Below are 54,819 nucleotides of genomic sequence, written 5' to 3'. Positions count from 1 at the left end.
CGTGACGGCGCGCGGGAAATGTGTATCCGCGCACCCGCGAGGCGTGTCAGAGGCTTGCGTCAAGTGCCGCGAGGATCACATCGCCCATCTCGGTCGTAGACAGCGGCGTGCCGCCCTCGGGACCCATCAGGTCGCCCGTGCGGGCACCGTCTGCCAGCACCTTCTCGATGGCGGCTTCCAGGCGTGCAGCCTCGTCGCCTTGGTCAAAGGAATAGCGCAATGCCATGGCAAAGCTGAGCATGCAGGCGATTGGGTTCGCTTTGCCCTGACCCGCGATATCAGGGGCTGAGCCGTGGACCGGTTCGTACATCGCTTTGGGACGACCATTGGCCATCGGCGCGCCCAACGACGCGGAGGGCAACATGCCCAGCGAGCCGGTCAGCATGGCGGCACAGTCGGACAAGATGTCGCCAAACAGATTGTCGGTCACGATCACGTCGAACTGTTTGGGTGCACGCACCAACTGCATCGCACCGTTGTCGGCATACATGTGGCTCAACTCAACCTCGGGGTACTCCTCACACACCTTGGTCACAACCTCGCGCCACAGAATACCGCTTTCCATCACATTGGCCTTCTCCATCGAGCAGACCTTCTTGTTGCGGCGCATGGCGAGTTCAAAAGCCGAGCGGGCGGCACGTTCGATCTCGGATTCCGTGTAACGCTGGGTGTTGATGCCGACGCGTTCGTTGCCCTCTTCGAAGATGCCGCGAGGCTCGCCGAAATAGACACCGCTCGTCAGCTCGCGCACGATCATGATGTCGAGGCCAGCAACAATGTCTTTTTTCAAAGACGAGAAATCGGCCAGCGCGTCAAAACATTGGGCCGGGCGCAAGTTGGCATACAGATCCATTTCCTTGCGCAAGCGCAGTAGGCCACGTTCGGGCTTCACCGAGAAATCCAGATCGTCGTATTTCGGGCCGCCCACGGCGCCCAGAAGAACCGCATCGACCTCTTGCGCCTTGGCCATTGTGTCGTCGTGCAGGGGGGTGCCATGCGCATCATAGGCGGCGCCACCAACAAGGTCGGTCGACACATCGAAGGCCAGATCCCGTTTTGCGCCAAACCAGTCGATGATACGGGTGACCTGGTCCATAACTTCGGGACCGATGCCGTCGCCCGGCAGGATCAAGATCGACGGATTGGACATGGGCGAAACTCCTTTGATTGCTTGGGGTTTCGCCTACTCACCACCGCCCGCAGGGTCAAGGGTCAGGTCTGCCCAAACCAATCTGTGGCGACTGGCCGTTGCGACCGTGTCGGCCAAGGCGTCGTCAGGGGCTGGCCACAGCACACCGCTGTCCACTACGCGCCAATGGGTCGAAGGCAGAACATAGCTGACGCGCAGGTTGCCAGGCACTGGGTCATCCCAGTCCACGGTATCTGTTCCAAAGTGTCCCCGCGGGGACGGATTTGTAAGCCGTTGATCAGACAGAAGGTTCCGGATGCCCTCACGCAGGCCGCTGCCATCTTCCGGGTCCAAATTCGCATCCCCGGCGATCACGAAAGGCCCGGGTGGGGGCGGGCCGATTCCACCGTCCAATACATGTTGCCACAGCCTGATCTCATCATGGTTGCGCTTGCCATTGCGGTCTTCGGGGCCGTCGAAAACCGGCGGGCTCGCGTGGAACGTCATCAAATGGAATGTGCCGCCGGGCGCATCAATCGGGACGATCCAGTGACCAGTTGTGGACAGGCGCTGCACGGCCTGCGCCTCTTCGGATGGGAAGGGGGTGCCGTTCACCTCGGGCAACAGCGCATTTGGGAAGTCTGTCCATAACAGTGAAGACAGATCACCCACATTGGCTATGTCGATCGGAAAGCGCGACAGGACCGCCATGCCGCCTTGACCTGAGAACCTCCCGTACCCTTGAGCATCACGCGGTCCGCCACGCCGTCCATCACCATCCATGTCCAGCCCCGTGGGCAGTCCGGTATTGGGGCGCAATGCGAAATAATGGGGATAACCAGTTGCCTCTGCAAAACGGCTCAGCGCCTCGTTTGTCAGATCATAGTCGATCCCCTGCAGCGCCAGCACATCCGCATCTGAATGGGCAATGACGGCCAGGACGGCAGTGATCTGGTCGTCCTCTCCGCGCACAAGGTCGCGCAGGAAAAGGCCCGGGCCGTCGCGGTGCAATTCGGTGTTGTAGGTGGCGATGCGGAGCGTATCCGCGTGCGCGATGGCCCCGATCAAAAAGACCATGCAGGCCGAGATCAGGCCAAGAGCATTTCCGTATCTGCATTGGCGTAGGCCCGCTTGCGCTGGTCGCGGATCATTTCGGCAATCCGCTGCATCGCGATGCCGCGCATGATCATGCTGGCGGGAAGAAAGGCCCATGCGCTCATTGTCCAGATCAGGGTTTGCGGGTTCTCAAGCGTGATCGGGTTTAGCAGGTCAGCGGCCAACTTGACCACTGCCGGAATGACAAAGGGCAGCAGGAAGCCCAGAGCGATGTTGATACGCGCGTCCCTGTTCAGGCGGTAAAGCACATCGCCACCTGCCGTGGGATCGAACAGGGGCAGGTTAACCCACACGTTGAACGATCCGTTGCGCGAAGGCCAACCCATGACCCGAACAAGAAACAGGAATACGGCCATCGCAGTGAGCGAAATGAGGTAGGCAAGGCCAGCGGCAGTCCGGACCGACTGCACGACCGAGTCGTGCGCATCTGGCGGCAGCATCAGTACAACAAGGCGTACTGGGCTGTAGGGAAAGTCGATGCTGTTGCCTATGATTGTGCCGACAGAGGTGAGGGCATTGGTCAGCAATGTGGGGTCTGTTTTACCGCGGCAGATCAGGCTGAGCAAGAATACGGTTGCCATGAGTGCAGCAAAGCGCAGGCGGTTGAACGGCGCGGCGTCGCGGAATTCAACAATGCTTGGGCTTGTCGAGTTGTATTCGACAAATGTCAGGAAAGCGGCAAGAAGTGCGATAAGGATAGTGGCTTGCGAAGAGTCCATAGATGAGCCGGGCACGACAAGTGCTGGTATGGCAATCATCAATGACACCAAAAAACCGCGCATGGCGGCACCTGACAATCGTGCTATCACGTCTCTCGTTCCCTTCAAACTGGCCAGTCCCGATACGTTGCCGCGACTTGTTCCAACTTGATCCCACCAGGTCAGGCGGGTGCCTCATTCTGGACACATTGTTGCCTTGATTGACCCGGGCTCTCAAGCCTTATGGTTAATGAAACGCAAACCTTTGGTCATTTTGAGGGACGGTGTGGTGCCTTTGTGCATCATTTATGGGGCGGGAATTTGGCACGGTACACGTGCACCCCAAGATGTTGTGTATACAACCTGTGAGTAGCATAGCGATGCGCAACCGCTATGCTGTTTCTTTGTTAACGTCTGCTTAGACCCAGGGGCGGGCCTGAGCAGCTTGGGCTTCGAAGCTGTCGATGCTGCTGGCCTTCTCCATTGTCAGACCGATATCATCCAGCCCTTCAAGCAGGCAGTGCTTCTTGAAGGCATCGACCTCGAAGGAAAAGTTTTCGCCGTCGGACGTGATCACTGTCTGGTTTTCCAGATCGACGGTCATGCGGGCGTTGGCGCCTTTCTCGGCGTCTTTCATCAACACGTCCACGGCTTCCTGCGGCAAGGCGATGGGCAGGATGCCGTTCTTGAAGCAGTTGTTATGGAAGATATCTGCAAAGCTGGTGGAGATGACGCAGCGGATGCCGAAATCCTTGATAGCCCAGGGCGCGTGCTCACGCGATGAACCGCACCCGAAGTTGTCGCCCGCCACGAGAATCTCAGCCTCGCGATGGGCGTCCTGGTTCAGCACGAAATCCGCAATCTCGTTGCCCTGGCGATCAAAACGCATCTCGTCAAACAGGTTCGCGCCAAGGCCGGAACGTTTGATGGTTTTTAGGAACTGCTTGGGGATGATCATATCGGTATCGATATTGACCAGCGGCATGGGCGCCGCGATCCCTGTCAGTGTTTCAAATTTGTCCATTACATCATCTCCCGCACGTCGGTGAGTTTACCTGTGAGTGCAGCCGCCGCTGCCATCCCGGGCGACACGAGGTGCGTGCGCCCCTTGTAGCCCTGCCGCCCTTCGAAGTTCCGGTTCGACGTCGACACGCAACGTTCGCCTTCGGCCAATTGGTCGGGGTTCATCGCCAGACACATGGAGCATCCCGCAAGCCGCCATTCGAAACCGGCCTCTTTGAAAATGTCAGCCAGCCCTTCTTCTTCGGCTTGCAAGCGGACAAGGCCGGATCCGGGCACGACCATGGCGCGCAGGCCGTCCTTGATCTTTTTGCCTTTCAGAATCTCGGCCGCAGCGCGCAGGTCTTCGATACGACCATTGGTGCAGGAGCCGATAAAGACCGTGTCGATCTCGATATCCGAGAGCGGTGTGCCCGGTGTCAGGCCCATGTAGTCAAGCGAGCGTTGGGCCGCGCCGACCTTGCCACCTTCGAAGTCATCTGCTGACGGCACATTGGCCGTGATCGGCAGCACGTCCTCGGGCGAGGTGCCCCATGTGACGACGGGTGCGATGTCTTCGCCCTTGATCGTGATGACCTTGTCCCACTGCGCGTCGTCATCGGAATAGAGCGTTTTCCACCACTCCATCGCCGCTTCGAACTGCGCGCCCTTGGGTGCGTGGGGGCGGCCCTTGACGTATTCAAAGGTCTTTTCATCCGGCGCGATCAAGCCAGCGTGTGCGCCGCCTTCAATCGCCATGTTGCAAACGGTCATGCGCCCTTCCATCGAAAGATCGCGGATCGCTTCGCCGCAATACTCGATGACATAGCCGGTGCCGCCCGCCGTACCGGTTTCACCGATGACAGACAGGGTGATGTCCTTAGCCGTCACACCAGGGCGCAGCTTGCCCGTGATCTCGACCTTCATGTTCTTGGACTTTTTCTGGATCAGCGTTTGCGTCGCCAGCACGTGTTCCACTTCGCTGGTCCCGATGCCATGGGCCAGCGCGCCAAATGCGCCATGCGTTGCAGTGTGCGAGTCACCACAAACGACAGTCATGCCGGGCAGGGTCCAGCCCTGTTCAGGGCCCACGATGTGCACGATACCCTGACGCACGTCCGATACGGGGTAGTAGTGAATGCCAAAGTCCTTGGCGTTCTTGTCAAGGGCGGCAACCTGAATGGCGCTGTCTTCGGTCATGTTCTTTGGGTCTTCGCGACCGGGCGTCGTCGGCACGTTGTGGTCCGGCACGGCAATCGTTTTGTCCGGGGCGCGGACAGGGCGGTTTGCCATGCGCAGCCCTTCAAAGGCTTGCGGGCTGGTGACCTCGTGCACGAGGTGGCGGTCGATATAAAGCAGGCAGGTGCCGTCCTCGGCCTCGTGGGCGACGTGGGCATCCCAGATTTTGTCATAAAGTGTCTTGGGGGACATGGTTGGTCCTCTCCCTTGGATTGGCTGTATTCGAGATGGATGAGGGATGGGCAGCCTTATAGGCGCGCCAGCACCGTGTGCGTCGCCCCGAAAAAGCGTTCGCGCAGACGTGCGCGGTCATCCATGTCAAAGAGGCGGGTCATATTTGCCAGATAACGGGATTCCATGTGCCGATCAAGCGAGGCGCGATTGATCGTGTTCTTCAGTCATTGCATGGTGCGGATAACGGAGGGCAGGCATGAGCACGCATACGGATGGTAGCGGCAATGATATTGCCAATGCGCTGAGCTCTGCAGCCGAGGCGGCGGTGACCGGGCAGTCCAATGACGGGCAGACATTGACCGAGATTGCGTGGTCCGTGGCCATGACCATGTTCGGGCATGCCGAGAGCTTTGCAATGTCGTTGCTGCGCCCGTGGGTGGCCTATCAACTGGTCATGGCGCTGGCGGTCTTCGTTCTGGCGCTTTTGTTGCGCCATTGGCTGGGGCCGCGTATCCGCACCTGGATGGGCACGCGCGAGGGGTGGCCCAAATGGCGCATGCGCGTGCTGGTGGTTGTGCATCAGCGCTTGCGCGCGATTTTCTTCGTGGTTCTGATCTGGCTGTTGGTCTGGATCATGCGCGAGGCCACATGGCCATCGCGATCTTACGTCCTTGGCCTAATTGCGACCCTTGCAACGGCATGGTTGCTGGTGGCCTTTGCGACCCGTTTGATCCGATCCATATTCCTGCGTCGCTTGGTCCGATACAGCGCTTGGATTTACGTCACTCTATACGTGCTGGGGGTCGTGGACGAGGCGTCAGAGGTGCTGGATGCTGCGGCGTTCTCGATGGGCGACATGCGTATTTCGGCCCTGCTGGTTGTGCAGGGCGTGGTCATCATCGGGTGCCTTTTGGCGTTGGCCCGGTTCATCACCGTCACCACGTCCAGCCGTGTTCAGGCGAACGAGGACATCTCGCCCTCTATGCGGGTGCTGATCGTCAAGGTCGTGCAGATCGTGTTCTATGCCTTCGCCTTCTATGCAGGGGTGCGGGCGCTGGGTATCGATCTGACCGGGCTTGCCGTGCTGTCGGGGGCCATTGGTGTTGGTCTGGGCTTTGGTCTGCAGAAGGTGGTGTCGAACCTTGTGTCAGGGGTCATCATCCTGCTCGACAAATCCATCAAGCCCGGCGACGTGATCAGCTTGGGCGACACGTTTGGATGGATCCAGACCCTGGGCGCGCGGTACGCATCGGTCGTGACCCGCGATGGTCGTGAATACCTGATTCCGAACGAGGATCTGATCACAGGCCAGGTGGTCAACTGGTCCCATTCGAACGAGTTTGTACGCCTCGATATTTATTTTGGCACGTCTTATGGCTGTGATCCCCATCAGGTCCGCAAACTGGCGATCGAGGCGGCCAAGGGGGTGGAACGCGTTCTATCCTCGCGTCCGCCCGTGTGCCACATCGTGGGATTTGGTGACAGTTCCGTCGACTACATCCTGCGCTTCTGGATCACGGACCCTACAGGCGGGCTGACCAACATCCGCGGCAACGTGTATCTGGCGCTGTGGGACATTTTCAAAGAAAACAACATCTCTATCCCCTTCCCGCAGCGCGAAGTGCGGCTGTTGGGGCAGGGCAGTGACGAGGGCGAAGGTTTATGATTCAGCTTGGGGAAGGCGCGTGGCAGCTTCCGGTAATGCCGCGCCAGTCTGTGAATTGCTATCTGTTGGGCGACGTGCTGGTGGATGCCGGTGTGAAGCGGTCCGGTCCCAAGCTGCTGCGCGCCCTGCGGGGCAAGGCGGTGTCGGGGCATGCCCTGACCCATGCCCATCCGGACCATCAGGGCGCCACGGCCGAGGTCTGCCGGGCTTTGAACCTGTCGTTGATGTGTCATCCGGCGGAACGGGAGGCGGCTGAGACGGGGTATGTTCTGGGCTCGTTTCCAAATCCCAGATCGCTGATGGCGCGGATGCAGCAAAGGTTCTTTGCTGGCGAAGGGCATCCCGTGGCACGGACGTTGACCGAAGGGGACCGGGTTGGCGGGTTCGAGGTGATTGAAACGCCGGGGCATACCAAGGGTCACATCTCGTTCTGGCGTGCGTCCGATGGGGTGTTGATTGCGGGGGATGCAGCCGTGGGCATGAACCTGGTCACCACCGCACCACGCCTTGGGCTGCCCTTGGGGATCGCGACGTGGGACATGGGGGCCGCGCGGGCCTCGATCCGTAAGTTGGCGGCGCTGGGGCCGAAGCGGGTGGCGTTCGGGCATGGTCCGGCGGTCAGTGGAGACGTTTTCACAGAGTTTGCCGCGCAACTGGGTTAGACGTTGGTTTGGTCCTGACGGCGAGGCGAAATGCCGTCAGGACGTATCCGGCGTTGTGGCCTCCAACAAGTCGCCCGGCTGACAGTCCAGCGCTTCGCACAGCTTGGCCAGTGTTTCAAAGCGGATGCCTTTGACCTTGCCGGATTTCAGCAGGCTCAGGTTTTGTTCTGTGATTCCGATCCGGGCCGCAAGGTCGCGGCCCTTGACCTTGCGCATGGCCATCATCACGTCAAGGCGGACAATGATCCCGGTCATACGAATTCCCTGTTCTCTGCCATCAATCGGGCCGCTTCTGACTGAATATATCCAAACATGGTTAACAGCGCTGCTGCCAGCAACAGGAACAGGCCAGAGCCATCAATGGCAATGGACAAGGTGCGCTGTCCGGGGGGGGTGTTCCAGGTCAGGGCCAGTATGATCACCGTGTGTCTGACGATTTCGACGACAGCGAGGGCGAGCAGACCCTGGCCGATCCGCAGAACACGCCGCGCCGTGTCGATTTGGAACGTGTCGCCATTGGCACAGGCGGCCAGCCAGCCGCGGACGCACCACAGCACCCAGAGCAACAGGGCATAAGACGCAATTTCAATGGTGCGCCACAGGGTGACCGCCCAGGCGCTGGGCGTTTCTGGGAAGTTCTTGTTGTCAAATTCTTCGCGCAAGTCGGCAACGGACAGCCCCCCGTCAACAATGGCAATGACGGCTGCAACGACCAGCAGCGTAAACAGGCCGATCGTTGCCCATTCGAATTGTCGGGCCCGTCGGGCGATCAAAGTGTCTTGCATCTATGTTTCCTATATGGCTACTAAAAATTAACGTAAAACAATAAAAAATGATTCGAAAGGACAAATTTCATGAAAGATGTTGTGTTGGCCCTGTCCATTTGTCTCGGTGCCTGTACCTCAATCGCGCCCGGCACGCTGCTGCAACTGCAAGGGCTGGATCCACTGTCTGCCGACCCGGCCGATATCGCGTTGCGGGTTGACCTGTCCGACGGTGTGGCCCTGTTGCCGGGGTCCGGCACGCTGGATCTGCGCGCCGCGCGCGGCGATGGGGCTGAAACGTCCGGCAGTTTCCCGGTTGAGATGGCGGGGGACGTATTGCAGGTGGCCCCGGCGGCACATGCGGACCTGCGTGCGCTACAGGCAGAGATCAGGGCGTGGAAGGCCGCTGACCCGGACGAGACCAAGGGCAGCCTGAGCGTGGATTTTGAGCCCTGCAGGCTTGGCGCCGCGCCGCCGGAAACAGGCAAGGTGTCCATTTACATACGGCTTGCCGCAGACGGTCCCTTTCTGCCGCTGGTGAAAGACGCGCGCATTGACGATGCGCTGGAAAGTGTTGCACAGGACCCTCTGAAACCCTGCGCGTGAACGCGTTTCATTGAAATGTCATGCGCGCGTTGTTACGATCTAGGTATCCCAGCGCCGGGGATTTGGACGGCGTGCTGACAAAGGAGGACAATGTCCTGTCATTCTCTGCTGACGCGGTTCAGACCGCTGATGGAGCCGCGGCTGTGATGGCCGCCCCCAAAACGCAAGCCACAAGCGATGGTATCCTTGAGGCTGTGCTGTCTTCCCTCAACGACGACAAAGCCGAAGATGTTGTGCAGATCGATCTGCGCGGCAAGACCGCCATGGGTGACTACATGGTGATCTGCTCGGGTCGGTCGTCGCGCCAGGTGGCGGCGATCTCGGAAAAGCTGGTGGAACGGCTGAAAGCCAAGTTCGGCATCTCGACCCGTGTTGAGGGCAAGGATACCGGCGACTGGGTTCTGATCGACACGGGCGATGTGATTGTCCATGTGTTCCGGCCCGAGGTGCGCGAGTTCTATCAGCTGGAGAAGATGTGGCAGCCCGGCGCTGCTGCAACCAACTGATCCTGCGCGCTTAGCTTATGCGTGTGCATATCTGTGCGGTGGGCCGCCTGCGAGGCGGTCCAGAGAGTGATTTGGTGTCTGACTATGTCACCCGCTTTGACCGCACGGGCCGGGCCCTTGGCCTTGGTCCTCTGACTCTCACCGAAGTGGAAGACCGTAGGGGCGGTGGCATGGCGGCGGAAGCTGACCTGCTGCGCCGTGCGTTGCCCAAGGGCGCCGTGCTGTGTTGCCTGGATGAGCGGGGCAAGGTCGAGACGTCGCCCGCCTTTGCCAAGCGTTTGAGCGGATGGCGGGACAATGGGCGCAGCGACGTGGCCTTTTTGATCGGTGGCGCGGATGGGATTGATCCGGGCCTTCGGGCGGAGGCGGATCATCTTCTGTCTTTCGGGGCGATGGTCTGGCCGCATATGCTGGTGCGCGTGATGCTAACTGAGCAGCTGTATCGAGCCGCGTCGATCCTGGCTGGATCACCCTATCATCGGGTGTGATCCAAGGGCCGCTGCGCGACGCGATTCATTTTTTGCTGACGAGGGGCTCTGCCCCTCGAACTCCCCGAGGTATTTCCATCCAGAAGAAGGGCTTAGTCTGTTGGAAGTGTGACGATTGTTGTGCCTTCATTCCAGCCTGCGGGCAGATCGCGCGCCTGCACTTGCACTTCGGTCGTGCCTGCCGGGATCACAACGCCACCAAGGCTGCGGGTGAAGGGCTGTTCGTCGACATGTGGGTGGGCCAGGACGCGCATGCCCAGTTCATTTCCATCCATGTCCAGCACGCGCCAGCCATCTGCGTAATGGTCCCACCCGGTGTCCGGATGGCGGATGGTGACCGAAAAGCGATAGGTGTCGGCGTCGGTTTTGGACACGTCCACGTTCTCGATCATCGGTTCTTCTGCGAAGGCGGGGGCTGCGATCAGCAGCAGAGGGGTCAAACGTTTCATGGGCTTAGGCTATGTCTCGGCTGTGTCGTTGTCATGTCACGTGTCCGTGCCCAGCAGAATTGTGCGCGAGTTCGAAGCGAATTCACGGCGCCAGATGACAGCGAGGGTAAAGATGGTTGCCACGATCAATGTCATGGGTCCCGCCAGCCACGCCACACACGCAAGTGCGAAATAGACGGATCGCAGTCCCCGGTTGAAGGACCGTGCCGCGGTGATGTTGATCTCGGCCGCTTGCGCGGCGCGCGCGGCGCATGCCGGGTCTGATACATCATTTGGCACGGCCGCCATGACCACGGCCGCATAGCCGAACAGCCGGTTGGCCCAGACGAATTTCAGGAAGGCGTTGGTCAGGAACAGGGCCACCGTCAGCATCTTGGCCTCCCACACGAAGGCGGGGCTGTCCATCATAACCAATTCGTTCGCAATACCCGTCAGACGTTCTGCATTGCCGAGCAGCGCCAGCGTGCCGCCGATTGCGATGACCGAGGTCGAGGCAAAGAAGGCCGTGCCCTGCCGCAGGCTGGCCACGACTTGGGCATCAAAGATTCGCGGTTCGCGCGTGATCATCTGCTGCATCCATTCACGTCGGAATCCAGCCATGATCTGTGAGGTCGAGGGGTGCTTCGTTGCGGGGTGTTCGATCCGCCATCCGATGACCAGCCAGCCCAGCAACAAGAGGGCAAGGGCACCGAAATCGAGCGGTGTAAAAAGGGCGATGCGGTCAAGCCATGTCATATGTGCGGTCTTACACCGCAGTGATTCAGATTGCATCCCGGTCAAATTGGTCATATTATTTTACCAATCACTGGAGGACACCCCATGGAAATGCCTGTTCCTGATTCTGATGTGCTGGCGCGCAAGGCGCGGGTGGTGGAACGTTTGCGGGATGTGTTGCCCGGCGATGCCGTCATTGATGATCCTTCAGAGACGCGGGCCTATGAGTGTGATGCGCTGACCGCCTATCGCTGCCCGCCCATGGTGGCCGTGCTGCCGTCGACCACGGCGGAAGTGTCGGACGTGCTGCGCATCTGCCATGACGAAGGGGTGCCCGTAGTCCCGCGTGGATCGGGGACGTCGTTGGCTGGGGGCGCGTTGCCCACCGCAGATTGCGTGATCCTTGGTGTCGCCCGCATGAATGACGTTCTGGAAACCGACTATGACAACCGCATCATCCGGGTGCAGACGGGGCGGACCAATCTGAGCGTAACAGGTGCGGTCGAGGCAGATGGGTTCTTTTACGCCCCTGACCCCTCCAGCCAGTTGGCCTGTGCCATTGCAGGCAATATCGCGATGAACTCCGGCGGCGCGCATTGCCTGAAATACGGTGTAACCACCAACAACCTGATGGGTGTGACACTGGTTCAGATGGACGGCACGGTTGTCGAGATTGGCGGCGGGCATCTGGACGCCGGTGGCCTGGATCTGTTGGGCGTGATCTGTGGGTCTGAAGGCCAGCTGGGTGTCGTTACCGAGGCGACTCTGCGCATCCTGCACAAGCCCGAAGGCGCGCGGCCTGTCCTGATGGGTTTTGACAGTGCCGAGGTTGCGGGGGCCTGCGTGGCCGACATCATCAAGGCCGGTGTCCTGCCTGTTGCGATCGAGTTCATGGACAAGATGCTGATCGAGGTGTGCGAGGATTTCGCCAAAGCCGACTATCCGATGTGCAGTGCACTCCTGATTGTCGAGGTTGAAGGGGCGGATGCCGAGATTGATGTGCAGCTGGCCCTGATCATGGACATCGCCAAGCGGCACAACCCTGTGGCCTTGCGCGAAAGCGCATCTGCCGATGAAAGCGCGCGTATTTGGGCGGGGCGCAAGGCCGCGTTTTCGGCCATCGGGCGGATCAGCGATTACATGTGCCTGGATGGCACGATTCCCGTGTCCGAGCTGCCTTATGTGTTACGTCGCATTGGCGAGATGTCCGACAAATACGGTCTGCCGGTGGGCAACGTGTTCCACGCGGGTGATGGCAATATGCACCCGCTGATTTGCTACGACGCGAACAAACCCGGTGATCTGGAACTGTGCGAAGAGTTCGGGGCCGAGGTTCTGAAGCTGTGTGTCGAAGTGGGCGGCTGCCTCACGGGCGAGCATGGTGTGGGGATCGAAAAGCGCGATCTGATGACCCATCAATACGCACCCGCCGATCTGGAGGCGCAGATGGCGGTGAAAGACGTGTTCGACACGAAGTGGCTTCTTAACCCTGCCAAGGTATTTCCATTGGCGGTGTCCGAACCCCGCCGCGCGACCAAGTTTGCGGCCGAGTAAGGGGGCCAGCCCCCTCGGCCTGATGGCCTCACCCCCGAAGTTTATTGGGCAAGATGAAGATGAGCAAAATGAAGACCGAAGATGAGGTGACCGCTGCCGTTGCCGGAGCCCGCGGGCCACTGGCTGTGCGTGGTGGTGGAACACGGTCAGTGGGTCGGCCCGTCGTGGGTGAGGTTCTGGACGTATCGGGCCTGTCGGGGGTGACCTTGTATGAGCCGGGCGCGCTCACCCTTGTGGCGCAGGCCGGAACGCCTGTGGCTGAGATTGAGAAGACACTCGCGGCCGAGAACCAGCGCCTCGCCTTTGAACCCTACGATCTGACCGGGCTTTTGGGCAAGTCTGGCACATCGACCATTGGCGGGGTGGTTGCGACCAACGCCAGCGGCCCGCGCCGTATCATGGCGGGTGCGGCACGTGATTTTGCCTTGGGGGTGCGGTTCGTCGACGGGGCGGGGCAGGTCATCAAGAATGGCGGGCGCGTGATGAAGAATGTCACCGGCTACGACCTTGTCAAACTGATGTGCGGGTCCTGGGGTACGCTGGGTGTGTTGACCGAAGTGAGCCTTAAAGTGCTGCCCGGGGTCGAGGCGGTGACAACACTCGTGATTGACGGGCTGGACCCTGTGCGTGCCGTGGACGCCATGAGCCGTGCGCTGGCATCGCCCTTCGAGGTGTCTGGTGCCGCATGGACAGGCGGTCAGGCCTGGTTGCGCCTGGAAGGCTTCGAAAGCTCGGTTGCCTATCGGGCAGGGGAGTTGAAGAGCCTTCTGTCCTCGTTTGGCGACATTGTGGAAACGGACGCGGACTGGCGCATCGTGCGCGATGCCGTGCCCCTGCATGGCGCCGAGGCGGTTTGGCGCATCTCGGTCAAACCCAGCGATGGCCCGGCGGTGATCGCGTCTTTGCCAGAGGGGTGCGATGCCATGATGGATTGGGGCGGCGGTCTGATCTGGGCGGGCCTATCCGGTGGCGACATTGCTGCGGCCCATACTGGGGTGCAGGCGACCGTGGCCGGGTTGGGTGGTCACGCAACCATGATCAAAGGACCGGAAGCCGTGCGCACAGCCGTGCCGGTCTTCCAACCAGAAGCACCCGGCGTCGCCGCACTGTCGGCATCCTTGCGGCAGCGCTTCGATCCCAAGGGTATCCTCAATCCGGGGCTGATGGCCGCGTGATGCTTATTCTCCTGTTTATCATGGCTTTTGTGATCGGCCCGGCCTTGTTCTTTGCCCTGGATCGCGTGGTTGGCAAGCATTGGCCACTGGCGCTGGTCGCATCGGTCCTCGTGCTGGCCAGCTTCGTGTTGCGGAGCGAGGCCAGCCTAGCCTTTTCAACCGACGTCACCCGCACCTTTCTGAGCGTGATGTTCATATGGCTGGCCTGGGTGCTGGTTATGGTTCTGGCCGCGCGCGCGGTGCGCCAGGCCCTTCCGTCCTTTCGTGCGCAGCGCTTTGTCCGTGTGGCAGGTACCATGGGCACCACCGTCCCGTGGTTCGGCTTTGCCGCGGCCCAAATGATCGCGAGATAGCATGCAAACGACATTCACCCCGGAACAGTTGACCGATCCGCAAATCGAACGGTCGAACGAGATCTTGCGCAATTGCGTGCATTGCGGGTTCTGCACGGCCACGTGTCCCACCTACCAGGTGCTGGGGGATGAGCTGGATAGCCCGCGCGGGCGCATCTACCTGATCAAGGACATGCTGGAAAACGACCGCGACCCGGACGAAAAGGTCGTCAAGCATATCGACCGCTGCCTGTCTTGTCTGGCCTGCATGACCACATGCCCCTCGGGCGTGCACTACATGCACCTTGTCGACCATGCCCGTGAGTATATCGAGAACCGGTACAAGCGGCCCTTTACCGACCGCGCCCTGCGCTGGGTGCTGGCGCGTATCCTGCCATACCCGATGCGGTTCCGTGTGGCGCTCTTGGGGGCCAAGATCGGACGCCCCTTCGCGCGCCTGATGCCTGATGCCCGCCTGCGCGCCATGTTGGAAATGGCGCCGGACTACATTCCGCCTGTCAGCCGGAACGACGATCCACAAAGCTTTGCACCAGTGGCCGAGAAAAAGATGCGCGTGGCCCTGATGACGGGGTGTGCGCAAAAGGCGCTGAACACCGATATCAACGACGCCACGATCCGTCTGCTCACCCGCTTGGGATGCGAGGTTGTGGTCGCCGAGGGGGCTGGCTGTTGCGGTGCGCTCACCCACCACATGGGCAAGGCGGGCGAAAGCCATGCCACCGCCGCCAAGAACATCCGCGCCTGGGTGGCCGAGATGGACGGCAACGGCCTGGATGCCATTGTCATCAACACGTCGGGCTGCGGCACCACGGTCAAGGATTACGGGCACATGTTCCGCAATGACCCGCTGGCCAAGGACGCGGCGCGGGTTGCGGACATTGCCATGGATGTGAGCGAGGTGCTGATGAAGCTGGACCTCCCCAAAGGGGAGACCCAGACCATGACCGTCGCATATCACGCGGCCTGTTCCTTGCAGCATGGGCAACAGATCAAGACCTTTCCAAAAGACCTGCTGAAACGCGCTGGTTACAACGTGGTAGAGCCTGCAGACAGTCATCTCTGCTGCGGATCGGCGGGCACATACAACCTGATGCAGCCTGAGATTTCCCAGCAATTGAAAGAACGCAAAGTGCGCACGTTGGAGGCCAAGAACCCCGATATCATCGCTGCCGGGAACATCGGTTGCATGATGCAGATCGGGTCGGCCGCGGGCGTGCCCGTTGTGCATACAGTCGAGTTGCTTGATTGGGCATCCGGAGGGCCACGCCCACCTGCTTTGGATCGGCATCCGGACGATGTTCCAATTTTGCGTTAAATTGCATCTTTGCCTTAGTTTTGCCGCCATTCTCACCTAGACCGGTCGAACCCCCCCTGGGATCGGAGAGTTATGAGTATGCGCCGATGGATGGCCCTTTCATTTGCGGCTTTGGTTTTGGCATCGACGGCTCTGGCACAGGATGCGCAACTGCGCCGACTTGAGTCGGGCGCGGATGCCGCCGGCTGGGAAGCGGTCGGGCGTCTCAACATTGGCGGCACCGGATTTTGCACGGGTGCTCTGATTGCGCCGAACCTTGTCCTGACGGCCGGGCATTGCCTGTTTGACAAGACAACCGGCGAACGCATCGATCACACGCGGGTTGAGTTTCTGGCGGGGTGGCGCAACGGTCGCGCGTCCGCTTATCGCAATGTGCGCCGGGCCGTTGTGCATCCCGACTACACCTATGCCGGGCACGTCAGCTCGAAAGGTGTGCGCAACGATCTGGCCCTGCTCGAGCTTGATCACCCTATTCGTGACGGCAAGATCATCCCCTTTGAAACAGCGGCTCAGCCAAGGCGCGGTGCAGAGGTTGGCGTGGTCAGCTATGGCACCGGCCGATCCGAAGCACCCTCGCTGCAAGAACTGTGTCGCGTGTTGGCCCAACAGGATGGTCTTTTGGTGACATCCTGTTCTGTCGAGTTCGGCAGTTCCGGCGCGCCCATCTTCGTCATTGACGAGGGCCGCGCCCAGATCGTTTCGGTTGTGTCGGCCAAGGCCGAGGTCGATGGCGAAGCGGTTTCGCTTGGCACGTCGCTTGGCACGCCCTTGGCGCGACTTCAGGCCGAGCTGGTGGCCCAGCGCGACGATATCAGCCCACGTATTTTGGGCGGCATGCGCCGCGAGACGGGGGCGAAATTCGTCAAGCCATGAAGGGTTTGATGCTGATATTGGCCCTGTTGTGGGCGCCAATGGCCGTGGCGCAGACCACCCAACTGCGCACGCTTGATACCGACTATGCCGCCGCAAGCTGGAAAGCCGTGGGGCGCATTGATTTTGGCGGGCGCGCTTTTTGTTCGGGAACGTTGATTACCCGTGATCTTGTACTGACTGCCGCACATTGTCTGTATCAACCGGGTACTGACAAACTGTGGCCGACCGATGGTATCCGGTTCAGCGCCGGGTTTCGCGACGGGCAGGCTGTGGCGACACGTCGGGCAGCGGATGCCGCCGCACATGCGGGGTTCGAACCTGTTGGCGCCCTGACGGCACAGAACGCCACCTATGATGTTGGTCTGATCAAGCTGGCCGAGCCTATTTCGACATTCGAAGTGCCCCCGTTCTACGTCCATGACGGACGCATCTCGCCGGGACCCGTTAGCATTGTCAGCTATGGCAGGGGCCGTGAAAACGCACAGTCCCGGCAAAAGGAGTGCCAGATGCTGGACCGGGCGGGCGACGCGATGGTGTTCGACTGCGATGTGACCTTCGGGTCATCTGGTGCGCCGGTGTTCACCCATCGCAACGGGCGCGGGCAGATCATGTCGGTCATTTCGGGCATGGTTCGGATCCAAGGACAGAAACGTGCCATCGGGATGACCCTTCCGGATCGCGTGACAGAACTGAAGCGCCAAATGCGAATGCAGGTGGCAGCACCGGTTGCCAAGGTGCGTCGCATCACCGTTGGCGGCGGCAACCGGGGCAACACGGGTGCCAAGTTCGTCCGCCCCTAGGGGGCTTGAACGCGCAAAAATCCTCACCACATTGATGGTATCGGATGCCCGGACGGGGTCCGACCATAGCAACCCTGCGGGTCTGTCCAAGGATGGAGGGCCCGCCGTTAATCGCTCTGAATGAGGATGACATGCGTACATATGATTTTGCACCGCTCTACCGCGCAACCGTTGGTTTTGACCAGATTGCCGACCTGATGGACCGGGTCCTTGCGACGGACAGCAACGCCAACAGCTACCCCCCTTACAACATCGAAAAGACCGACGAAGATGCCTATCGCATCTCGATTGCGGTCGCTGGATTCTCCGACGCCGACCTGGGTGTCGAGGTCAAGGAAAAGAGCCTGATCGTCTCGGCCCGCAAGGCTGACGAACAGGACACAACCTACCTCCACCGCGGCATCGCCACCCGCGCATTCGAACGCCGGTTCCATCTCGCCGACCATGTCGTCGTGACGGGTGCCTCCCACGAAAACGGCATGCTGCATATCGACCTGGTCAAAGAGGTGCCCGAAGCCCTCAAACCCCGCCGGATCGAGATTGCCAGCCAGAAGGCGATCGAAACCGACGTGGTTGACGCCAAGGCCGTGAATTAAGGCCTAACGCCCGACTTTCTCCTCCCTGTCGGACGGCCCCGGGGTGCTTGCGCGCCTCGGGGTTTTCATGTGATCAGGTGTCGTGATCCGGGTGCTGATGCGACACGACAGACGCATTCCATTGCGCATCCTTGGCCTGCTGATCGGCAGGTTTTACAGGCAATGCGCCCAATTCGGAAAAGCACCTACGCTGGAACTGCGCGTTCACCTGCACCGTCGGCGCAGCCAGGTCCGGATTGTCCAACGCACCCACCGCAATCTCGATATGCCCCTCGAATTCATACAGCGGCGTGCCGCACTCCTTGCAGAAACCGCGCCAATTCGTGTCCGAGCTGTGAAAGATGGCCCGCTCCCCACGTGTCCACGTGACGCCTTCGACATGGACGAGCGTGGCAAAGAGGTTGCCAAAGGCTTTTTGACACATGCGGCAATGGCAGATGCTCGCCATGCCCAAACGGTCAATCGCAAAGCGCACCGCGCCGCATTGGCATCCTCCGGTGATCGTGTTGGCCATGTCCGTGCCCCCTTTAACCCACGCGGTCATGATACGGCACCCGGCACTGGCAGCAACCGACCCGGCTGTAACGCCCCGCAAAAACACGCCCGTTCAACTGATCCATCGCAAAGCGTCACGCCGCGCAGTCTGCTTCGATGGCGTCGAAAGGAGTTGGACATGCCCGCACACAGCAAAACGGAACTCATCGACATCACGCAAAAGGACTTCGGAAAGCTGGAAAAGCTGATCGAAACCATCCCCCCCGATGTCGCGCTTCAAAAGGACGCCGACGACACCTCGATCAAGGACGTCATCGCCCATCGCGCCCATTGGATTGACCTGTTCCTGAGGTGGTACTGGGATGGGCAGGCGGGAAAAACCGTTCACTTCCCGGCGGAAGGCTACAAGTGGAATGAACTCAAGCGCTACAACGCGGACCTCAGGCAGCGGCAATCCCATTTGGACTGGTCACAAGCCGTTGCCCTGCTGAAAAAGAAGCACGGCGAACTGACGGACTTCATCAATGATCGCTCGAATGATGAGCTGTATGGCGGTCCCATGAAAGGGGCGCGGAATGACTGGCGGCCCGGGCGCTGGGCCGAAGCCGCAGGGCCCAGCCATTACCGGTCTGCCGCCAAGTACATCCGCGCCGCACTCAGAGCGTGGGGGTGAACGTCATGTCACCACTGGCGCATCATGCCGATCGGCAGCCAGCGCCAACCCATCCGCCACCGCCGTAAACACCTCTGAAAACGAATGCCGCGCGTCGGGAAAGCTCTCGCCCATTGTGTCCGTCACCATCGACATCAGGCTGGACCCACCGACGTAGATCACCTGATCGATCTGTCCTGCCTCTATGCCCGCCATCTCCAACGTCTCGGCCACGCCAAGGCGCAAGGCGGCGGCATGGGGGTCAAGGATGCCGCGCAACGCGTCCACTGGCAGGGCGGCAGTCAGGCCGCTTGCCACCTGAGCCAGCGCAATCACCGCATCGTCGCGCCCGGAATTGGCATCGATCTTGCCCTGCTCCACGGCAAAGGCGACATCGTGGCCCAATTCATGCTCCAGCACCGTGCCCAGCCGCCCCATCTTGTCCCGTTCTTCTGACAACTGCAGCATGTCGCTGACCATCCGGCGTGTCTTGGCGGTGTAAAGGAACGGGATCTTCTCCCATGTCGCCAGATCGTTGAAGATACCCTTGGGCGCGGGCAGGGTCCCCGGCCCCATGGCATTGCGGATCAGGGTGCCTGCCCCAAGCAGGGGCATGACACGGTCGATGCTGATCGAACGGTCAAAGTCGGTGCCGCCAATCCGCACCCCGTGATTGGCGAGGATCGTCACGCCATCATTGCCGGTACGAAAGACCGAAAAGTCGGACGTCCCGCCGCCAATATCCACGATAAGGCCCGTCGCACCGGGATGGTCCAGCGCACCCGATGCAATCGCTGCGGCCTCCGGCTCGGGCAGAAACGACACGTCGCTAAAGCCCGCCGCCAGATAGCAGGCGCGCAAATCCGCCTCGGCCTGCGCCTCACGCGGATCATTGGTGCCATGAAAAACCACGGGCCGCCCGGACAACGCATGGTCAAAGGGGTGTCCCGCCTCCGCCTCAGCCCGCCGTTTCACTTCGCGCAGAAAGCGCGCGATGATGTCGACAAAGGTCATCCGCGCGTTCAGCAGCTGCCGCTTTTCATGCATGATCGATGTGCCCAGCACGCGCTTGAGCGCCCGCATGAACCGCCCCTCGATCCCATCAAGCAGCGCATCGTTTGCCGGATGCCCCATCAGCATCTTGCGCGCGTCATAGTCAAAGAACACGGTCGTCGGCAGGGTCGTTTCCCCCGGCGCCATGGTCACCAGATGCGGCTTGCCGTCCTGGACATAGCCCGCGGCTGAATTCGAGGTGCCGAAATCAATGCCCAACGTGTGTGCCATACCGTCCCCCTGACCATGCGGAAAGGCGCGGGGTGTATGCGCAAAGAAAAAGGGCGTCAAGCGGATGCCTGACGCCCTTCCAGATCATGCGTTTGGGTCAGTTCACCTGGCCGATGGAAAAGAACATCGTCTCGCCCGAATGGTCGTCGACCCTGTCATTGTCGGTCGAAATCCATGCGGTGCCATCGGATGTGATCGCCAGCCCTTCGACCTTGTCCAGCACATAGCCGCCCGTTGATGTCAGGTCGGGGATCAGGTCGCGCACCTCTTCCTTGCCGACCACGGGCAGCTCACCACCCAGGGGCGCAGGCTGCATGTCGGCCAGCGGCACGCGGTAGACCTTCTTGGTGACCGCCTCGATCCCATGCAGGTTGTCGCGCTCAACGATATAGACGTAATCGCCATGCGCCACGATCTCGGACAAGCCGACCCAACCCTTGGCGGGCTCGGCCTTGGGGTAATGGACGGCACCCCATTCCTCGGTCTCGATATTGTAGGCCACCAGCTTCACATGGTTTGCCGGATCATCCTTCCATTCGCGCTGCACAGCCATCCACAGGGTGTCGCCGATCTTGGTGATCCCTTCAAAGCCAAAGCGTTTCTCGACCGCCATCAGTTCGGGCGGCAGGCCGATTTCCGCATCGATGCTGCCATCGGCTGCGACCTTGTAGATCGCGTGCGGAATGACCCGATCCGTGCGCCCCTCGGACGCGATCCAGAACGCATCGCCATCCAGCGTGATACCTTCCATGTCCAACTTCTGCGCCGGGCGGCCTGCGCGGGTCACGTCGATGGCCTCGACGATCCGGGCTGGGGTCTGGGACGGGTCGATTTTGAAGATGCGCGGCTGAAAGCCGTAGAAGCTGTCGGACACGGCATAGATCATGCCATCCTCATCCGCGACCATACCCGACAAGGCACCCCAGCCGGTCAACTCCTCCATCCCTTCCGAGGTCAGGTGGGGATAGGCTGCCGGACCTTCGCCAAACTCGTACAGCATGACATGCGCCCGGGCGCCGCCATCCTCGATCAGGTCGCTTTCATTGGCCGACACCAGCAGGTTGCGCGCGGGGATCGTGACGTAGCCTTCTGGCCCAACACCCGAAGGCAGCATCTGCTTGAGTATAGGCGCCGCAGGATCGGTCACATCATAGACCCCCACGATTGAACCGCGCTCGGACCCCACAAACACGAAAGGCGTGCCATCGAATTCCGCAAAGGTCACGCTTTCCGGCTCAACGCCCTTGGCGTCCGACCGCTTGTCCGGGTAGTGCCCGATCTGGACAAGCGCATGTTCAAAGCTCACGCCGCTTTCGTATACAACCCGCCCATCCTTGCGGAAGATCGTCCAACCCCGCGATCCGCCCTGGTAGTCGCCCTCGTTGGCGGTGGCGAAATGCTCGTCATCAATCCACGTCACCGCATCGGGTTCACGCAGACGGCCCATCTGGCTCTCGGTAAAGATAAGCGCGCCACGTTCATCCGTGGCGTCGATCCCCTCAAGGTCCACGGCACCGGCGGGGAAATGGTTCACAATCGTTCCGTCGCGGGCAACAACAACCATGTGGTTGTTTTCTTGCAGGGTCACCACCGTCTCGCCCAAGGCGTTGATCGACACATATTCCGGCTCGGGGTCGCTGGGCGCTATTTCGGCCAAACCAGCCAGGTCCACATATTGCAGTGACGCGCAATCCAAATTGCCATCAACCATGTTCACCAGCACCACACCACCGCCGGGCAGTTGCGGGATCACACCGTCGTTCAGGTCCTCGTCCCGCTCGTTCTCAATCGCCACGGCGATAAAGGACCCGTCTGGGGCCTTGGCCACGCTGTCGGGCTGACCCGGCAGATCGCAACTGGCCAATTCTGTCCCCGCGGGGACTGCCAGCGCCATCAGCTGACCCGACGGTTCGGTTAACGACACAGAAGTGTTGATGCCGACAAAAGCGGTCGAGCCGATCACGGCAACGCTCGTCGGTTCGCCATCTAGCGCAATGTTGCCCAGCGGGGCAGGGGCCGCCGGGTCGGTGATGTCCACCAGCCCCAAGGCTTTAAGCGGGCTGTCGGTGTAAACCAGCGTCATGCCATCGGCTGTCACGTCGATGATCTCGGGCGATGTTTCGCGCGATGTGTCCTCGCCCTCGGCCATGTTGGTCACGACTGGGAAAGACGCGATGCGGTTGAAATTCTTTTCGGCATGGCCGTCCGCAGCAGCGGCACCTGCAATCAGGGCCAGGGCCGAGGTCATGCACATAAGGGGTTTGGTCATCAGACACTCCATCGGGATCAAATCCCGCACGAAGTGGCGCGTTTGCTTGACGCAGACGTAACAGTGATATGTCAGTTTTGTAAAATCAGACCTGCGGCGTGTGGCCGTCCAGAACGGTCCGGAACCAGCCGGTGTCGATATTGCCGCCACACAGGATGACTCCCACGGACTTGCCCACCATCTGCGCACGCTCCTGCATCAACCCGGCCAATGGGGCGGCCCCTGCGCCCTCGGCCACGTTGTGGGTCGCGGTAAAGTAGAGCCGGATCGCCTCCGCCACCTCGTCATCGCTGACCGCAAGGATGCGCTCGGCGCCCTTGGAATAGGTGTCGAACGCCTCTTGCACAGGCACGCGCACAGCCATGCCATCGGCAAAGGTCGCGGCTGAATTCGTCTCGACCAACCGCCCCGCCTCGACCGACAGTTTCGCGGTCTGCGCCTGATCCGACACCACGCCAACCACCTTGGTCGACAACCTCAGCGCGTCGCGCGCCATGATCGTCCCGCAAATGCCCGACCCGCAGCCAATGGGTACATAGACGGTGTCCAGATCGGGCTGTGCACTGAACAGCTCATAGGCATAGGTCGCAACACCGCGCACCAGCTCGGGGTGATAGGGGGGGACAATGAACAGCCCCTCTTCGTCGGCCACGCGATAGGCTTCCACACGCGCCGTATCGAAGTCGTCGCCAAACTCGATCAACTCCGCGCCAAAGGCTTCCATGGCCGCGTTTTTCTCGACCGAGTTGCCACGCGGGACATAGACTTTGGCCGTCAACCCGGCATTCGTCGCGGCCCAAGCCTGCCCCTGTCCATGATTGCCACGCGTCGCGGTGCAGATACCCGGCACATCCGGGTGCGTGCGCACCAGCCAGTCCATGAAGGTCAGCGCGCCCCGCACCTTGAAGGCCCCGGTGGGCGTGTGGTTCTCGTGTTTCACCCACACTTCGGCCCCCGTGGCGGCACTCAACAATGGCCAATGGTGCTGCGGCGTTGGAGCCATGCGGGCGTGGACAAAGGCGGCGGCAGTCTCAAGATCGGAACGGGTCAGCATGGGCGCATCTGACCCCGATCACCCCTCGGCGTCCAGCCCCTTGCCCTCGAACCAGTCCATGACGCGCGTGGCCCAGCCCTGCGGCGCGCCATGCCCACCCTTGTGCAGCATCAGGCGGATGTCGCCAGCGGCGCAATCGGTCCAGTGGCGGAACCACAGATCGCCCTCGAAACTGTTGCGTTCAGGCTGGCGCGCGTCACAGCCATTGGTCTCGCGCAGGATTTTCAACGAGGCCCAGACATCGCCCTGCACCACCGCCCCATCGGCAAAGGAGCGTCCTTCGAGAGGGACAGTCCGATCATTCCACCCATGGGTATGAAACAGGCGCACCGGGGCCGCACACTCAGTCGGCAGATCGTCCCAGAATGCACCCGCAAGCGGGGCATAGGCATCGGCGAAATCGGGCATCTGGCACGCCATGTCCCAGACAAAGGACCCGCCGCGCGAAAAACCGGCCAGCAGCACCGTGCCCCCCTCCAGCCCGGTGCGCGCGCGCACATCGGCCATCACCTCGGGCAGAAACCCGAAATCCTGCCGGTCATAGTCCAGGTTCTTGCCCCGCACCGACCAGTCCTGCTTGAACCGACGGGTCGGCTGATCGCCATCGGGGGCCACAAAGACATAGCCGCGCGCCAACGCCTCGCGTGCGAGGCCGGAATTGAGCAATCCGCGCCCCCGCCCTCCACCGCCATGCAGATGCATGACAATGCCCCGCGGCGCTGCCACCTCGGGGACGGCCATATGGTAATTGCCGCTGGGCAGGGCACAGGGGTCATCACGCCCCCCGCAGGCCAACGCGGGCAGCGGGAACAGGACAAGGGCAAACAAGGCGGCAAGGAAACGGGACATGGTTGCGCTCCGGGTGTTGGGTCCCGCCAACACACAGGAATCGTTGCGGGCGCGCAACTCACGTCAGCGTCAGATGATCAGCCCGTTGCAGGCGCGGGCACATGCCACGATAAGAGGGACAGACGCTTGGCAAAGACCAGCGACCAATGTCACGGGGGATGGACATGAAACGGACCGGAGTGATGCTTGCAGCGGCAATGATAATGCTGGCCGCCTGTGACGAGACCACGCAATCAGGCGCAGCAGGCGGGCCTTTCCTCTCGCCCCTGCCAGAGCGCATCCTGACACTGGCCGATCCAAAACAGGACCTGAACGCGGTCAAGGTCGACCCCGCTGATGGGTGCCTTGTCTACCGCCATGTTGGCCCGGTCGAAACGACCTTCTTGCCGTTGCGCACCCGCGAGGGGCGCCCCATCTGCACGCAAGTAGAGGCAGAAGCGACGCCCGCAACCTGATCAGCTGGCCGCCGTGACGCCGTCTTCGGACGGGTAAAGGAAGGCGGTCGCGCCGGGTGTTACGCTCGGGTAAAGCTGGTTGATATGTGCCATGATCATGCGCACGCAGCCCGAACTGGCGCGCCCACCGATCGATCGTGGATAGGGTGTGCCATGAATGCGCAAATACGTGTCGCGATTGCCGACAAATAGGTAAAGCGCGCGCGAACCGAGCGGGTTCGTGGGGCCGCCATTCATCCCATCCGCATGTTTTTCGAACAGGTCCGGGTCGCGTTCGATCATCGCTTTGGTCGGCGTCCATGTCGGCCACTTGGTCTTGCGCTTGATCGTGTAGGTGCCCGGTTCATAAAGGTTGCCCCGCGCAATGGCCGCGCCATAGCGCATCGCGGTGCCGTCCGCCTGAATGTGGTAAAGATAGCGGGCCACGGCATCGACGTGGATATCGCCCGGCGCCAGCCCGTCATTGGCCTGCACGCGCTGCGGCAGGAAGCGACGGTGCACACCCCAGGGGTTCGATGTTGTCAGGTCGAAATTGGCAGGGGTGACCTGAGAGTCCCACGCTGACCATTTTGATTGATCGGAAATGGGGCGTGCCAATGCAGGCCCCGCAATGGGTGCCGAAAAAAGGGCAGCCGTCGTCATCACGAAATGGCGTCTCGTCAACATGGATCAAAGTTCCTCGCACTGAATTTCACTATCTTATGTCAGCCGCCGCACCTTGGGCAAATGGCGTACGTCCCGGTCACGTCGATGTGACCAGCCATGGATCACACCCTAGACGCTCATGCAGATATATTTCATTTCCAGATATTCCTCGATCCCGTGATGTGACCCCTCGCGGCCCAAACCGGATTGTTTGATGCCCCCAAACGGAGCGACCTCGGTCGAGATGATGCCGGTGTTGACCCCGATCATCCCGTATTCCAGTGCTTCGGCCACCTTGTAGACCCGGCTCAGATCGTTGGCATAGAAATATGCAGCCAGACCAAAGATCGTATCGTTGGCCATCGCAATCACATCATCCACGTCCTCGAATTTAAAGAGCGGCGCGAGGGGGCCAAAGGTCTCTTCATGCGCCACTTTCATGTCCTGGGTCACGCCGGTCACGATGGTGGGCTCCAGGAATGTGCCGCCCAGCGGATGGACCTTACCGCCCGTCAGGATCGCGCCGCCGTTTTTAATGACATCTGCCAGATGGTCCTGCACCTTCTCGACAGCCTTGTCGGCGATCAGCGGTCCGGTCGTGACACCGTCCTCAAACCCATCGCCAACTTTCAGCGCCTCTACGGCTGTTTTCAATTTCGCGGCAAAAGCGTCATAGACCCCGGCCTGCGCGTAAATCCGGTTGGCACAGACACAGGTCTGGCCTGCATTGCGGAACTTGCAGATCATCGCACCCTCTACGGCGTCATCCAGATCGGCGTCGTCAAAGACAATGAAAGGGGCATTGCCGCCAAGTTCCATTGAACACTTCATGACCTGATCGGCGGCTTGTTTCAGCAGAATGCGACCGACCTGGGTCGACCCCGTAAAGGTCAGTTTGCGCACCGCTGGATTCTCGCAAAACTCCTTGCCGGTTTCAGAGGCGTTCGAGGTTGTAACCACCTGGAACACACCGGCAGGAAGCCCCGCCCGCTCGGCCAACACGCCCATGGCGATGGCAGACAGCGGGGTCAATTCAGCCGGGCGGGCGACAAAGGCACAGCCTGCAGCCAGCGCTGCCGCAGCCTTGCGGGTGATCATGGCGTTGGGAAAGTTCCACGGTGTGATCGACGCGGCCACGCCAATGGGCTGTTTCATGACCGTGATGCGCTTGTCCCGCTGGTGACCCGGGATCGTCTCGCCATAGATGCGCTTTGCCTCTTCTGCAAAGAACTCGACGAATGACGCGCCATAAGCAATCTCGCCCTTCGCCTCGGCCAGGGGTTTGCCCTGTTCCGCCGTCAGGATAGTGCCCAGATCGTCCTGATGTTCCATCATCAACTCGAACCACTTGCGCAGCGCGGCTGCGCGTTCCTTACCGGTCCAGGATGCCCAGTCTTTCTGAGCTGCGTCTGCCCCGGCGATGGCTGTCGTCACCTGTGCCCGGCTCAGGTCTGCGACCTCGGCCACCACGTCGCCGCGCGCCGGGTTGGTCACATCGAACGTGCCTTCATCTCCGCCGATCCACGCACCATTTACATAGGCTCGGGTTTCCAGAAGCGAGGGGTCTTTCAGCATGGATGTGAGGTCGGTGATCTGATCAAGCATGGTGCGTCCTTTTCGGGTCTGTTGCATGTCAAACAACACGGGGTAGGCTTGTCCAGTTCCAAAGTCAGGAGGGACATGATGCCAGACATGGACGATGCCTATGCCAACGGGGCCCATATCGACGGCGCTGCCGACTATCCACCGCGCTGGGCAGAGACCGCACAGGCGTTTCGGGACAGCCTTGGCGCGCGGGCGCGTCTGAATCTTAGTTATGGCCCATCAGAGCGGATGGCCCTCGATCATTTCCTGCCCGAGGGAGAGGCCAAGGGCACGCTGATCTTTGTACATGGGGGCTATTGGCTCAAGTTCGACCGGTCATATTGGTCGCATCTGGCGGCGGGCGCGTTGGCGCGGGGGTGGTGCGTGGCAATGCCCTCTTATGATCTGTGTCCGACCGTGCGGATCGCGGGGATCACACAGCAAATCGCGCAGGCCGTGATGGCAGTGGCCGAGGGCAGCATGGGGCCGATCAGCCTGGCCGGTCATTCGGCGGGCGGGCACCTTGTCGCGCGCATGCTTGCGCCCGGTATGTTGCCTGCATCCGTTCTGTCGCGGCTCACCCACGTGATGCCCATCTCGCCCGTGTCCGACCTCGAACCGCTGCTGGAAACGTCGATGAACGCAGATTTCGGCATGGATGCCGCAATGGCACGCGCCGAAAGCCCTATGCGCCAACCAAAACCCGACACGCCCGTCACGGTGTGGGTCGGGGCGGACGAGCGGCCTGTTTTCCTTGATCAGGCGCGTTGGTTGGCCAAGGCATGGGGCGCCGATCATGTCGTCACCAAGGGCGAACACCACTTCAACGTCATCGATGCACTGGCGAACCCGGACAGTGGCATGATCCAGCGCTTGACGACAACACCGTGACGCGCCAGATGTGACGTGGCCGTGGGCGATGGCGTCGCCCGCATTTCCAGCCCAAACTGTCCTGAACGCCGGGACCTTTCTGCAAAGGAGGGTCAAGGATGACCGCTCGCCCCGATTTTTACCGCTTTCACAACGGCACCAAGGACGCATTGCCGTTCGACGCCGCCGAATATGACGCGCGCCTGACCGAGCTGCGCGAACGGATGGAGGCGCAAGGCGCCAGCGCCGCCGTTTTCACCTCGATACACAATGTCGCCTACTACTCCGGGTTCCTTTACTGTGCCTTTGGCCGCCCCTATGCCTGTGTCGTAACCGAAGACGCCTGCGTGACCATCAGCGCGGGCATCGACGCGGGCCAACCCTGGCGGCGCAGCCACGGCGACAACATCACCTATACCGATTGGCAGCGCGACAACTTCTGGCGCGCCGTGCGCGAAGTGACGGGCGAAGGGGTCGTGATCGGTGTCGAATCCGACCACCTCACGCTGCTGCAACAGGCCAAGATGGAGGATTTCCTGAAGCCTGTCGTTACCGTCGACCTTTACGAAACCACGATGACCCAACGCATGCACAAATCCGAGGCCGAAATCGCCCTGATTCGCCACGGCGCGCAGGTGGCTGACGTAGGCGGCTACGCCGTGCGCGATGCGATTAAGGCGGGTGTGCGCGAGATTGATGTGGCCATGGCGGGCCGTAATGCGATGGAAATGGAAATCGCCAAACGCTTTCCCGATGCCGAGTATCGCGACACATGGGTGTGGTTCCAATCCGGGATCAACACCGATGGCGCACACAACCCGGTCACGGGCCGCGTGCTGGAACGGGGCGATATCCTGTCCCTGAACACCTTCCCCATGATCTCGGGCTATTACACGGCGCTGGAGCGGACGCTCTTTGTCGAAACGGTGGATGACGCCAGCCTGCAAATCTGGAACCACAACGTGGCCGCGCACGAACTGGGCATGTCCCTGCTGAAACCCGGTGTAACCTGCGCCGAAGTCACCGAAGGCGTGAATGCCTATTTCCGGGAACATGACCTGCTGCAGTATCGCAGCTTCGGATACGGACACTCTTTCGGTGTGCTCTCGCACTACTATGGCCGTGAGGCAGGGCTGGAACTGCGCGAAGACATCGACACGGTGCTGGAACCGGGGATGGTCATCTCGATGGAGCCGATGCTGACCATTCCCAACGGGCAGCCCGGCGCCGGCGGCTATCGTGAGCACGACATCCTCGTGATCACCGAGGACGGTAACGAGAACATCACCGGCTTTCCCTACGGACCGGACAGCAATGTCGTTGGCTGACAGGTGCGGCGGGTCCTGTCCCGTCACGCATTTGCACCGCTCAGCAGGGCGGACCACTTCACATGTGGGCGACGAAAGCACAGGCTTTCGTCGCTAATCTGCATTCGATACAAGCCTGCCTTTCCTTGACGCTGTGTTTTTGCAACTATCCACTCAAATATGAACGCAGACAGATGTAAATGGGTGTTACATTGCCTATATCTGTCGCAACGCATTGAGTGGAAAGGACATTTCATGGCGGATTTCGCGAGCCAGGTTGAGGAATCTCAATCCCAGGTGGCAGAGGCGCAAGAAAAGATCGCCGAACTGACCAGCCGGATCGAAATGGCGCGCGCCAAGATGAAATCAGGCGATGACATTTCGATGGATATCGAAAATGCCACGCTGGAAGACGTACATGCCCATACTGACGTGATGAACGCCAACATCGCAGAGCTGATTATGGGCCTCGACGACGTGACCGCCGCGTTCTCCAAGGATTTTGACGAAATGCGGTCCAAGACGGGCTGGGAAAGCCTTGTTGGCATCTTTGCCAAGGCCAAGTCGGAATCCATGCGGCAGGAACGTGTGCGCGCGGCGTCGATTGACGACAAGCTGCAGGACCTGATCTCGAAATCCGACGTCATCGTGCAACTGCTGCAAGGCCAGCTGACCATGCTGGAAGAGCAGAAAACCAAGGTCGAAGCGAACCTGACCGAAACGCTGGACGAGCGCGAATTCACCGTGCAGGAACTGTCGGCCCTGCAAGGGGACATCCAGGCGATGGACCCACAGATCATCACGCTGGAAAACAAGATCGCGTCCGAAACCGACGCCGCCAAGCGCACCGCGCTTGAGACGGAACTGGCCGACATGAACTCGAAATACAACGAGATGGTGCAGGACGAACAGGTCAAGGTGGCCCAGTCCCAGACCCTCGAACGCTATATCGAGAAGGGTAAAACCTGGGTGGACTCGCTCCAGAACCAGGCTGCAACCCAGATGGTGCTGATCAACAAGCTGCAAACAGACACCAAACAGCGCGTGGTGCTCTATGATGCGCTCACGAAGTCGCTGAAAACGGCCCAGCAACAGGACGTCGCCCACCGCATCAACGAGATCGGCGTGAAGACGGACCAGGAAGCGCAAACCGCCATGGCCGGGATCGGTGCCGCCACCAACGCCCGCATGGCCGACATGCTGGAAGCACACGAAGACCAGATGGTCTTTGCCCGCGACGTGCTGGAGCAGAAGGCGAAAGCAGATGAACGCTTCGCGCGGCGCTTTGCCCAGATCGTCGAGAAGCACGACAGCAACGCGTATGGTGCATGATCTACATTAATCCGCTGCAGTTCAGGTCAGGTATGGTGACTGGCGCAGTCTGGTTCTTGGCGGCGACTTTTTTCGTCAGCCTGCTTGTTTTTACTGGGGGAGAACGTGAGGTGCACAGCGACATCCCTGCACTGAAACGGGCTTTTAATGACCCAAGTTTCGGAAACTATATCTCCGTGATTTTCTTGTGCGGAGTCGGTGCCTTTTTTGGTTTCATTCACGGTTTTATGATGCGACCCATACGCCAGACTAATCTTTTGGCAGCGTCTAATCCGAAGTCCAAAGGTGTTTTTTTCAAAAACGTGCAGCATAGTTTTTGGGACAAGCATGTTCACCGGTTAAATGCTGATGGAACGGACATGATAGCCTCAACTTCAAATGATGACTGACGATGATTAGGAATTGGCCTTTTACGCCCGGCGGCAGCGCCGGGCAGCTCCCGACCGCCTACTCAGGCGCTGTTTATATCCAGACCCGCGGTCGTGGGCTGCCCTTAGCTTTTGCGGATGCCGAGGCCCGCCTATGAATTTGAAAGTTGCATCTATCGTTGTGGGTATTCTGGGTATTCTCGCTGCCAGTAAATTTGGTGCTGCATGGTGGGCCTTTGTTCCGTTCATTGCTCTGGTGTTGATAGGGCTACTTCTGTTGGGTGCTTTCAATATGGACGCGGACAGGTCCGGACTTGGTGGGCATGACCGATGAACCGAAGCAAACACGAAACCTCCGGCCTCACCGACCTCTTCGCCTCGCGCCGCTACTTCAAGAAATTCGAAACGATCACCGGGCACCTCGCCCGCGTGGCAGGTGTGATGGAAGCCGAAGGCGACCTGAACCGGGATGAGGTAAAGATCCTCACCCGCTACATCGCCGAACTGACCTTCACCTTCCGCGCGCTCAGCCAGAAGTACCTGCTGGTCGGCCGCGACACCGGCCGCTTCTTTGGCAGCCTCGCCATCGACACGCGCTACAGCGGCTTTCCGGCGGCTGAAGAGCTGCTGACCATGGCCTCCGACGCGTTGCAGGCCGACCGCCATCTTGATCGCATCGAAACCGCTGATGAGCTGAAAAAGCAGATGGTCGAGGTCATCATCGGCGATCGCCAGGTGCCTACGAAACTGCAATTCGCCCTATCCCAGCGGCTCTACTACGAAGACCTGCAAAAGGGACAACTCTTCTGGCCTCGCAACGACCCACAGATCGTCTGGACCGGCAACCTGAGTGACGACCGCCGCAGCTTCCGCATCCACTGGGCCGTCTATGACACCGAATTGAACCTGCCCGTCATCTACATGATGGAGGTCGAGGACACAGGCCGCACCGCCCTGCCCAAGGACCCCCGCCGCTGGCCCGAAGCCCAAGCGCACCTGATGGCCCAATCGCTTGGCAAGCTGAAGCTGGTCACCATCGCCAAAGGGTTCGACGAGGATTTCGACGACATCCACCCCAAACGCCTGCGCCGCTTCTATGCGGGGCCGATGTATTCCTCGGCCTTCACGGAGCAATCGGGGCCGATTCTAGATGTTTTGAAAGCCGCGCGTGCGCCCGCAGGTCAGGACTGGGCGCTGGTCTGGACCGAAGAAGACCTGCACTCCGAACGCGTGATCGAAGAACGCTCGGGCTGGTTCTCGTCCGTCGAACGCGAGGTCTTTGCCCTCGACCCCTTCTCGGGCCGCGGCGCTGACCTCGGGGCCACACGGATGGAACGCAGTATCGTCCTACCCCAACGCGCCTTTCAGGCGCTCGAAGAAATGAACCCGCCCGGCTTCGGCTCCGTCCGCAAATTCGTGGTCAGCCCGTCGGGGCGGGTGCTGAGATACTGAGGGAGGGGTGCATGGCAGATCGGCCCTCCGGGGGGGATTTTTTTGAAACAGGGAAGGGGCGGGGCCTAGGCTGCATAACTCTTTTTGTCGTTTTGCTTGGTGTTGCCGGTTGCAGTGTCAATGTGCGACCGACGGCAGAGAGCATTGCAAACCGATTGGAACTTCGGGGAGATGATGGATTGCAGGCGTTCCTGGAGCGGCGTGGTTTTGCGCCCAGAAGATTTGGAAAAAACCATCCGTACAATGAGACCCACAAATGTGTTGAGAAAGCCAATAGCACCGCCATGCTGTGGGTTGGTGGTGTCGACGTCGTGCGCGTCTGTCACGAGATCGATACGGACCAGATCGAGGTCCTTCATTTTCAAACTCACGGTATAGCCCCAGTCCTATATTCCTATGATCCCGAGACGGGACGCGTTGTCTGTGAAGACAAAACCGACATCATAAAGAGGTGCCCGGAATGACCCAAACCGCCGACCAAATGGAACTGCGCGAGGCCGAGATCACGGCACATTACCCCATGGCCCTGTCCATGCTCCAAGGCTTCGACCATGCGCCCCGCATCGGCAAGGGCAAGGACGCGCCGCAAGCCGAACGCTCCTCTGGCATCGGCACCCGCCGCCGCTTCCGCACCACCACGCCGGGCCTAGTCACCCGCCGCACCGTGCCCACCGGGGCCGTGCAGTTGATGGCAACCATCGAAGGGGCGGATGACGACGATGCGCTGATCTCACCCGTGCAAGCCACGGCCCTCAATGCCCTGCGTCGCGCTCTCTCCATCGCGCTTGCGGTGGCCGAAAACTATGCCTCCGTCTCGGGTCTTGGGGACCTCAAACGCGCCAACCTCGAAGGGGCACTACCGGCCGCCCGCAAGACCGAGTTTGCCGAATTGCTGGCGGCTGAGGCGCTGATCACCCTCTACGTCTTCGGCAACGCCACCGCCTACCTGCTTTCTGCCCACCAGACCGAAGTCACGGCAGAAGTCGGCGAGGTCGAGGAGATCCTCACCGACAACGGCCAGACCGCCCTCCACGGCGCCCTTTGGGAACTGGATCAGGACATCGCCACGCACGCCCCCGACGACACGCACCTTGTCGCCACCATCACCGCCTTTGCCGAGGCGCTGATGGAAAAGGTCTCCCTGCGCGCCCAGAACGCCCCGCGCCTTGCCCCGTTCACCGGTGCCAGCTGGCACGTGGAGGCCGATGACTTCACCGTCCAGGGCTTCACCCCCGCGACCAAGGCCAAGACCCAGACCCTCACCATGACCTTTAAAAAACCGCATGAGGTCGTGGGCAATCACATCGCCAAATACCAGGCCATGAAGCTCGCCAAGATGCTGATGGCCTATGATTTCGACCGGCGGCTCAACCCCTTTGCCGAACTGGGTGGCTTCATCTTCACCTTCATGGGCGACGGCGCTCCGGGGACGGGCAAGACCACGCTGATCCAGATGATGGCCGGGCTGATCAACGACTATTGCAGCGTCGCGGGCTATGCCTTCCGCTACCAGAACCTGAGCACCGACAATATCGACAGCTATCAGGGCAAGTCGGGCCAGAACGCCAAGGCATTCATCAATAACGTGATCGACCCGAACGTCATCGGCTTCGGCACCATCGACGATATCGACCAGCTTGCGGGCAAGCGCGGCGACCGGCAGTCGTCGGCGGGCCAATTGGAAATAACGGCGGTGCTGATGGAGAGCTTTGCCGGGGCCAACACTGTCGTGCGCGGCAATTGCACCTTCGGCATGTTCTCGAACTACCCCGAGAATGTGGACGACGCCCTGCGCCAGCGGGCTGGGGCGCGGTTCCTCGTGGATGGCCCGCAAACGCGCGACGATTACATCGACATCCTCGCGCTCCTGATGGGCAAGAACCACGACATCCCCATGGGCGCGCACGAACTGTTCTCGGCTCAAGAGATCAAGAAGGCCGTCGCCGCCAGCTTCGACAGCCACTCCCGCCCGCACGAACCGGGGCTGATGGAGGTTTTTGACCGCGTGCATTCGGATATCGGTGAGTTGGATACGATTGCAAAGCTCGGCACTTATCTGAAGGGCATCCAGCAAGCGGACGAGCGGTTCACGGGTCGGGCAATCAAGAACATCACGGATGCGGTCAAGGTGCGGGCAATGGATTTCGAACTGCCCGACGAATGGATGGAGACGCCTGAGCTGTTCCTGTTCAAAACCTATTACGAGAAGAAAGCGATGATCGAAGAGCTGCGCGTGCCGATCACGGTCGACATGGTGGTGCAGGAGATCAACCGGTACGCGGATTCTGAGTTCCGGTACGCGGACAAGTCGGATGAAGTGGCGATTGACGCGATGGTGCGCGACTTCGGAAGGCAGGAAGAGGCGAAGAAGCGGTATTTGGGAGGGAAGGGGTGAAGGACCGAGGCCCTTTTCACAGTGCCGATACTGTGGGCGGATGGACCAACCATTTCCTCCGGATGAAACGCCTGAAGGAAAGAGCGGAAGCGAGTGCGCGATATCCGGCGAGTAAAGACGACCCGAGTATAAGAGGTGACGATGACTTCCTTTGTTACTGCCTGTGGGCTCATTCGATGCGGGAGTGGATACGTCATGATTGTCCAAAAATTGCGGAAGACTTGGACAAGCAGCTCTTTCAAGAAATGGCGTGGGATATGTGCCGCGGAATTGCAAATCGTGTAAGGCACTTTGATCAGTTGAAGTTCCCTCCGAAGGACAAGTATTGGAGGCTCTTCTGCACTTACGACCCACTGGCGAAAATCTACTCGAATGAGGCGCAAATTGAATGGGTTCTCTACTATAACAAGCGCAGATACACCGTTTCGTCAGTCATTCGAATGATAGACGAGATGTGGGCGAATGCCCTGGCTTCTATTGGTCTTGATCCAAATGAAGTGCCGGACGAGATGAGGGTCAGCAAATGATTGCAAACGTCAGCCGGGCCGTGCCCGACCTCGGGTGGGCGTGCGCAGCCTCAGGGCGGGGCGAGGCAAGGGCAGTACGCAATACTGCTACTCGGTGCGTAACATCAACAATGCGCCCTCCCGGGGGGGAGGTCGGGCGCGGCCCGGCGATGCCGGGCACCTACAGTTCGAGTGATGCACCAGTTTTGGAGGATGTGCTTTGATACTTTGGATTATCACAGCCGCCGCCCTCATCCTCGGCACCGTCCTCCCCCTCCACCGGGCCCTCCTCGGCTTCCTCGCCGCAACCGCCCTCCTGTTCCTCACCCAAGCCGCCATCCACACCGCCTTGGGCTTCGAAGGCACGCCACTCTCTGAAACCATGCTGCTCTTCAACAACTCCTGGCCTGCCTATATCGGCTACAACCTCCAGATCACCTTCCGCAGCTTCGCCCTGCCGCTTCTGTCCCTAGCGACACCGCTGATCTTCCGCCTCGGCAGGGTCGCGCCATGATCGTCACCGGTATCATCGCCATGGGCCTTGTCGTGGCCGCCGCATGGGTCCTGCCTGCGATGCTCAAACGTGCACTCCCGCTGCCCGACTTCCTGTTTGGCATGCTCTGCACCAGCATCATCATCGGTATCGCGGCCCTCCTCGTGCTTGTTATCCAAGCCATGGGCCTGCCGCTCCCCATCCTCGGCCCAAGCGGGGAAGCCGGGTTTGCCAACGCGCTCCTGTCGCTCAGCATGCCCAGCGTCGGCGTGCTGGTCGTGCGGCTCGCGCAACTCAGAAGGGACCGCTCATGATCCGCCTCATTCAACGTGGCCTGATGTTCGGCAACCTGTTCCACGTGGCCTCGCCCGCGCTGGTCGAACGCTACAACCGCGCGCTTGAACACCTGACAGGCAAGCGCACCGCGCTCACCGATTTCTACATCGACATCTCCGGCTACTCGCCCGAGGTCGGCAACGAGCTGAACGATCCGCTCTACCTCAACCACAACGGGGTCAACCGGCAGTTCATCCTGCTGTCGACCGAGCAATGCAAATGCCCGCTGCTCGATGCGAAATTCTCCACCTCGCATGGCATCCTCAAACGGTTCATCGCGGAAAACGAGGCTGCCCTCTTTGCCCTCACCGCCCGCGATGCCGTGGCGGGGGAACTTGTAAACACGGTCTACGACATCTCTCAGCCCGCGCGTCTCTTTGACTTGCGCGCCATCACGGTCGAGGCGGACACGACCCGGGGCACGGTGCGCAATGCTGACACACTGGCGGGCAAGGTCGACAGGTTCCTGAGCGAAGACGACGCGTGGTTCGATGACGTGCTGATTGGCGAGATGATCCAGCTTGCCGGGCAAACGGGCGATGTGACCCGCAACCCGGTCAAGCTGAAACCGCTGAAGATGGACAAGGGCAACTTCTGGACCGCGCATTTCGGCGGGCTCTACATCTTCCAGACGCTCGACCACCCGGCCACCATTGCAGCGGGGGACAAGCCCGAAGGTGTGCCGACCAAATACACATTCGACCTGACCGACCGGAACCGGATCGCCAAATTCCTCGAATACAACGATCTGGTTGAACCGGTGGTGAAGGCGCGCGGCATCAACGGGACCGCAATCCTGCGGCAGAAGATGGACTTCATTCTGGTCTCGACCGTGACAGAGGCGGGCGTGGACTTGGCCGGAACAAGCAGACGTGACATGCGCAGGCTGGCCCGCGAACATGCGCACCTGCTGCCGGATGATTTCCGCGGGCTGGCCGATCTGGTCAACTGGGCCGAGAACGGGGGCAAGTGGCCGCGGATCAGCTCGGAACATCCCGCCTATTTCTACACGCTGCGCGCAGCCGACACGCCGGATGCCGATCTCGTGAACATGCTGCTGGCCGAGCTTTGCCCGCGCGACGTGCGCCAGCTCTTTATCTGCCACAAACAGGCGTTCTATGCGGCCTATGCCACATGGCCCGAGGCGAAAAAGGAATATGTCGCGCAATATCTCGAAGCCGAGTACAAGGCCGACAAGGTTGGCGCGCGGCAGGCTTTGTTTGGTCACGACGCGCCCATGGACCCGGCCCCACAGCCCCGCGACCTGATCGCGCGGGTTGGCCCCTGGGGCGCGGTGAGGAGGTAAGATTATGGTATTGGCCCGACTGTTCCTGATCGCGTTTGTCGCGCTGACGGTGATCTATGTCTGTCTGTCGCTCTACTCTCGGGCGCGGGCGCGCGACCGGCTGGAAGAGGAATGGGATACCGGCGACAAGCCCGGCCCGCGCGAGGCCTACGTGCAAGACGGGCTGGCCGACTACAATGGATCGCTCAGGCGCAAGCTGATCCTCGGGGTCTATATCGTGCCGATCTTCCTTGTGGGGTTGATCATTTATCTTGTGAATTTCGCCTGAAGGGGACGTTATGCGTTACATCGGCTGGACATTACTGATTGCCTTCTGGGTCGTGGTGGGGGCGTTCCTGCACTACACGCTGCCCCAGCGTGACATCGTGCGGATCGTGAACACCTATGAAGAACGGCAAGAACTTGGGGACTGGACGCGCATGTTCTGGTCCCGGCCCGACACGCAGTCCGATGGGCTGATCAACCGGGATGTGCAGTTCATCCAGACGGTACGCGCCAACGGGCGGCCCATGGTGTACCGGAACGAAGATACAGGCTGGAGCTGGCCACCCTATTTCAAGTTCGACACCTCGAACCTCTACACCGAGGCGGCGGATTCCGTTTCGACCCGGGGTGCACCGGAATGGTATCTGCTGACGCATTATGGATGGCGGAACGAGTTCCTGACGATTTTCCCCAACGCGATATCCTTGCGTCAGATCGAGGGGCCGGATGCGTCCAAGGGTATTCCGTGGGTCAATATCCTGGTCCTGATGGTCATTGCTGCGATTTTCTACGCGATCTGGGTGCGCTGGCGGCGCTTCCGCAGGTCACGGATCGATCCGCGACTGGAAGAGATTCAAGACAGCTGGGAAGCGGCAGGCGATGCCGTGTCCGAGCGGCGCGGCCGCATCCGGCGCTGGTTGGACACGTGGAAATCGAAATAGGGCGGAGGACACCTCCGCCTTGCAGGTGAAATGCCCCGTAAGGCGGATCTTGATCCGCCGCGCCCGGCGCAGGACACCTGCGCCTTACGGCAAAGGTCCGGTGCGCCACAGTTTCACCCGCAACCCGCCATGGGCGATGCTTGGTCCTTCGGGTTCAAACGGCAAACCGGTTGCTTTCGCCAATGATGCCTCGCTGGTCACAATGCCCACGTGCCAGCCCGAAAACCGTTCTGCCAGCACCTGTCCCAACCGGCCATAGACGGGGTAAAGCGCCTTTTTGTTGCCGATCCGCGCGCCGTAGGGCGGGTTCACGATAACAAGGCCGGGCGGCCCATCGGGCGGGGTGATATCGCCCGCACTTCCCTGATCAAACTGGACTAAATCTGCCACCCCAGCCCTTTCGGCATTGGCTTGCGCCATGGCAATGACGCCCTGATCCCGGTCCGATCCGGTAAGGCGCACCTCAGGTGCGCCCCGCCGCTCAAACGTGCGCAGGTCCGACACAGTGCCTACGTCAAAGCCAGCAAGATGCTCAAAGGCAAAACTCCGCGCCCGCCCGGCCTGCAACCCGGCAGCGATCTCTGCGGCTTCGATGACAAAAGTGCCCGATCCGCACATCGGGTCAAAAACCGGCTGCGTCCCGTCATAGCCGCATTGGCGCAGAAACAGCGCAGCCAGCGTCTCGCGCATGGGGGCCTTGCCCACCGCTTCCTTGTGGCCGCGTTTGTGCAAAGGCTCGCCAGACGTATCCACACTGATCGTCACCCGGTTGTCGTCAATGCGTATCTTCAGGGTGATGGGCGCGTCGCTTGCCACGGTCATGCCCGCGCTTTCAACCAAAGCTGTTTCAATTCGCTTGGTCGCAGCACCGGCATGATAAATCTTGGATTTGCGCGAGGTCGCAACCTCAACCCGCACAGGCACATCCGGGCGCACCACCTCTGCCCATGGAAACTTGCGGGCCCGCTTGTCCAGCTGGGCCAGATGGAACGCCATGAAGGACCCCATGCGCCACAAGACCCGCGTTGCACCGCGCAGCTCAAGATTGGCGCGCCAAATCTCGGGCCACCCGCCACCGATATGAACGCCACCCGGTGTCACGCCTTGCACATCAAAGCCATGCGCGCGCGCCTCGCTGGCAAGCGTATCCTCCATCCCGGGCAAGGTGATGGCAAAGATCGGGGCTGTGGTTTGCGTGGACATGACAGCGTCTATAGGCAAGCGGCCCGACCAGTGCGACCGCAAAGCCGCAAACTAGTCCGAAAACAGGTAGTCGACAGACGCGATCTCGCGCGCCTTCTCAGGCGGGACGCTCAAAAAGCGAGACAGTGCAGACGCGTTGTCATCCAGATCCGCAATTTCCTGGATCCGATCCAAGTGTTCGAAATTCGCATCGCGGATGCGATCAGACTCGAACGTCATATCGTTGCGGATCGTGGGCAACAAACGTTCCAGCGTCTCGGTGCTTGTCTGTTCTCCGGCAAGCCCCACACGCATGGCATGCCCAATCAGGTAGTCATCGGAAAAAGCGCACTGAACTTCCAGCATCCGCGTGATTGACCGATCGCCCGCAAAGTCCTGCAACAGGTCCAGGTTGCCCGGATCCATGCAGACGATCAGACGATCAGTGTCAAAATAGTCAAACAGCATCCGCATCAACGCACGCCTGTGGCGCGTGCGCTTTTCCAAGGTTGTCTGGATGCCACCAAGATCGGGCAGAGGCGTATGCTCTTCGTTGAACAGATACTCGATTGCAGGAACATTGGTTGTGACCCGGATGCGTTCGAGCAGCCGCTTGGCAACGTGCCACTTCTTACAGACGATGATCAGCAGCTCGCGGTTACGCCCCAAGGTGCTTTCGGTTTCCCAGAACCGGGTCGCAAAACGGCGCCCGATCCGACCCCGTCCGGTCAGGAACTTGAACAGGCTCGCCCCTTCGTTCGAAATCTGGAACTGCACATTCTCCGCCGCATACAGCAGGCCAAGGCGGCGTTTCAGGTCCTTCGCTTCCGCGCTGATCTTGCGGGCAAACAGGAAATCCTGGCTCAGCAGCAGGTCATAGTGATCATCATAGAAGGTCACCGGCATGCCATAGTCCGTGAACATCAGGAAGGTCAGCGTCCGCGTCCGAATTTCCTCCTCCGGCACCACGTGGCGCACGATGGTCTGAAAGAATGTCTCGTCCGGAATCCAGGTCGTCCGGAAAAAGCGCATCACGTCCTTGCGCTGGCGGGTAAAGTCCAGGACCCATTCGATAGTCCGACGCCGCAGGCACCACCACTGGCTGCCAATCTGTACCTGTATATCGGCCGGAATTTCACGTTTGATCCCAAAGCGTTGCTGTAAATGGTAGCTGGTATAGAACCGCCATTTCTGGGTGCGTTCATTAAAGAAGTGGCGATAGATCAGCCGCTCTTCCTTCATCCCCGTCTTGATCCAGTCGCTCTCGAAGTAGTCGAAGCTCTCGATAAAGTCGGCGTCGTTGTCATCAAGAAAGCGGTGCGTGTACTCGGCAGATTTGATGGCCATGCAGTCGCCTGAAAGCATGTAGAAATGGGTCGCCCGTGGAAAGGCTTTCACCGCGCTTTCAACGGCGTATAACGTGGCCTGGACAAGGCTCCATTCGCCCCAGCCGCACTTGATGCGGCGATGGGAAAATGTCACATTTGAGTTGTCTTTGAGTGCTGACCTGATCTGGGCAAATGCGGCACCGCTGGCACGGGCATCGAAGTGGATGGCCATATAATCGCCCGCCGCCGTCAGACGCTCCGCCTGCTTGATGATGGCCTCCGGGTCTTTGTGACACAGCAGGATGTAGGCGATTTTTGCCATTTAGGAAACTTTACTGCCTCTTAGCACGCGATTGTTTACGTAGATAAAGCTAAGGAGAGATTGAATAAACAGGATTTCTTTGCTTTTTTGCGCGACAACGCGAGAGGCAAGGATCGCAGCAAGTAAAAAGGGCAAGTTGTATGGGGTTTCCAGGTACCTGGATGACAGAGAGTGAAAGCGTGGTCTACCGCGTGGTGCCAAAGTGCGCCTGCTCAACAATCGGGCAGATCATGTTCTATTCCGATCATGGCGAATTCTACGATGGCGACATCCACGATGCGCAGGGCGGCATGCACAAATGGGCGCTTGAGGCCAGCCAACCGATGATCACCGACAACGTGAAAACCCATGGGTCCTATGCCTTTACATGTGTGCGCAACCCTTACACGCGCATCCTGTCGTCCTTTTTCGACAAGATCTGCGGCATCCAGCGCAACGGCAAACGGTATCGGGGCAACCTCGTACCGCTTCTGATCCAGAAATACGGGATCGACGTCGGTGGTGATGACGGCAAACAGGACTTCGACCAGATCAAGTCGTTCCGCCGCTTCCTGCTGTTTGCGCGCGACACCATCCGTTGGCGTCGCCCGATGGAGCCTGACATTCACTGGTCCGCCATGTCGGGCCACGTCAGCACGTTCATCGTAAACGGCGGGACGTATGACAAGATCATCTGGACCGAAAAGTTCAATGAGGGGATGGAGCAGGTGATGCAGGCTGTCGAAACACCGCACGGTGTCGATATCGCCGACATTCCCCGCTTCAACGAAAGTGAAGGACACGGCCCCAAGCGCGCCCACCCGGTCGAAGACTACTTCGATGACATGTCGATGCACCTCGTCTACGAAATCTACAAACGCGATTTCGAGGTCTTCAAGTACGATTTCGAAGATCCGTCGAACAAGATGCCTGTTGGCGAGATTGACCTCGATGAGGTGCATAAGAAGCTTGGCGACTGATAGGGGCCTGGCCACACACCCCTGTTCGAAACACAAGCGTTGATATGCTGATTTGTGTTCATCGCCGCGGCTGCGACAGTTTTGCGTGTAGGCTTTGAACAGATCGATCGATAGAGGATGTGCATGCCCGCGCGCCCCTCATATAGCCTGTTCTCAGCGGCCAGGGCTGGTTTGCGCGCCGCGTTTACGCTGCTCTTCACGCTGTTTTCGTTGATCGCCCCCGGCGCCATGCCGCAGGCGCAGGCGGGCACAATCACCATGGTGATCTGCACCGGGTTGGATACGGCAACCATCACGCTCGATGCAGATGGCAACCCGGCTGACGCACAGCACCAGCTCTGCGACTGGGCCGGTCAGGTTACGCTCGACCGTGCACCTGCCATCGACTTCCCGGCGCAGGCGGCCCACATCTCGGCCTTTGCCCCCAAACTCACCCGCGCGTCGCAAGCGCTTGCGCAGCTTCGTCCGGACAGCACCCGACCAAGGGGACCACCGACACTGCTCTGACAGACCCAATCCAAAACATTGATCTGACAGAGGAAGTTTCCCAATGGTCTCTATCGACCCAACCCAGACGCCTGCACAGGCGCAAGACGCAACCGCGTCCTCCAAGCTTTATCGCGCCGCATGGCGCTGGCATTTCTATGCCGGTCTCTACGTCATTCCCTTCTTTGCGATGCTCGCGATCACCGGCATGGCGATGCTCTGGATCGCCTTCATTGACGGGCGCGACGGCGACCGCATCCCCGTGGTCCCGCAAGAGGCAGCGCTGGCCGTCTCCGAACAGGCCAAGGCCGCCATTGCCGCGATCCCGGATGGAGAGTTGCGCCAATACGTGGCCCCACGCAGTGACGACCGCGCTGCAATTTTTCGCGTGGACGCCGAAGGCGCAGCCACCATGGTGGCCATCGACCCCTATAGCGGGGCAGTGCTCGAAACCTTCCCCCGCCGCTCGGGCTGGTACGACTTTGCCGACAATGTGCATGGCACTTTGCTTTTGGGCGTCACTGGCGACCGCATGATCGAGGTCGCCGCCTCGCTCGGCATGGTGCTGATCGCCACCGGCCTCTACATGTGGTGGCCCCGTGGCGCGGGCTGGCGCACGGCGCTTGTCCCATCCTTCGGGCGCGGACGGGCCACCTGGAAATCCCTGCACGGCGTCTTTGGCATCTGGATCTCGGTGTTTCTCGTGTTCTTCCTGATCTCCGGCCTCGCCTGGGCGGGCATCTGGGGCGAAAAGATGGTCCAGGCCTGGAGCCAGTTCCCGGCCGAGAAATGGGACAACGTGCCCTTGTCGGACGACATCCACGCCTCCATGAACCATGGTCCCAAGGAAGTGCCTTGGGCGTTGGAGCAAACACCCATGCCCGCCTCCGGCAGCAGCGCGGGGATCACGGGAATGCCCGAAGGGACGCCCGTGACACTCGACACAGTGGACATGCTGGCCCGCCAGATCGGGTTCGACGCGCGGTATCAGCTGAACCTGCCAAGCGGTGCGGATGGTGTCTGGACCCTGTCGCGCGACAGCATGAGCAATGACAGCGAAAACCCCATGGCGGACCGGACCACGCATATCGACCAGTACACCGGCAAAATCCTCGCCGATGTGCAGTTCGCCGACTACTCGCTGGCGGGCAAGGCCATGGCCGTGGGCATCGCTCTGCACATGGGCACGCTGGGCCTGTGGAGCGTGCTGGCCAACACCCTGATCTGCTTGTCCGTCCTGCTTTTGTGTGTCTCGGGCGTGGTGATGTGGTGGAAACGGCGACCCGGCGGGCTACGACTGGCGGCACCCGCGCTGCCACGCGATATGCCGCTTTGGCAGGGGGCCGTGCTTGTGGGGCTTGCCATCTCGCTGGCCTTTCCGATGGCCGGGATCACGCTGTTGACGGTTCTGGCGCTCGACTGGTTGATCCTGTCGCGCATTCCGGCACTGAAGCAGGTGTTTTCCTGATCCATCGCGCCCGCCCTGGACCGCCGGGGCGGACGTACGACACGTGCGCCTTACCGCATGGCTGCGGCAATCCGGGCCGCAATCGCTGCGCTGCCCTTGGGGGAGGGATGAATGCGGTCCGCTGCGTGAAAGCTCAGATCGCCATGGGGCACCAGATCCGCGATCGAGACAAAGGTGATGCCCGCGTCCCCCTCTGCCATCCGGGCCAGCCGCGCCTCGTAGGCGTCGCCGATGTCGCGGCAGTGATCGATCATCGACGGTTGGCCGGGTGTCCGCAGGTAGCCGACATAGATCACCCGCGCGCCATCGGCCCGCGCCCGACGCACCATATCCACCACGGTGCCGCTCTTGCCGTCCGCACTGATCAGCCTGTTCAGCTGGGCGTCGCATTTGCGGCACCCGCAGCCCAGCCACAGGTCATTGCCGCCGCCATTCATGACCGCCCAGTCCCAGCGACCGGCGGCGTATTGGCTGCCGATCCGCAGGCCCAGGCTACCGCTGATAGGCAGTACATAGTGATAACGTGCGCCCGCGACGGACCGATCCACAACCGTGGCGCTCAACCGCTTTTCGAGTGCATCTACGACGGATCGGTTGGATGCTGCGTTCCATGCCAGCAGACTGTCGCCCGTGGCGATGATCCGGGCCGCACCCGAGGATGGAACCGGCTCCGCACAGCCCAACAGGGCGGCAAGTGCCACCAACACCATCCAGACCCGCATACCAATTCTCCGTTTCTTTCCCCGCCGCGAAGCTTATTCGCCCAAATCCCAAGATTCCATGAACTCCTGCAGAGCCCTTGCCTGCACCCGGCCAACCCCCTACATCCATCGCCCATGGCTCAAGGTAAATCAGACCCCAATTACAAGGTGGCCGCCGAAAATCGGCGGGCCCGCTTTGACTACGCGATCGAGGATGATCTCGAATGCGGCATCGTGCTTGAAGGGTCCGAGGTCAAGTCCCTGCGCGCCGGTGGCGCCAACATTGCCGAAAGCTATGCCCATGTGGACAATGGGGAATTGTGGCTGATCAACAGCTATATCGCGCCCTATGACCAGGCCAAATCGTTCAAGCACGAAGAACGCCGCCCCCGCAAGCTGCTGGTCAGCCGCAAGGAGTTGTCGAACCTCTGGAACGCCACGCAGCGTAAGGGGATGACGCTGGTGCCCATCGTGCTCTACTTCAACCACAAGGGCCGGGCGAAGCTGAAGATCGGCATCGCCAAGGGCAAGAAGCTGCACGACAAGCGGGACACCTCGGCCAAGCGTGACTGGAATCGCCAGAAGCAGCGCCTGCTCAAAGAACGCGGCTAACCCCGTACGCATCCGTGCAGATATGGGAAAACGGGCTGCGCTTTCCCCTGATATGACCATGCCCAACAGCGCTATTGCCGTGCCGCCGATGCGCAACGGGGGCGCGGGTCGGATCGGAATACGGCCCCGGAAGGGAAGGGAACACATGGAACTCATTATTGGCCTGCTGGCTGGTGCGGTCGGCGGCAATGCCGCAGGCGGGATGCTCAAAAATCTCAATCAGGGGGTTCTGGTCAACTCGCTCAGCGGCATCGTCGGCGGTGGGATTGGCGGCACGGTTCTGTCAATGCTCGGCGGCGATGCTGGTGCTGGTACGGATCTGACGGGCATCCTGCAACAAGTCGCGGGCGGCGGCATTGGGGGCGGCGCTGTTCTGGCCCTCGTCGGGGCGGTGCGCCAGCAACTTGGCAGGTAGCGCGCAGCCCTTGCCATTCTGGTCCCTCCGGCGTTAGTCAAAGGCGTTTTTGACCGCCCGGAGGGACTCACCCATGTCTGACGATCCAAAGACGCTTGTATCGACCGATTGGTTGGCAGCGCATCTCAAGGATCCCGACCTGCGGGTGCTGGATGCGTCGTGGTATCTGCCGGATGCAGGTCGCGACGCCCGGGCCGAATACGAGGCGGCCCACATCCCCGGCGCGCGCTTCTTCGACATTGACGAAATCAGCGACGCCCGCTCGGACCTGCCGCATATGGCCCCTCCGCCGGAAAAGTTCATGTCGCGCATGCGGGCCATGGGCGTGGGCGACGGGCACCAGGTCGTTGTCTATGACGGGGCCGGGCTGCTGAGCGCGGCGCGGGTCTGGTGGTTGTTCCGGCTGATGGGGCATCGCGATGTGGCTGTGCTGGATGGCGGTTTGCCGAAATGGCAGGCCGACGGCCACCCGATCGAAGACATCGGCCCCGTCATCAAGGACCGGCACCTGACCGCGCGGTTCCAGAACCACCTTGTGCGGGATGTCACGCAGGTCAGCCAGGCGTCCAAGCTGGGCTCCACGCAGGTCGTGGATGCCCGAGCGGTGGGACGGTTTCGGGGCGAAGCGCCAGAACCGCGCGAAGGCATGCGGCCTGGACATGTCCCCGGGTCACGCAACGTGCCCTATGACACGCTGCTCAACGACGACAAGACACTGAAATCCCCCACCGAAACACGTGCCGTTTTTGAAAACGCGGGCGTTGATCTGAGCAAACCTATCATCACCACCTGCGGCTCCGGGATCACCGCAGCCATCCTCGCCCTCGCGCTCGAGCGTATGGGGCATGACAGTTGGTCCCTCTATGACGGAAGCTGGGCCGAATGGGGCATGTCGCCCATGGTCCCCGTCGCAACCGGAGACGCCTGATGTTTGAACACCTCACTGCGCAGAAACCCGACGGCATCCTGATGCTGATGCAGATGTATCGCGAGGATCCGCGCGACGCCAAGGTCGACCTTGGCGTCGGCGTCTACAAGGACGCGACGGGAAACACGCCTGTGATGCGCGCGATCAAGGCGGCCGAGCAAAAGCTGTGGGAGGTCGAAGACACCAAAAGCTATGTCGGCCTCGCCGGTGCGCCCGATTTCAACGACGCCATGGTCAACCTCGTGCTGGGCACCACCGTGCCGCGCAGCTCGGTCAACTCGGTCGCAACCCCCGGCGGGACGGGTGCCGTGCGCCAGGCGTTTGAACTGATCCGCATGGCCAATGCGGACGCACGTATCTTCGTGTCGAACCCGACCTGGCCGAACCACCTGTCCATCCTTGATTATCTCGGGATGGAAACGGTGATGTACCGCTACTTTGACGACGAAACACGCGGTGTCGACTTCGACGGTATGATCGCGGACCTCAAAACTGCGAAAAAGGGCGACGTGATCCTGCTGCACGGCTGCTGCCACAACCCGACCGGCGCCAACCTGACCGGCCCGCAATGGGATGAGGTGATCAAGGTCCTGCAAGACACCGGCGCGACCCCGATGATCGATATCGCCTACCAGGGGTTTGGCGACGGTCTGGATGTGGACGCAGCCGGTACACGCGCTGTTGCAGCGGCTGTACCCGAATGCTTGATCGCGGCCAGCTGTTCCAAGAACTTCGGGATCTACCGCGAACGCACGGGCATCCTGATGCTGGTCGCAAACGGCACGGACAAGGCGATTGCCCAAGGCACGCTGAGCTTCCTCAACCGTCAGAACTACAGCTTCCCGCCCGACCACGGCGCACGTCTGGTGACGATGATCCTGAACGACGACGCCCTGCGCACCGACTGGATGACGGAACTCGAAGACATGCGCCTCGGGATGCTGGCCTTGCGCGAACAACTCGCCAAAGAGCTTGAGACCCGCTCCGGCTCGAACCGCTTCGGCTTTCTCGCCCAGCACCGCGGCATGTTCTCACGCCTTGGCGCGTCGCCCGAACTGGTGGTCAAGATGCGCGAAGAGTCAGGTATCTACATGGTTGGCGACAGCCGCATGAACATCGCGGGGCTGAACGCCGAAACGGTGCCGATCCTCGCCGAAGCCATCGTCAAAGCCGGGGTCTGAGGCGGGGGCAAACAGGCCAACACAAAGGCGCATGATCTGACGACGCCGCGGAACGGGCCTGCTGTGCTGGGCCCGTTTTCGACAAAAGCCCGCGTTTTCCCGCAACGTGTTTCTATACTGCGTCCACACGCCTGAATTTGAACGCTGCATCGGCGGCAAGACAGTTCTGCGGTGGTGCCGCTTTGCAGGAGAAGTGAGCTTTCGCTGTGTCCGCACAAATGGCTGCTTCGGAAAAGCTGACTCCTCTTCTAGTAAACGGAGCAATTCACTGATTGTCGGAACTATGAGTCAAAAAGTGATCAACGGTCGGGTCACCATCAACCAGAGCAAGACAAGTATTGCTGAAAACGCCGGAACACCGCATGCAAACCAAATCAGATAGAGACGATGGTATCGCTGCGATAGGGGAATAGCCTGCCGAACCGAAATCCGTGCTTCATCTCTCATCTTTGCCTGTATGTAGACCACGGGTAGCCAGAAAAGACCGATAAACACATAAAGAGCCAAAGAAACGACCAGCCACCCTTCGGTGAAGCTCCAGCCCAAGTGCCGCATCAAGAGATAGCCGGTGATGGGTTGCGCAATGGCGGCGGTGGTCGTGAAAAGCATATCCGCAACAACAACAACGGATGCCGTGTTGGCAATAAAAGACGGGTCCGCGATGCGGTGCGCCATCAGCATGAAGAACGCAATTCCAGTCCCAGTGCCGATCAAGACACAAGCGCCAAGAACATGCGCGACCCGAATAAGGTCAATCCATTCCATCAACGCGTGTCCAGCGTCGCCCGCGCCACAAGGGCAAGGACAATTGCGGGCACTACCTTAACCAATGGGCCAAGTGGATCGGCCCAAAGAGATGGGACGGTAAAGGTGGACGCAAAAAGATAAAAGACACTCACCCCGACAGCCGCCCAGCACGCCATTTTTGCGGATTTTCTAAAGGCGAATGCAACTCCGACTGCGATATCAACCACCGCCCAAAAGAGCACGCTGGTCATTGCCAGCCCGGCAGACCAGCCAACACTCTGCAGAACCTTTGCAGCCTCTTTTAATCGCACGACCCCAATGATCCCCGAAGTCAGCCAGAACAGGCTGAGGCAGAATAAAATTATCGGGAAAAGCAAGGCCATACGCGCAAACAAGCGGTCTTGTGCCCCCACTGGGAAGTTGCTCAAAGTCTGCTTCAGTGAACGGGGAGGAGACAAACCGAACTTGCTAAGGTCGGTGGGGGTACCGCAAACGCCCTCAGACAGGACTTTCACGGAGGTCGAACGCATTGGAGAGCGCCAACCAAACCGCGACAACGCATCGGCAAGCTTCGATACCACGGCGACACCAAATGCCGGCACAACGAATTCAAACCGCGCGGGACGAAACCCAAGCCAATTTCGTATCTGGGCGATAATTTCGCGCAACGTGTGCGTTTCGGATTCTACCAAATCCGCCTCAAATCCATATGGAAGCTCGCCCTTTATCGCGGCTGCGACGGCATCTGCGACGTGATCAAGGGCAACTGTCTGAATCTTGGCATTCGGTGTGGCAAGTGGCTGAAATCCGAGGAAAGCGGCAAGCATACGAAGCAGTGTCGTTCCGCCGTAAGCATTTGATGCCAGGACAAGGCCTGGACGGAAGATATGCCATTTCCCCATTAATGCTCGGATCGAGGCGTCCCCACGACCCTTGGATGCCAGAAAGTGCGTTGATGCATCCGTTGTGGCGCCAACTGCCGAAATCTGAATGAGAGCCACATCTTTAGCTTTGCATGCCTTTGCAAGAGCTGTGACGGCGTGATGATGGATCGCTTCGAGATCATCATCTGGGCCATCTTGCAGTGCACCTGAACAGTTCACCACCGTTGAAAATTCATCCAGAATGGCGTCCCACGAATCCTCGCCGCAAAGCATCCGCATGTCACGCTCTATCCAAGGAACACCGGCCAAAACACGCCGTGCTGTTTGAACATTTCGGCCGAGGCCTGTGACACTGTATCCGTCCGCAATCAACCTCATCGAGACCCCATGTCCGATGAGACCGTAAGCGCCGATGATGAGGACGTTGTGCGTAGGATTTTTGTCCGTGAGCATTCTATGCTTTCAAAGCCAGTGCGTAGCATTGCCGACATTAGCTGCGGCGCAGAAACCCATCAAGTGGGGCTCACAACTGCCCCCCCAAAACCGGTTCCCCGAATTGTAACCCAGACATGCTGTTCCGGTAGCACGGGCATGAGTGGCTCAAGCGCATCGACCCACAGTGTTCCCCAGTTGTCCCTTAATCACTCGTAAACGCCGCACAAATTTCAGGCGAAAACCGTTGCGTTAACTCCGCCCCTGTCGTGCCCCGGGTCATTTTGTGCAGTTTCGGCCTCAAAATGCGCAGTTTCCAGATTTTACACCGAAATCCACCCAAATCGCGCACTGCAAAACACGTAGTTTCAGTCTGAAAATGTGCAGTTTTGACAGGGCGAACGCCCACCGAAGGGGCACGCGCGACCTCGGTTAACGCCTCGTACGCACCCTTCACAAATGAAAAAGACCGGGCGCGAACGCCCGGTCAGTCGGTTCTCTAACTGAGAGGAAGGAGTCTCAGCCTTTCGAGAAATCCGGATAGGCTTCCATGCCCAGTTCCGACATGTCGAGGCCGTTGATCTCTTCCTCTTCGCCGACACGGATACCGATGACTGCCTTGAGGATTAACCAAACGATCAGCGATGCAACGAAGGTGAACACACCGTAAGCGATGATACCCAGCAGCTGCGTGCCAAGGTTCGCGTCACTGTTGTAGAACACAACGGCGATGGTGCCCCAGATACCGGCAAACAGGTGAACCGGGATCGCGCCAACTACGTCGTCGATCTTGAACTTGTCCAGAAGAGGCACGGTAAAGACCACGATCACACCACCGATGGCACCGATCCACAGTGCACCGAACAGCGTTGGTGCAAGCGGTTCTGCCGTGATGGACACAAGGCCCGCCAGCGCGCCGTTCAGCACCATGGTCAGGTCAGGTTTCTTGTACAGAACCTGCGTTAGGATCAGGGCAGTCACAGCACCGGCAGCGGCGGCCATATTGGTGTTGGCAAAGATGCGGGACACGTCGGAAACGTCACCCACGGTGCCCATGGCCAGTTGCGAACCACCGTTGAAACCGAACCAACCCAGCCACAGGATGAACGTCCCCAAAGTGGCAAGGGCGAGGTTCGAACCGGGCATCGGATTGACTTTGCCGTCCTTGTACTTGCCCAAGCGTGGACCCAGCACGATGGCGCCAGCCAGAGCGGCCCAACCACCCACGGAGTGCACAACAGTCGAGCCGGCAAAGTCTTGGAAACCCGCAGCGTCAAGCCAACCAGCGCCCCATTTCCAGGAACCGGAGATCGGGTACATAAACCCTGTCAAAACAACGACAAAGATCAGGAAGGGCCACAATTTGATGCGTTCGGCCAAGACACCAGAGACGATGGATGCAGTGGCTGCGACAAACACCAGTTGAAAGAAGAAGTCGGAGCCGATGGACGCGTAATCCAGCGCGGCGTCCGCCGCCGCGACGCCCACGGGGTCAAGGACAGTCTGTCCACCGATGGCGAAGTAGCCGTTGAATTCGCCAGGATACATCGTGTTGAAGCCGACGAGCCAGTACATGATGGCTGCAATCGAGAACAAGCCGATGTTCTTGGTCATCTGCATGGTCACGTTCTTGGACCGCACCAGGCCGCCTTCCAGCATGGCAAAACCTGCGGCCATGAAGAAGACAAGGAAACCCGCCATGCAGAAAAGCAGAGTGGTCATGATGTAGGGGCCGATTTCATCAAAGCCCGGGGCAGCAGCGTCTTGCGCCAATGCCAGCGTCGGCAAGGCTGTCAGCGCCGTACCAACAATAAGAGATTTCGTGAGTTTCATTGTCCGTGTTTTCCCTATGCTGGAGCGCTCAGATGGCGTCTTCGTTCGTTTCGCCGGTGCGCACTCGCACGGCCTGCTGGACATCAAGAACAAAGATCTTGCCGTCCCCGATCTTGCCCGTCTGGGCGGTTTTGGTGATGGTCTCGACGATCTGGTCAGCCATGGCGGCGGCGACCACGATCTCGATCTTGACCTTGGGCACGAAGTTCACCGCGTATTCGGCACCGCGATAGATTTCCGTGTGGCCCGATTGCGAACCGAAGCCCTTGATTTCCGTAACCATCATGCCGCGCACACCGGCTTCGGTCAGCGCTTCGCGAACCTCTTCCAGCTTGAACGGCTTGATCGTAGCAATGATGAGTTTCACCACATGTCCCCTTTGATTGGCAGGTTGCCCTGCGATATGCGGGGAAGAGAGAGCATCGAGTGGACAGGGCAAAGATTTCGGCAGAGTAAAGCCTGCGCGCGGCGCCGTGTTGTGCATAAAAAATGCGCAATCTCTCGCAGATGCTTAAAAATTAGACAGTAAGGAATCCCGTACCTCTGTCATCAGGGGCGTGGCAAAGCGGATGAAACGGGATACACTACCGGAAACATAAGGCCGGGCAGGGGTCAAGAATGAGTGATTCAAGAAAGGGCAAACGCCCTTTGGTGGCTGATCGCCGCTATCCAAAAAAAGCAACCAAAAAGCCGGTGCGAAAAGCGCCTACCAAACGCCGCAAAGCTGCGCCCAAGAAACCGCAACGCAATATATTTGTCCGCTTGTTTCGCTGGGTGATGCGCCTGATATGTTGGGTTACGTGGCGCGTCGGGTTGACGGTCACCGCAGCTGTCGCACTGGCTGTTGGCTATTTCTGGACCACGCTGCCGGATGTGAATGAACTGCTGGATGGACGGGCACGCGGCTCGGTCACATTGCTGGATCGTGAAGGCGACCGGTTTGCATGGCGCGGCGATCAATTCGGTGGTGCGGTCATGGCCGACACCGTGGCACCGGGCCTGAAAAACGCGGTAGTCGCGACCGAAGACAAGCGGTTCTACCGGCATTTCGGCGTCAGTCCGCGCGGCGTGGCCAGTGCTGTGCGCATTAACTTGCGCGAGGGGCGCGGCCCGCTGCAGGGCCACGGTGGTTCAACCATCACGCAGCAGACAGCCAAGTTATTGTGCCTTGGCGTCGAATACGAACCAAGCGAATGGGAGTCCGAAGCCGCCTATGTCGCTGATTGCCGCCGTGGCTCGCTCCAGCGCAAGGCCAAGGAAGCCATCTATGCCATGGCGATGGAGGCGAAGTACTCCAAGGACGAGATTCTGTCGATTTACCTCAACCGCGCCTATATGGGCGGCGGAGCCTATGGGACCGAGGCGGCAGCACAGCGGTATTTTGGAAAGTCCGCAACTGATCTGAACCCGTCCGAAGGAGCGATGATTGCCGGGCTTTTGACTGCGCCCTCGCGCATGGCTCCCACATCCAACCTGCAGCGCTCGCAAGAGCGTGCGGCAACAGTCCTGCGCCTGATGGGCGAACAAGGCTACCTTTCGGACGCCGAGGTTGCCAAGTGGCAACAGACCCCGGCGAACCTGTCACCCGCAGCACGGCGCAAGGCCGGTGGCTATTTTGCGGATTGGGTCATGTCCACCGGCCCGGAATTCTTCACACGCAACACGACCGAAGACGTCATCATCCGCACCACGCTTGATCAACGTCTGCAAACCGCTGCCGAAGACGCGCTGAAAGAGGTGTTCGAAACCAAGGTTCGCGAAGGGTCCAAGGCCCAGGCCGCCATCGTGGTGATGAGCGCGGATGGCGCTGTCCGTGCCATGGTCGGCGGGCGCGAAACGCGGGTTGCGGGCGTCTTCAACCGTGCGATCCAGGCGCAACGGCAAACCGGGTCGGCCTTCAAACCCTTCGTCTATGCGGTGGCGCTGGAACTGGGATACTCCCCGCTCGACTTTGTGGATGACGAGCCTTTGACCCTCGACATCCCCGGGTCCGGCCGCTGGTCTCCGCGCAACTATACGAACACCTATTCGGGCCGGGTTACGCTGACCAAGGCGCTGGCAGAATCGCTGAACATTCCGGCCGTCAAAGTATCTGAAAGCGTGGGCCGCGATCTGGTCCGCCGCGTGGCGACCGATTTCGGCATCGATGGCGACATGGCAGATGGCCCAGCATTGGCACTTGGTGCGTCGGAAAGCACGCTTCTGGACATGACGGGAGCCTATGCCGGCATTCTGAACGGCGGATCCTCGGTCACGCCCTATGGCCTGATAGACCTGCGCCTGCAAGGGGATGACGAGCCTTTGATGGGCACGGGTGGCGGCATCGGCGAGCGTGTGATCCGGGAACAGGCAGCGCGAGAGCTGATCTGGATGATGGAAAAGGTCGTGAGCGAAGGCACCGGCGTGCGCGCGCAGTTCGGGGGTCGCGAAATCGCAGGCAAGACCGGAACCACCCAAGCGGCACGAGACGCCTGGTTTGTAGGTTTCACGGCAGACTACGTTGCCGGTGTCTGGATGGGCTATGACGACAATACACCTCTGACCGGGGTGACAGGGGGCGGGTTGCCTGCTGAGATCTGGCGGGAAACGATGCTCCGGATACATGAAGACGTGCCTGCGCGCCCCCTGCCGCTGCAAGTGCCGGAACGAGCAAAGCGGCAGGCTGCCCCGGCACCTGCACCACAACCTGCCCCGCGACAAAAGGAAGTGCCGCGCACGACCGAAGGTCTGATCGAAATGCTGGTGCGCGATATTCTGGGCGGTGGCCGGTCACGCTAAGACGACGAAGAGGCCTGAGGGCGGAAGTGAACAAAAAATACCATGCTGGACGGTGGCGCGGCTGACTGCTGCGATGTCGGAGTATTCCAATCATAGGAGTTTCCAGCAT

Annotated in this window: 59 protein-coding genes; 34 read left to right on the top strand and 25 right to left on the bottom strand. The window is 60.3% G+C overall.

The features are described 5' to 3' along the window. Positions 1–46: 46 nt before the first annotated feature. The 6 genes from leuB to Q1A75_RS16470 form a co-directional block, all read right to left on the bottom strand. Positions 47–1,150 carry a 3-isopropylmalate dehydrogenase gene (gene leuB, locus Q1A75_RS16495; protein WP_299552442.1) on the bottom strand — a complete coding sequence of 368 codons (1,104 nt, stop codon included), beginning with the start codon at positions 1,148–1,150 and terminating at the stop codon, positions 47–49. Positions 1,151–1,183: 33 nt separating this feature from the next. Then, positions 1,184–2,206 (bottom strand): endonuclease/exonuclease/phosphatase family protein, encoded by a 1,023-nt coding sequence (locus Q1A75_RS16490; RefSeq protein WP_299552445.1) that lies wholly within the window; start codon positions 2,204–2,206, stop codon positions 1,184–1,186. An 11-nt stretch (positions 2,207–2,217) separates the two neighbouring features. Then, entirely contained in the window at positions 2,218–3,054 is an 837-nt protein-coding gene (locus Q1A75_RS16485) for a hypothetical protein (RefSeq protein ID WP_299552448.1), read from the bottom strand. A 307-nt stretch (positions 3,055–3,361) separates the two neighbouring features. Further along, positions 3,362–3,967 (bottom strand): 3-isopropylmalate dehydratase small subunit, encoded by a 606-nt coding sequence (leuD, locus tag Q1A75_RS16480; RefSeq protein WP_299552451.1) that lies wholly within the window; start codon positions 3,965–3,967, stop codon positions 3,362–3,364. Beyond that, positions 3,967–5,373 carry a 3-isopropylmalate dehydratase large subunit gene (gene leuC, locus Q1A75_RS16475; protein WP_299552454.1) on the bottom strand — a complete coding sequence of 469 codons (1,407 nt, stop codon included), beginning with the start codon at positions 5,371–5,373 and terminating at the stop codon, positions 3,967–3,969. Before leuC ends, leuD begins: the two co-directional genes overlap by 1 nt. 56 nt (positions 5,374–5,429) lie before the next feature. Further along, positions 5,430–5,540: an isopropylmalate isomerase gene (locus tag Q1A75_RS16470; RefSeq protein WP_189370022.1), complete on the bottom strand. Its 111-nt coding sequence runs from the start codon at positions 5,538–5,540 to the stop codon at positions 5,430–5,432. 197 nt (positions 5,541–5,737) lie between these two features. Between Q1A75_RS16470 and Q1A75_RS16465 the strand changes: the two genes are divergently transcribed. Continuing rightward, positions 5,738–7,021: a mechanosensitive ion channel domain-containing protein gene (locus Q1A75_RS16465; protein ID WP_299552570.1), complete on the top strand. Its 1,284-nt coding sequence runs from the start codon at positions 5,738–5,740 to the stop codon at positions 7,019–7,021. Beyond that, positions 7,018–7,683 carry an MBL fold metallo-hydrolase gene (locus Q1A75_RS16460; RefSeq protein ID WP_299552457.1) on the top strand — a complete coding sequence of 222 codons (666 nt, stop codon included), beginning with the start codon at positions 7,018–7,020 and terminating at the stop codon, positions 7,681–7,683. Before Q1A75_RS16465 ends, Q1A75_RS16460 begins: the two co-directional genes overlap by 4 nt. Before the next feature lie 36 nt (positions 7,684–7,719). On the opposite strand, the gene Q1A75_RS16455 is transcribed toward Q1A75_RS16460, so the two are convergent. Together Q1A75_RS16455 and Q1A75_RS16450 are read right to left on the bottom strand one after the other, a co-directional pair. Next, entirely contained in the window at positions 7,720–7,938 is a 219-nt protein-coding gene (locus tag Q1A75_RS16455) for a helix-turn-helix transcriptional regulator (protein ID WP_299552460.1), read from the bottom strand. After that, a complete protein-coding gene (locus tag Q1A75_RS16450; protein WP_299552463.1) occupies positions 7,935–8,468 on the bottom strand; it encodes a hypothetical protein in 534 nt (177 codons plus the stop codon). Before Q1A75_RS16450 ends, Q1A75_RS16455 begins: the two co-directional genes overlap by 4 nt. A gap of 69 nt (positions 8,469–8,537) precedes the next feature. Here Q1A75_RS16450 and Q1A75_RS16445 point away from each other — a divergent pair, with 69 nt between their 5' ends. The 3 genes from Q1A75_RS16445 (at position 8,538) to rlmH (ending at position 10,047) form a co-directional block, all read left to right on the top strand. After that, entirely contained in the window at positions 8,538–9,053 is a 516-nt protein-coding gene (locus tag Q1A75_RS16445; protein WP_299552467.1) for a hypothetical protein, read from the top strand. Positions 9,054–9,199: 146 nt separating this feature from the next. Next, positions 9,200–9,559 (top strand): ribosome silencing factor, encoded by a 360-nt coding sequence (gene rsfS, locus Q1A75_RS16440; protein WP_189370028.1) that lies wholly within the window; start codon positions 9,200–9,202, stop codon positions 9,557–9,559. A 17-nt stretch (positions 9,560–9,576) separates the two neighbouring features. Then, entirely contained in the window at positions 9,577–10,047 is a 471-nt protein-coding gene (gene rlmH, locus Q1A75_RS16435) for a 23S rRNA (pseudouridine(1915)-N(3))-methyltransferase RlmH (protein WP_299552471.1), read from the top strand. Between the two features lie 92 nt (positions 10,048–10,139). Here the strand turns inward: rlmH and Q1A75_RS16430 are convergent, their stop codons facing one another. Both Q1A75_RS16430 and Q1A75_RS16425 read right to left on the bottom strand, forming a co-directional pair. Then, complete coding sequence (locus Q1A75_RS16430; RefSeq protein ID WP_299552474.1) at positions 10,140–10,496, bottom strand: hypothetical protein; 357 nt, start codon at positions 10,494–10,496, stop codon at positions 10,140–10,142. Between the two features lie 36 nt (positions 10,497–10,532). Next, complete coding sequence (locus tag Q1A75_RS16425; protein WP_299552477.1) at positions 10,533–11,231, bottom strand: DUF599 domain-containing protein; 699 nt, start codon at positions 11,229–11,231, stop codon at positions 10,533–10,535. An 84-nt stretch (positions 11,232–11,315) separates the two neighbouring features. Here Q1A75_RS16425 and Q1A75_RS16420 point away from each other — a divergent pair, with 84 nt between their 5' ends. The 7 genes from Q1A75_RS16420 (at position 11,316) to Q1A75_RS16390 (ending at position 17,876) form a co-directional block, all read left to right on the top strand. Then, positions 11,316–12,764, top strand: a complete 1,449-nt coding sequence (locus Q1A75_RS16420) for an FAD-linked oxidase C-terminal domain-containing protein (RefSeq protein WP_299552480.1) — start codon at positions 11,316–11,318, stop codon at positions 12,762–12,764. A gap of 59 nt (positions 12,765–12,823) precedes the next feature. Beyond that, positions 12,824–13,939 carry a glycolate oxidase subunit GlcE gene (glcE, locus tag Q1A75_RS16415; RefSeq protein ID WP_299552482.1) on the top strand — a complete coding sequence of 372 codons (1,116 nt, stop codon included), beginning with the start codon at positions 12,824–12,826 and terminating at the stop codon, positions 13,937–13,939. Beyond that, positions 13,939–14,292, top strand: coding sequence for a hypothetical protein (locus tag Q1A75_RS16410; protein WP_299552485.1), 354 nt, complete (start codon positions 13,939–13,941; stop codon positions 14,290–14,292). Before glcE ends, Q1A75_RS16410 begins: the two co-directional genes overlap by 1 nt. Position 14,293: 1 nt before the next feature. Continuing rightward, on the top strand, positions 14,294–15,607 hold the full coding sequence (gene glcF / locus Q1A75_RS16405; protein ID WP_299552487.1) for a glycolate oxidase subunit GlcF: 1,314 nt from the start codon (positions 14,294–14,296) through the stop codon (positions 15,605–15,607). Between the two features lie 90 nt (positions 15,608–15,697). Then, positions 15,698–16,480, top strand: coding sequence for a trypsin-like serine protease (locus tag Q1A75_RS16400; protein ID WP_299592265.1), 783 nt, complete (start codon positions 15,698–15,700; stop codon positions 16,478–16,480). Then, entirely contained in the window at positions 16,477–17,280 is an 804-nt protein-coding gene (locus Q1A75_RS16395) for a trypsin-like peptidase domain-containing protein (protein WP_299552490.1), read from the top strand. The genes Q1A75_RS16400 and Q1A75_RS16395 overlap by 4 nt, the downstream gene beginning before the upstream one ends. A gap of 131 nt (positions 17,281–17,411) precedes the next feature. Then, positions 17,412–17,876: an Hsp20 family protein gene (locus tag Q1A75_RS16390; RefSeq protein ID WP_299207874.1), complete on the top strand. Its 465-nt coding sequence runs from the start codon at positions 17,412–17,414 to the stop codon at positions 17,874–17,876. A 73-nt stretch (positions 17,877–17,949) separates the two neighbouring features. Here the strand turns inward: Q1A75_RS16390 and Q1A75_RS16385 are convergent, their stop codons facing one another. Beyond that, on the bottom strand, positions 17,950–18,420 hold the full coding sequence (locus tag Q1A75_RS16385) for a GFA family protein (protein ID WP_299552494.1): 471 nt from the start codon (positions 18,418–18,420) through the stop codon (positions 17,950–17,952). Between the two features lie 129 nt (positions 18,421–18,549). On the opposite strand from Q1A75_RS16385, the gene Q1A75_RS16380 reads away from it, so the two are divergent. Then, positions 18,550–19,044: a ClbS/DfsB family four-helix bundle protein gene (locus Q1A75_RS16380; RefSeq protein ID WP_299552497.1), complete on the top strand. Its 495-nt coding sequence runs from the start codon at positions 18,550–18,552 to the stop codon at positions 19,042–19,044. Positions 19,045–19,047: 3 nt separating this feature from the next. Here the strand turns inward: Q1A75_RS16380 and Q1A75_RS16375 are convergent, their stop codons facing one another. From Q1A75_RS16375 to Q1A75_RS16360, 4 genes are all read right to left on the bottom strand, one after another. Next, on the bottom strand, positions 19,048–20,307 hold the full coding sequence (locus Q1A75_RS16375; RefSeq protein WP_299552500.1) for an Hsp70 family protein: 1,260 nt from the start codon (positions 20,305–20,307) through the stop codon (positions 19,048–19,050). 97 nt (positions 20,308–20,404) lie between these two features. Continuing rightward, the gene (locus tag Q1A75_RS16370; protein WP_299552503.1) at positions 20,405–22,576 is read right to left on the bottom strand and encodes an esterase-like activity of phytase family protein; all 2,172 of its coding nucleotides are present in this window, start codon (positions 22,574–22,576) and stop codon (positions 20,405–20,407) included. A gap of 85 nt (positions 22,577–22,661) precedes the next feature. After that, on the bottom strand, positions 22,662–23,630 hold the full coding sequence (locus tag Q1A75_RS16365; protein WP_299552506.1) for a threonine dehydratase: 969 nt from the start codon (positions 23,628–23,630) through the stop codon (positions 22,662–22,664). A gap of 18 nt (positions 23,631–23,648) precedes the next feature. Beyond that, the gene (locus Q1A75_RS16360) at positions 23,649–24,479 is read right to left on the bottom strand and encodes a polyhydroxybutyrate depolymerase (RefSeq protein ID WP_299552509.1); all 831 of its coding nucleotides are present in this window, start codon (positions 24,477–24,479) and stop codon (positions 23,649–23,651) included. A 164-nt stretch (positions 24,480–24,643) separates the two neighbouring features. Here Q1A75_RS16360 and Q1A75_RS16355 point away from each other — a divergent pair, with 164 nt between their 5' ends. Next, the gene (locus tag Q1A75_RS16355) at positions 24,644–24,934 is read left to right on the top strand and encodes a hypothetical protein (RefSeq protein WP_366142213.1); all 291 of its coding nucleotides are present in this window, start codon (positions 24,644–24,646) and stop codon (positions 24,932–24,934) included. Here Q1A75_RS16355 and Q1A75_RS16350 read toward each other — a convergent pair whose 3' ends face one another. Together Q1A75_RS16350 and Q1A75_RS16345 are read right to left on the bottom strand one after the other, a co-directional pair. Then, positions 24,935–25,600 (bottom strand): L,D-transpeptidase, encoded by a 666-nt coding sequence (locus tag Q1A75_RS16350; RefSeq protein WP_299552515.1) that lies wholly within the window; start codon positions 25,598–25,600, stop codon positions 24,935–24,937. A 108-nt stretch (positions 25,601–25,708) separates the two neighbouring features. Next, entirely contained in the window at positions 25,709–27,184 is a 1,476-nt protein-coding gene (locus Q1A75_RS16345) for an NAD-dependent succinate-semialdehyde dehydrogenase (RefSeq protein ID WP_299552518.1), read from the bottom strand. Between the two features lie 78 nt (positions 27,185–27,262). Here Q1A75_RS16345 and Q1A75_RS16340 point away from each other — a divergent pair, with 78 nt between their 5' ends. From Q1A75_RS16340 to Q1A75_RS16320, 5 genes are all read left to right on the top strand, one after another. Then, on the top strand, positions 27,263–28,054 hold the full coding sequence (locus Q1A75_RS16340) for an alpha/beta hydrolase (RefSeq protein ID WP_299552521.1): 792 nt from the start codon (positions 27,263–27,265) through the stop codon (positions 28,052–28,054). Between the two features lie 98 nt (positions 28,055–28,152). Continuing rightward, positions 28,153–29,361, top strand: a complete 1,209-nt coding sequence (locus Q1A75_RS16335) for an aminopeptidase P family protein (RefSeq protein WP_299552523.1) — start codon at positions 28,153–28,155, stop codon at positions 29,359–29,361. A 234-nt stretch (positions 29,362–29,595) separates the two neighbouring features. Continuing rightward, positions 29,596–30,672 (top strand): hypothetical protein, encoded by a 1,077-nt coding sequence (locus Q1A75_RS16330; protein ID WP_299552525.1) that lies wholly within the window; start codon positions 29,596–29,598, stop codon positions 30,670–30,672. Then, positions 30,669–31,061 carry a hypothetical protein gene (locus tag Q1A75_RS16325; RefSeq protein WP_299552527.1) on the top strand — a complete coding sequence of 131 codons (393 nt, stop codon included), beginning with the start codon at positions 30,669–30,671 and terminating at the stop codon, positions 31,059–31,061. Before Q1A75_RS16330 ends, Q1A75_RS16325 begins: the two co-directional genes overlap by 4 nt. A 309-nt stretch (positions 31,062–31,370) precedes the next feature. Continuing rightward, positions 31,371–32,492, top strand: coding sequence for a hypothetical protein (locus Q1A75_RS16320; RefSeq protein ID WP_299552529.1), 1,122 nt, complete (start codon positions 31,371–31,373; stop codon positions 32,490–32,492). Positions 32,493–32,557: 65 nt separating this feature from the next. Here Q1A75_RS16320 and Q1A75_RS16315 read toward each other — a convergent pair whose 3' ends face one another. After that, positions 32,558–32,851, bottom strand: a complete 294-nt coding sequence (locus Q1A75_RS16315; RefSeq protein WP_299552531.1) for a hypothetical protein — start codon at positions 32,849–32,851, stop codon at positions 32,558–32,560. Between the two features lie 101 nt (positions 32,852–32,952). Here Q1A75_RS16315 and Q1A75_RS16310 point away from each other — a divergent pair, with 101 nt between their 5' ends. From Q1A75_RS16310 to Q1A75_RS16280, 7 genes are all read left to right on the top strand, one after another. Next, positions 32,953–34,887 (top strand): ATP-binding protein, encoded by a 1,935-nt coding sequence (locus Q1A75_RS16310; protein ID WP_299552533.1) that lies wholly within the window; start codon positions 32,953–32,955, stop codon positions 34,885–34,887. A 62-nt stretch (positions 34,888–34,949) separates the two neighbouring features. After that, positions 34,950–35,414 carry a hypothetical protein gene (locus Q1A75_RS16305; protein WP_299552535.1) on the top strand — a complete coding sequence of 155 codons (465 nt, stop codon included), beginning with the start codon at positions 34,950–34,952 and terminating at the stop codon, positions 35,412–35,414. 199 nt (positions 35,415–35,613) lie between these two features. Next, positions 35,614–35,907: a hypothetical protein gene (locus tag Q1A75_RS16300; RefSeq protein WP_299552536.1), complete on the top strand. Its 294-nt coding sequence runs from the start codon at positions 35,614–35,616 to the stop codon at positions 35,905–35,907. Next, positions 35,904–36,200 (top strand): hypothetical protein, encoded by a 297-nt coding sequence (locus tag Q1A75_RS16295; protein ID WP_299552538.1) that lies wholly within the window; start codon positions 35,904–35,906, stop codon positions 36,198–36,200. Before Q1A75_RS16300 ends, Q1A75_RS16295 begins: the two co-directional genes overlap by 4 nt. Next, on the top strand, positions 36,197–37,528 hold the full coding sequence (locus Q1A75_RS16290; RefSeq protein ID WP_299552540.1) for a DUF6638 family protein: 1,332 nt from the start codon (positions 36,197–36,199) through the stop codon (positions 37,526–37,528). Before Q1A75_RS16295 ends, Q1A75_RS16290 begins: the two co-directional genes overlap by 4 nt. Positions 37,529–37,532: 4 nt before the next feature. After that, positions 37,533–37,796 (top strand): hypothetical protein, encoded by a 264-nt coding sequence (locus Q1A75_RS16285; protein WP_366142212.1) that lies wholly within the window; start codon positions 37,533–37,535, stop codon positions 37,794–37,796. Positions 37,797–37,806: 10 nt separating this feature from the next. Continuing rightward, positions 37,807–38,454, top strand: a complete 648-nt coding sequence (locus tag Q1A75_RS16280) for a DUF1523 family protein (protein WP_299552542.1) — start codon at positions 37,807–37,809, stop codon at positions 38,452–38,454. 84 nt (positions 38,455–38,538) lie between these two features. On the opposite strand, the gene Q1A75_RS16275 is transcribed toward Q1A75_RS16280, so the two are convergent. After that, the gene (locus Q1A75_RS16275) at positions 38,539–39,657 is read right to left on the bottom strand and encodes a class I SAM-dependent RNA methyltransferase (RefSeq protein ID WP_299552544.1); all 1,119 of its coding nucleotides are present in this window, start codon (positions 39,655–39,657) and stop codon (positions 38,539–38,541) included. A gap of 51 nt (positions 39,658–39,708) precedes the next feature. Next, positions 39,709–41,286 carry a DUF5928 domain-containing protein gene (locus Q1A75_RS16270; protein ID WP_299552546.1) on the bottom strand — a complete coding sequence of 526 codons (1,578 nt, stop codon included), beginning with the start codon at positions 41,284–41,286 and terminating at the stop codon, positions 39,709–39,711. 140 nt (positions 41,287–41,426) lie between these two features. Between Q1A75_RS16270 and Q1A75_RS16265 the strand changes: the two genes are divergently transcribed. From Q1A75_RS16265 to Q1A75_RS16255, 3 genes are all read left to right on the top strand, one after another. After that, positions 41,427–42,245 (top strand): sulfotransferase family protein, encoded by an 819-nt coding sequence (locus tag Q1A75_RS16265; protein ID WP_299552548.1) that lies wholly within the window; start codon positions 41,427–41,429, stop codon positions 42,243–42,245. A 123-nt stretch (positions 42,246–42,368) separates the two neighbouring features. Beyond that, positions 42,369–42,752 (top strand): hypothetical protein, encoded by a 384-nt coding sequence (locus tag Q1A75_RS16260; RefSeq protein WP_299552550.1) that lies wholly within the window; start codon positions 42,369–42,371, stop codon positions 42,750–42,752. 43 nt (positions 42,753–42,795) lie between these two features. Beyond that, a complete protein-coding gene (locus tag Q1A75_RS16255; protein ID WP_299552552.1) occupies positions 42,796–44,199 on the top strand; it encodes a PepSY domain-containing protein in 1,404 nt (467 codons plus the stop codon). 50 nt (positions 44,200–44,249) lie between these two features. On the opposite strand, the gene Q1A75_RS16250 is transcribed toward Q1A75_RS16255, so the two are convergent. After that, positions 44,250–44,921: an SGNH/GDSL hydrolase family protein gene (locus Q1A75_RS16250; protein ID WP_299552554.1), complete on the bottom strand. Its 672-nt coding sequence runs from the start codon at positions 44,919–44,921 to the stop codon at positions 44,250–44,252. A gap of 114 nt (positions 44,922–45,035) precedes the next feature. On the opposite strand from Q1A75_RS16250, the gene smpB reads away from it, so the two are divergent. The 4 genes from smpB (at position 45,036) to Q1A75_RS16230 (ending at position 48,036) form a co-directional block, all read left to right on the top strand. Further along, on the top strand, positions 45,036–45,512 hold the full coding sequence (smpB, locus tag Q1A75_RS16245; protein WP_299207814.1) for an SsrA-binding protein SmpB: 477 nt from the start codon (positions 45,036–45,038) through the stop codon (positions 45,510–45,512). Positions 45,513–45,657: 145 nt separating this feature from the next. Next, the gene (locus tag Q1A75_RS16240) at positions 45,658–45,927 is read left to right on the top strand and encodes a hypothetical protein (RefSeq protein WP_299552556.1); all 270 of its coding nucleotides are present in this window, start codon (positions 45,658–45,660) and stop codon (positions 45,925–45,927) included. Positions 45,928–46,000: 73 nt separating this feature from the next. Next, positions 46,001–46,855, top strand: coding sequence for a 3-mercaptopyruvate sulfurtransferase (sseA, locus tag Q1A75_RS16235; RefSeq protein WP_299552558.1), 855 nt, complete (start codon positions 46,001–46,003; stop codon positions 46,853–46,855). Beyond that, entirely contained in the window at positions 46,855–48,036 is a 1,182-nt protein-coding gene (locus Q1A75_RS16230) for an amino acid aminotransferase (RefSeq protein ID WP_299552560.1), read from the top strand. Before sseA ends, Q1A75_RS16230 begins: the two co-directional genes overlap by 1 nt. Positions 48,037–48,324: 288 nt before the next feature. Here Q1A75_RS16230 and Q1A75_RS16225 read toward each other — a convergent pair whose 3' ends face one another. The 4 genes from Q1A75_RS16225 to Q1A75_RS16210 all read right to left on the bottom strand — a co-directional run bounded on the left by Q1A75_RS16225 (position 48,325) and on the right by Q1A75_RS16210 (position 52,299). Further along, positions 48,325–48,801 (bottom strand): DUF2269 domain-containing protein, encoded by a 477-nt coding sequence (locus Q1A75_RS16225; RefSeq protein WP_299552562.1) that lies wholly within the window; start codon positions 48,799–48,801, stop codon positions 48,325–48,327. After that, positions 48,801–50,120: an SDR family oxidoreductase gene (locus Q1A75_RS16220; RefSeq protein ID WP_299552564.1), complete on the bottom strand. Its 1,320-nt coding sequence runs from the start codon at positions 50,118–50,120 to the stop codon at positions 48,801–48,803. Before Q1A75_RS16220 ends, Q1A75_RS16225 begins: the two co-directional genes overlap by 1 nt. A gap of 498 nt (positions 50,121–50,618) precedes the next feature. Continuing rightward, entirely contained in the window at positions 50,619–51,932 is a 1,314-nt protein-coding gene (locus tag Q1A75_RS16215) for an ammonium transporter (protein ID WP_299552566.1), read from the bottom strand. A 28-nt stretch (positions 51,933–51,960) separates the two neighbouring features. Further along, positions 51,961–52,299: a P-II family nitrogen regulator gene (locus Q1A75_RS16210; RefSeq protein WP_299207794.1), complete on the bottom strand. Its 339-nt coding sequence runs from the start codon at positions 52,297–52,299 to the stop codon at positions 51,961–51,963. Between the two features lie 251 nt (positions 52,300–52,550). Here Q1A75_RS16210 and Q1A75_RS16205 point away from each other — a divergent pair, with 251 nt between their 5' ends. Next, positions 52,551–54,710 (top strand): PBP1A family penicillin-binding protein, encoded by a 2,160-nt coding sequence (locus tag Q1A75_RS16205; RefSeq protein ID WP_299552568.1) that lies wholly within the window; start codon positions 52,551–52,553, stop codon positions 54,708–54,710. Positions 54,711–54,819 lie beyond the last annotated feature (109 nt).

The organism is uncultured Tateyamaria sp. (assembly GCF_947504105.1).
GTDB lineage: Bacteria > Pseudomonadota > Alphaproteobacteria > Rhodobacterales > Rhodobacteraceae > Tateyamaria.
Note: the sequence above shows the minus strand (reverse complement) of the source record. Positions and strands in the feature narration are given on the sequence as shown.

What these genes read in the sequence shown, in the direction of transcription:
- Q1A75_RS16455 (WP_299552460.1), bottom strand. Translation starts at nt 7,938, where the DNA reads ATGACCGGGATCATTGTCCGCCTTGACGTGATGATGGCCATGCGCAAG.
- Q1A75_RS16335 (WP_299552523.1), top strand. Translation starts at nt 28,153, where the DNA reads ATGACCGCTCGCCCCGATTTTTACCGCTTTCACAACGGCACCAAGGAC.
- smpB (WP_299207814.1), top strand. Translation starts at nt 45,036, where the DNA reads ATGGCTCAAGGTAAATCAGACCCCAATTACAAGGTGGCCGCCGAAAAT.
- Q1A75_RS16450 (WP_299552463.1), bottom strand. Translation starts at nt 8,468, where the DNA reads ATGCAAGACACTTTGATCGCCCGACGGGCCCGACAATTCGAATGGGCA.
- Q1A75_RS16370 (WP_299552503.1), bottom strand. Translation starts at nt 22,576, where the DNA reads ATGACCAAACCCCTTATGTGCATGACCTCGGCCCTGGCCCTGATTGCA.
- Q1A75_RS16380 (WP_299552497.1), top strand. Translation starts at nt 18,550, where the DNA reads ATGCCCGCACACAGCAAAACGGAACTCATCGACATCACGCAAAAGGAC.
- Q1A75_RS16285 (WP_366142212.1), top strand. Translation starts at nt 37,533, where the DNA reads ATGGTATTGGCCCGACTGTTCCTGATCGCGTTTGTCGCGCTGACGGTG.
- Q1A75_RS16230 (WP_299552560.1), top strand. Translation starts at nt 46,855, where the DNA reads ATGTTTGAACACCTCACTGCGCAGAAACCCGACGGCATCCTGATGCTG.
- Q1A75_RS16290 (WP_299552540.1), top strand. Translation starts at nt 36,197, where the DNA reads ATGATCCGCCTCATTCAACGTGGCCTGATGTTCGGCAACCTGTTCCAC.
- rsfS (WP_189370028.1), top strand. Translation starts at nt 9,200, where the DNA reads ATGGCCGCCCCCAAAACGCAAGCCACAAGCGATGGTATCCTTGAGGCT.
- Q1A75_RS16255 (WP_299552552.1), top strand. Translation starts at nt 42,796, where the DNA reads ATGGTCTCTATCGACCCAACCCAGACGCCTGCACAGGCGCAAGACGCA.
- Q1A75_RS16220 (WP_299552564.1), bottom strand. Translation starts at nt 50,120, where the DNA reads ATGCTCACGGACAAAAATCCTACGCACAACGTCCTCATCATCGGCGCT.
- sseA (WP_299552558.1), top strand. Translation starts at nt 46,001, where the DNA reads ATGTCTGACGATCCAAAGACGCTTGTATCGACCGATTGGTTGGCAGCG.
- leuD (WP_299552451.1), bottom strand. Translation starts at nt 3,967, where the DNA reads ATGGACAAATTTGAAACACTGACAGGGATCGCGGCGCCCATGCCGCTG.
- glcE (WP_299552482.1), top strand. Translation starts at nt 12,824, where the DNA reads ATGAGCAAAATGAAGACCGAAGATGAGGTGACCGCTGCCGTTGCCGGA.
- Q1A75_RS16345 (WP_299552518.1), bottom strand. Translation starts at nt 27,184, where the DNA reads ATGCTTGATCAGATCACCGACCTCACATCCATGCTGAAAGACCCCTCG.
- Q1A75_RS16425 (WP_299552477.1), bottom strand. Translation starts at nt 11,231, where the DNA reads ATGACATGGCTTGACCGCATCGCCCTTTTTACACCGCTCGATTTCGGT.
- Q1A75_RS16395 (WP_299552490.1), top strand. Translation starts at nt 16,477, where the DNA reads ATGAAGGGTTTGATGCTGATATTGGCCCTGTTGTGGGCGCCAATGGCC.
- Q1A75_RS16445 (WP_299552467.1), top strand. Translation starts at nt 8,538, where the DNA reads ATGAAAGATGTTGTGTTGGCCCTGTCCATTTGTCTCGGTGCCTGTACC.
- Q1A75_RS16365 (WP_299552506.1), bottom strand. Translation starts at nt 23,630, where the DNA reads ATGCTGACCCGTTCCGATCTTGAGACTGCCGCCGCCTTTGTCCACGCC.
- Q1A75_RS16315 (WP_299552531.1), bottom strand. Translation starts at nt 32,851, where the DNA reads ATGAAGGACCTCGATCTGGTCCGTATCGATCTCGTGACAGACGCGCAC.
- Q1A75_RS16375 (WP_299552500.1), bottom strand. Translation starts at nt 20,307, where the DNA reads ATGGCACACACGTTGGGCATTGATTTCGGCACCTCGAATTCAGCCGCG.
- glcF (WP_299552487.1), top strand. Translation starts at nt 14,294, where the DNA reads ATGCAAACGACATTCACCCCGGAACAGTTGACCGATCCGCAAATCGAA.
- Q1A75_RS16350 (WP_299552515.1), bottom strand. Translation starts at nt 25,600, where the DNA reads ATGTTGACGAGACGCCATTTCGTGATGACGACGGCTGCCCTTTTTTCG.
- Q1A75_RS16460 (WP_299552457.1), top strand. Translation starts at nt 7,018, where the DNA reads ATGATTCAGCTTGGGGAAGGCGCGTGGCAGCTTCCGGTAATGCCGCGC.
- Q1A75_RS16470 (WP_189370022.1), bottom strand. Translation starts at nt 5,540, where the DNA reads ATGGAATCCCGTTATCTGGCAAATATGACCCGCCTCTTTGACATGGAT.
- Q1A75_RS16215 (WP_299552566.1), bottom strand. Translation starts at nt 51,932, where the DNA reads ATGAAACTCACGAAATCTCTTATTGTTGGTACGGCGCTGACAGCCTTG.
- Q1A75_RS16295 (WP_299552538.1), top strand. Translation starts at nt 35,904, where the DNA reads ATGATCGTCACCGGTATCATCGCCATGGGCCTTGTCGTGGCCGCCGCA.
- Q1A75_RS16240 (WP_299552556.1), top strand. Translation starts at nt 45,658, where the DNA reads ATGGAACTCATTATTGGCCTGCTGGCTGGTGCGGTCGGCGGCAATGCC.
- Q1A75_RS16410 (WP_299552485.1), top strand. Translation starts at nt 13,939, where the DNA reads ATGCTTATTCTCCTGTTTATCATGGCTTTTGTGATCGGCCCGGCCTTG.
- Q1A75_RS16360 (WP_299552509.1), bottom strand. Translation starts at nt 24,479, where the DNA reads ATGTCCCGTTTCCTTGCCGCCTTGTTTGCCCTTGTCCTGTTCCCGCTG.
- Q1A75_RS16250 (WP_299552554.1), bottom strand. Translation starts at nt 44,921, where the DNA reads ATGCGGGTCTGGATGGTGTTGGTGGCACTTGCCGCCCTGTTGGGCTGT.
- Q1A75_RS16340 (WP_299552521.1), top strand. Translation starts at nt 27,263, where the DNA reads ATGCCAGACATGGACGATGCCTATGCCAACGGGGCCCATATCGACGGC.
- Q1A75_RS16310 (WP_299552533.1), top strand. Translation starts at nt 32,953, where the DNA reads ATGACCCAAACCGCCGACCAAATGGAACTGCGCGAGGCCGAGATCACG.
- Q1A75_RS16390 (WP_299207874.1), top strand. Translation starts at nt 17,412, where the DNA reads ATGCGTACATATGATTTTGCACCGCTCTACCGCGCAACCGTTGGTTTT.
- Q1A75_RS16325 (WP_299552527.1), top strand. Translation starts at nt 30,669, where the DNA reads ATGATCTACATTAATCCGCTGCAGTTCAGGTCAGGTATGGTGACTGGC.
- leuC (WP_299552454.1), bottom strand. Translation starts at nt 5,373, where the DNA reads ATGTCCCCCAAGACACTTTATGACAAAATCTGGGATGCCCACGTCGCC.
- Q1A75_RS16305 (WP_299552535.1), top strand. Translation starts at nt 34,950, where the DNA reads ATGAAACGCCTGAAGGAAAGAGCGGAAGCGAGTGCGCGATATCCGGCG.
- Q1A75_RS16490 (WP_299552445.1), bottom strand. Translation starts at nt 2,206, where the DNA reads ATGGTCTTTTTGATCGGGGCCATCGCGCACGCGGATACGCTCCGCATC.
- Q1A75_RS16275 (WP_299552544.1), bottom strand. Translation starts at nt 39,657, where the DNA reads ATGTCCACGCAAACCACAGCCCCGATCTTTGCCATCACCTTGCCCGGG.
- Q1A75_RS16205 (WP_299552568.1), top strand. Translation starts at nt 52,551, where the DNA reads ATGAGTGATTCAAGAAAGGGCAAACGCCCTTTGGTGGCTGATCGCCGC.
- Q1A75_RS16385 (WP_299552494.1), bottom strand. Translation starts at nt 18,420, where the DNA reads ATGACCGCGTGGGTTAAAGGGGGCACGGACATGGCCAACACGATCACC.
- Q1A75_RS16330 (WP_299552525.1), top strand. Translation starts at nt 29,596, where the DNA reads ATGGCGGATTTCGCGAGCCAGGTTGAGGAATCTCAATCCCAGGTGGCA.
- Q1A75_RS16225 (WP_299552562.1), bottom strand. Translation starts at nt 48,801, where the DNA reads ATGGAATGGATTGACCTTATTCGGGTCGCGCATGTTCTTGGCGCTTGT.
- Q1A75_RS16465 (WP_299552570.1), top strand. Translation starts at nt 5,738, where the DNA reads ATGACCATGTTCGGGCATGCCGAGAGCTTTGCAATGTCGTTGCTGCGC.
- Q1A75_RS16400 (WP_299592265.1), top strand. Translation starts at nt 15,698, where the DNA reads ATGGCCCTTTCATTTGCGGCTTTGGTTTTGGCATCGACGGCTCTGGCA.
- Q1A75_RS16430 (WP_299552474.1), bottom strand. Translation starts at nt 10,496, where the DNA reads ATGAAACGTTTGACCCCTCTGCTGCTGATCGCAGCCCCCGCCTTCGCA.
- Q1A75_RS16260 (WP_299552550.1), top strand. Translation starts at nt 42,369, where the DNA reads ATGCCCGCGCGCCCCTCATATAGCCTGTTCTCAGCGGCCAGGGCTGGT.
- Q1A75_RS16355 (WP_366142213.1), top strand. Translation starts at nt 24,644, where the DNA reads ATGAAACGGACCGGAGTGATGCTTGCAGCGGCAATGATAATGCTGGCC.
- Q1A75_RS16270 (WP_299552546.1), bottom strand. Translation starts at nt 41,286, where the DNA reads ATGGCAAAAATCGCCTACATCCTGCTGTGTCACAAAGACCCGGAGGCC.
- Q1A75_RS16320 (WP_299552529.1), top strand. Translation starts at nt 31,371, where the DNA reads ATGAACCGAAGCAAACACGAAACCTCCGGCCTCACCGACCTCTTCGCC.
- Q1A75_RS16280 (WP_299552542.1), top strand. Translation starts at nt 37,807, where the DNA reads ATGCGTTACATCGGCTGGACATTACTGATTGCCTTCTGGGTCGTGGTG.
- rlmH (WP_299552471.1), top strand. Translation starts at nt 9,577, where the DNA reads ATGCGTGTGCATATCTGTGCGGTGGGCCGCCTGCGAGGCGGTCCAGAG.
- Q1A75_RS16265 (WP_299552548.1), top strand. Translation starts at nt 41,427, where the DNA reads ATGGGGTTTCCAGGTACCTGGATGACAGAGAGTGAAAGCGTGGTCTAC.
- Q1A75_RS16420 (WP_299552480.1), top strand. Translation starts at nt 11,316, where the DNA reads ATGGAAATGCCTGTTCCTGATTCTGATGTGCTGGCGCGCAAGGCGCGG.
- leuB (WP_299552442.1), bottom strand. Translation starts at nt 1,150, where the DNA reads ATGTCCAATCCGTCGATCTTGATCCTGCCGGGCGACGGCATCGGTCCC.